Raw genomic sequence first — 57,671 nt, 5'->3', positions numbered from 1 at the left:
GAGGTCTTCGCGGGGGAGTCCAGCACGATCCGGGCCGGGTCGAAACCGGCGTCCAGCGCCAGCCGCAGCTCACCCGGGCTCGCCACCTCGCAGCCCATCCCGGCGTCGGCGAGCAGCCGCAGCACCGGCACCAGCGCACAGGCCTTGACCGCGAAGGTGTGCAGCACGTCCGGGACCGGCGCGAACGCCGCGTGCAGGGCGGCGACGCTGTCGCGCACACCCTGGACGTCGAGGAACCCGGCGAGCGGCCGGTCCTCCCCGACCAGCCCGGCGGCGACGGCCTGACGCAGGACGGGCGCGACACGCGAGGCGCCGCTCGCGACGGCGTCGTACGCGTCGGAGGCGTACGCGCCGGTCGCGTACCCGTCGGTGCCGTACGCGTCGGTGCCGTACGCGTCGTCGTGTTCGCCGGCGTGCTCGGGAGCCTTCTCGGGGGCGTTCTCGGTGGGGAACGACACGTCCTGGTCTCCTTCGGTGCGCCGGGCGCGGGCGGTCGGTTCCAGGTTCACTCCTCCCCGACCGTACGTCTTCCCCGGCGCGCGCCCGCACAAGACCGGCGACATTGCCGGTCCCCGGGGCCCGGGTTCTCCCCGACAGTGGCATCGCCCGCCCGTCGGCGGAGCCGCCCGACCGGACGGACCCGCCGCGACAGAGAGGACGACCAGCCGTGCAGCAGCAAGCGCGTACCGGTGCCGCCCACCGCGTGCCCACCGGTTCCCCCCACCGCGTGTCCACCGGCTTCCCCCACCGCAGGCCCGGCCGGTTCGCCGGCCTCGCGGCGGCGGTCGCCGCCGTCGCCGGTCTCACCACCCTCAGCGGCCCCGGGGCGCACGCCGCGGACAACCCCTACGAACGCGGCCCGGCCCCGACCACCGCCAGCATCGAGGCCTCGCGGGGCCCCTACGCCGTCTCGCAGACCTCCGTCTCGTCCGCGGCCGTCACCGGCTTCGGCGGAGGCACCGTCTACTACCCGACCAGCACCGCCGACGGCACCTTCGGAGCGGTCGCCGTCTCGCCCGGCTACACCGGCACCCAGTCGTCCATCGCCTGGCTGGGCCCCCGCCTGGCCTCCCAGGGCTTTGTCGTCATCACCATCGACACGCTCACCACCCTGGACCAACCCGCCTCCCGCGGCCGCCAGTTGCTCGCGGCCCTGGACTACCTCACCCAGAGCAGCTCCGTCCGCGGCCGGATCGACGCGTCCCGGCTCGGCGTCATGGGCCACTCCATGGGCGGCGGCGGCAGCCTCGAGGCCGCCAAGACGCGCCCCTCCCTCCAGGCCGCGATCCCGCTCACGCCGTGGAACACCGACAAGACGTGGCCGGAGATCAGCACGCCGACCCTCGTCGTCGGTGCGGACGGCGACACGGTCGCCCCCGTGTCCAGCCACGCCGAGCCCTTCTACACCTCGCTGCCGTCCTCGCTGGACCGCGCCTACCTGGAGCTGAACGGCGCCACCCACTTCACTCCGAACAGCTCGAACACGACGATCGCGAAGTACAGCGTCTCGTGGCTGAAGCGGTTCATCGACAACGACACCCGTTACGAGCAGTTCCTGTGCCCGCTGCCCCGCCCGAGCTCGACGATCGAGGAGTACCGGGGCAACTGCCCGCACACCTCCTGACGCCGTACCGCCGAGGTCCGGCACCCGGCACCCGGCATCCGGCATCCGGCACCCGCGCGGCCGCCTCGGCCGTCGCGCGGGTGCCGCGGCCGGCGCCCCGGCCGTGTCCTCCTGTCCGTGCCGTTGTGCCCGTGCACGGCACGGGCAGCCGGACGTTGGGCAGCGGCACAAGGCACGCCCCCCGTACCCGGGGCGAACACCGAGGTCACCGGCCCGAAGCGGATTCGGGACCGGGTGGACGCATGCCTTCCGCCCCGTGTTGCGCGTGCGTAACGTCGCGGGAATGAGCGGACAGACGACGGTGCGGGGCGGGTGGGTACGGGCAGTGACCGGCGAGCCCGGCTGCGGTCGCACCTGGTTCCTCGACTCCGCGGCCCGCTCCTTCTCCGCCGGAGCCGTGGTGCGCGTCCGGGCCGATCCGGCGCGGGCCGCCGTCCCCGGCAGCGGTCTGCGGACGCTGCTGCGGGCCCTCGGCGACGCCACCGGGCCGGTGTCCACGGGCCTGTCCGGACAGGGGCTGCTCGCCGCCCTGCGTGCCGCCGCCACCCCGTTGCTGGTCTGCGTCGACGACGCGCACCTGTGGGACCCCGCCTCCCGCGCCGCCCTGGGCCACGCGGCCGCCCGCCTGCGCGGCACGGCGGACGTGAGCCTGCTCCTCAGCGTCCCCGGACACCGCCCGCCCGGCCCGGAGTTCGCCGGCCTGCCCCTGCTGCGGATCGACCCGCTGTCCCCGGAGGAGGCGGGCGCCCTGGTGGACGAGGCGACGGGCGGGGCCGTCGACGCGCGCGTCCGGGACGACGTGGTGGACGCGGCCGAGGGCAACCCCGCGCTGCTGCTGGCCGTGGTCCGCCGGCTCTCGCCGGCCCAGTTGCGGGGTGAGCGTCCGCTGCCGCTCCCGCCGGCGGACGGCGAGGTGCTGACCGCACTGGCCGGCGGACACCTCACCGGGACGACGCCCGAGCAGCACGACCTCCTGCTGACGGTGGCGGCGGCCCTGCGGGACGAGGGCGACGCGGGGAACGCCGGACGCGCGGGGGCCGCCGACGCCACACCGGCCACCCCCTGGGCGACCGGTCACGCGGCCGTCGACCTCGGGCTGGTCCTGCGGGCCGTGGGACACCTGCACGACAGACCTCGAACGGCGTCCGACCCGCTGCCGGACCTGCTCGCGGCGACCGACGACGAGGTGCGGTTCCACAGCGAGCTGCTGCGCCGGACGGTGTACGAGGCGGCGCCCGCCGAGCGGCGCCGGGCGGTGCACCGCGCGCTGGCCCGGGCCCTGGAGTCCGAGGGCCCCGCGCTCCGTACGGTGCTGCACCGCGCCTGGGCCGGGACCGGCACCGCCGCAGGCCTGGCGGCCGCGGCGGCCGGCCCGGCCGGCGCCGGTCCGCACGGCCCGCGGTGCGCCGCGTACACGCGGGCCGCCGAGCTGGCCGCCGACGCGCCCCAGCGCGCCGAGTGGTACACGGCCGCCGCGGAGCAGGCCCTGCTGGCCGGGCGCTCGCACCGGGCGTTGCGGCTCCTGGACCGCGCCCGCACCGGCGGGGCCCCCGATCCCGTACGGGGGCGCGCCGAGCTGCTGCGCGGGACCACGGTGCTGCACGACGGGCCCGTCGACGAGGCCAGGGCCTCCCTGCTGCTCGCCGCCTCCCTCCTGGCCGAGGCCGCCCCGGACCAGGCGGAGGCCGCGGCCCTCGGCGCGTCGGACGCCGCGTGGGCGGCGGGCGACCCGGTCGGCTGTGCGCACGCGCTGGGCCGGTGCGCGGACCCGGCCGCGGCGGGGGACGGGCCGGGCGACGGCGGCGGGCCGACGGGGGGCGTGGCCTCCGCCGACGACGCGGTCGCCGTCCGCGCCTGGGCCGGGGCCGGGGTCGGGGCCGGGGTCGTCGGTTCCCGGGCCGCGGCCGGTCCCGCCGGCCCGGGCACGGCCGGGGGCGCCGTCGGCGGCGGCGACGCGGTCCACGCCGGGGCCGGAGCCGGAGCCGGGACCGTCGGTCCTCGGGCCGCGGCCGGTCCCGCCGTCCCGGGCCCCGCCGAAGCGCCGAGCCCGAGCCGGGACCTGTCGGCCGGTACGGCCGCGTCGGCCGGTGGGTCCGCGCCGGCCGGCAGGTCCCTCAGCCGCGACTACCGGCGCGGCCTGCGCGCCCTGCTCGAAGGGGACTTCCGGGCGGCCGCCGCCCCCCTGCGGCGCGTGGTGGAGTGCGCCGAGGGCGGTGACGGGCCCGAGGAGGCCCTGCGCGCGGCGGGAGCGGCGCTGCTGCTGGGCGACCTCGACGCCGGGCGCCGGGCGGGCGCGCGGGCGCTGGCCGCCGCCCGCACCCTCGACGCCGCCACGGCGGTGCCGAGGGCACGGGAGTACCTCGCCTACGTCGAACTGCGCGCCGGACGCCACGCCCTCGCCCGCACCCACGCCGAGGAGGGGCTGCGCGCCGCGCGAGCGGCCCGGCTGCGCAACACGGCCGCCCATCACCACGCCGTGCTGGCGCTGGCCGCGTCCATCGAAGGGGAGACGGACCTGGTCGCCCGGCACGTCGCCGCCGCGCTGGCCACCGCCCGCCGCCACGGCCTCGCCCAGGCCGCGACCCTCGCGGAGTGGGCGACGGCCCGGGCCGACCTGGGCCGGGGCCGGCCCCAGGAGGCGGCGGACCGGCTCGGGCCGCTGGTGCGGCCGGGCCCCCGGCGCGGGCACTTCGCGGTGTGGATGCTGGCGGTGCCGTGCTTCGTGGAGGCCGCCGTGTCCGCCGGGCGCCCGGACGGCGCCCGCGCCGCCGTCGAGGACTTCGCCCGGTGGGCCCGTTTCGGCGCCGACCCGCAGGCCCCCGCCCAACTGCTGCGCTGCCAGGCCCTGCTGGCCGCGCCGGACCGCGCCGACGCCCTGTACCGGCACGCCCTCGACCTGCACGAGGCGGCGGGCGGCGACTTCGAGCGGGCCCGCACCGAACTCCTGCACGGCAAGTGGCTGCGCCGCCGGCGCCGGCTCGGCGAGGCCCGCGACCGGCTCGGCGCCGCCCTGGTCGGCTTCGAGCGCTGCGGGGCCCGCGCCTGGGCCGAGCAGACCCGGGGCGAACTGCGCGCCAACGGCGCGTCCCCGAGCGGGACCCGGGCGGGCCCCGGCCTGTCCCTGCTGACCCCCCAGCAACTGCGCATCGCCCGTCGGGTCGCCGAAGGCGCGACCAACCGGGAGGTGGCCCTCACCCTCTCCGTCAGCACCCGTACCGTCGACTACCACCTGCGCAGGGTCTTCGCCGCACTCGGCGTGCGCTCCCGCGTCGAACTGGCCCGGCTGGTCGAACAGGCCGAAAAGAGCGGTGCACACCCCTAGGGACCGACCGGACGGTATGTCATCCTGCCGGGGCAGGACGAGCCGGACGGCGGAACCGCGCGGACTCCACGGCCCACCGGAGCCGTGAGGAGCCCGCCGCGCGGGCCCGCCGGCACACCGATCCCGGGGGAGGACCGCGATGTACCACGCCCTACGGCCACGAACCGCGCTGCGCCCCACGCCGGCCGGACCGGCCCCCCGGCCGCGCCGGCCCCGCGTCCGCTCGCTGATCGACGCCGACGCCCTGGACGTGCTGCACCGTGCCGCCCGGGTGCTGCTGGACGACCTGCCCGACCTCACCGACCGGCTGGTCGCCGCCATCCAGGAACAGGAACCCGCCTACCGCGCGGCCGTGGACAGCGACCCGGCCGCCACCTGGCAGGAGGTCCACCGCTCGCTGCGGCACAGCGTGTCCTCGCTGCTCGACCCGCGGGGCAGCCGGGACGCGGCGCGCCGCTGCTCCTGGAAGATCGGGGCGACCCGCGCCGAGGAGGGCCTGCCGCTGGACGCCCTGCTGCACGCCTTCCGGCTCGGCGGCTCCCTGGTCTGGCAGCGCCTGGTGGAGGAGACCTCCCGGACCGCCCCCGAGGACGTACGCCTCCTCGTGCACGTCGCCGCGGACGTGTGGAACTTCGTCGACGAGCACTGCACACTCGTCGCGGACGCCTACCGGCAGGTCGAACGGCAGCTGGCCTGGCGGCGCGAGAACCGGCTCAGGCTGCTGGCCGCGGCCCTCCTCGACGGCACCAGCCGCATCGCCGACCTGCCGGAGACCGCGCTGGCGCTGGACCTGCCGGAACAGGGCCGCTACGCGGTCGTGGCGGTGGCGGGCGGCTCCCCGTCCGAGGCCGCGGCGGCGCGCGCCGCCGCGGGGCGCGGAGCGCGGGTGCTGTGGCACACGGGCGTCGAGGTGGACTACGGCATCGTCCTGCTCACCGAGGCCGACACGAGGACCGACGGCCTCAGAGCCGGCCCGAGGACCGACCCCGGGACCGACGCCGAGACCGGCCACGACCGCAACGGAGGCCACGACCGCAACGGGGGCCGTGACCGCGACGGCGACCGCCCCCGCGACCGCGGCGACGACCGCCACCGTGACCCGGAGGGCGACCGCGAGGGCGGCCTTCGCGCGGAACCGGGCGGCGCCCGGGTGGGCGTCAGCACGGCCGTCTCGGGCCTGGCGGCCGTCGGGGACGCCCGCCGCCTGGCGGACACCGCGCTGCGCATGTGCCCGCAGGCGGGCGGCACGGTCCGGCTGACCGAGCACCTCCCCGCGGCCCTGGTGATCTCCTCGCCCGATCTCGCGTCCGCCCTCGCGGAGCGCGTCCTCGGCCCGCTGCGCGCCCTGGAACCGGCCGACGCGGCCGTGCTGCTGGACACGCTGGCCACCTGGCTGGAGTGCGACGGCTCCGCACAGCGGGCGGGGGAGCGGCTGTACTGCCACCGCAACACCGTCCTCAACCGCCTGCGCCGCTACGAGCAGCTCACGGGCCGCTGTCTGTCCCGCCCGGCCGACGTGGTGGAGATCAGCCTCGCGCTGACGACGCGGGACTCGCTCTGAGCAACGGAACCGACGCCCGGCGAGCCCGCCGCGGTGCCCCGCGGCACGGACTCCGCACGACCCTGCCGGTCACCCCCGGCCCGGGCCCCGCGCATCCCTGACGGCACCCCGCGGCGGTCCCGCCGATCACCCCCGCCCGGGGGCCCACGCGGCCCTCACGGTCCTCCGCTGCCCCGCCGCCGCGCAGCCTGACGGTCTCCCGCGCCGTGGGCTGCGTGATCCCACCGGCCCCCCGGTCCGGGCGCTGCGCAATCCGCCGGTCACCCCTGGCCGGGGCCCGCGCGGCCCTCACGGTCCTCCGCTGCCCCGCCGCCGCGCACCCTGACGGTCTCCCGCACCGTGAGCCCTGCGAGCTCGCCGGTCACTCCCGGCCGGGGACGGCGCGTCCTTGCCGCGCCGTGGCCCTGTGATCCCATCGGCCGCCCCTGGTCCGGGCGCTGCGCAACCCGCCGGTCACCCCTGGCCGGGGCCCGCGCGGCCCTCACGGTCCTCCGCTGCCCCGCCGCCGCGCACCCTGACGGTCTCCCGCGCCGTGGGCTGCGTGATCCCGCCGGTCACTCCCGGCCGGGGACGGCGCGTCCTTGCCGCGCCGTGAGCCCTGCGAGCTCGCCGGTCATCCCCGGTCTGGGCACCCGCACAACCCTGCCCGGATCACGCTGGGCCCGCGCAGCGAGCCCGTCCCGTCGCCTGTACCGGCCGGTCGCGCCCGTGCTGTCGTGAGCTCCCCTTCCCCCGAAGCGCCGTGCCCCACGGCACGGACCCGAGGAGCCGCGATGCCCGAAGCACCCCCGCAGGATCCGCCCGCGCTGCACGTCGAAGGCCTCGACGTGACGTACGGGCGGGCCCTGTCAGCTCTGCGTTCCGTGTCCCTGACCGTCCCGCACGGCTCGGTCGTGGCGCTGCTCGGCGCGAACGGCGCCGGCAAGTCCACGCTGCTGCGGGCCCTCTCGGGCACGCTGCGCCTGCACCGCGGCACCGTCACCGCCGGCCGCGCCCGCTTCGGCGACACCACCCTCGACGGACGCGACCCGGTCGCCGCGGTCCGGGCCGGAGTCGTCCAGGTCCCCGAGGGCAGAAGGGTCTTCGCCGGCCTCACCGTCGAGGAGAACCTGCGCGCCGGCGGCCTCGGCCTCGGCCGGCGCGGCCCCGCCCAGGTCCGGGAGGGCCGCGACCGGGTCTACGGCCTCTTCCCCGTGCTCGCCGAACGCAGCCGCCAGGCGGCCGGCCTGCTCTCCGGCGGCGAGCAGCAGATGCTCGCCATCGGCCGCGCCCTGATGGCGGCCCCGCGCCTGCTGCTGCTCGACGAGCCCTCCCTGGGCCTGGCCCCGCTCATGGTGTCCCGGATCGCCGAGGTGGTCCGGGAGATCAACGAGCAGGGCACGGCCGTCCTGCTGGTCGAGCAGAACGCCGGGATGGCGCTGTCCCTCGCCGACCACGCGTACGTCCTCGACGTGGGCGAGATCCGGCTGTCCGGCCCCGCCGACGAGCTCGCGCGGACCGACGCGGTACGCCGCCTCTACCTCGGCGAGACGGCCGGCGACCAGGGGGCCGCGTGAACATCCGCCCCACCGGCCGCACGACGGGCCGTCCCGCCGGCGTGCTCACCGACCGCCGGCCCGCACCGCCTCCCGAGCTCCGGGTCCGTGACGTCACCGTGCGCTTCGCCGGCCTCACCGCCCTCGACGGCGTCTCGTTCACCGTCGCCCCGGGTTCCGTGCACGCGCTCATCGGACCCAACGGCGCGGGCAAGTCCACCTGTTTCAACGTGCTGTCGGGCCTGTGCCGTCCGGCCGCCGGACAGGTCCTGCTCGGCGGCACCGAGGTGACGGGGCTCGCCCCGCACCGCATCGCCGCGCTGGGGGTGGCCCGCACCTTCCAGAACATCGTCACCACCGAGGGCACGGTCGCCGACAACCTGATGCTCGGCCGGCACGCCCTGAGCCGCGCCGGCTTCGCCGCGAGCGCCCTGCGCCTGCCGAGCGCCGTGCGCGAACAGCGCGCCCACCTCGACCGGGCGCGGGAGATCGCCGAACTCACCGGTCTCGGCGGCCGCTTCGACACCCCGGTGGCCCTGCTGTCGTACGGCGACCGCAAGCGCGTCGAACTCGCCCGCGCCCTCTGCCTGGAGCCCCGCGTCCTGCTGCTCGACGAGCCCGTGGCCGGCATGAACGGCACCGAACGCGCCCGTACCGCGGAGGTCGTCCGGGCGGTCCGTGAGCGCCTGGGCCTCTCCGTCCTGCTCGTGGAGCACGACATGGGGCTGGTCATGCGCCTCGCCGACGAGGTCACGGTCCTCGACTTCGGCCGTCCCCTCGCCCACGGCACCCCCGAGGAGGTCCGCCGCCACCCGGAGGTCCTGCGCGCCTACCTCGGCACCGGCGCGCCGGAGGACGACCCTTCGGCCGCACGGCCGCCGGCGACCGGCGGGGAGGACGCCCGATGACCACCCTGCTCGACACGCTCCTCAACGGCCTCGCGCTGGGCGCCGTCTACGCCCTGGTCGCCCTCGGCTTCGTCGTCATCTTCAAGGCCTCCGGCGTCCTCAACTTCGCCCACGGTTCGCTGCTCCTCCTCGGCGGCTACCTCGTCGCCGTCCTCCACGACGACCTCGGCTTCGCCGGCGCCCTCGCGGTGGCCGTCCTGGCCACCGCGGCCGTCGCCGGCGCCCTGGACCGGCTGCTGCTGCAACGCGGCGACCCCGACCCCAAGGCCGCCCACGTGCAGACGATCGTCACCATCGGCGTCGACATCGTCCTGCTGACCGACCTGGCCCGGCGCATCGGCGGCGACCTGCTCACCCTGGGCGATCCCTGGGGCGACGCGGTGACCGGCCTCGGCCCGGTGACCGTCGCCGACAGCCGGCTCGCCGCGATCGTCGTCTCCGCCGTCGTCATCGGCGCGGTCTTCGCCCTGTTCCGGTACACGCCGTGGGGCCTGTCCCTGCGGGCCGCGGCCGAGGACACGGAGGCGGCCGCCCTCATGGGCGTGCGGCTCGGCCGGGTGCGCATGCTCGCCTGGTGCCTGGCCGGCGCGCTGGCCGCCCTCGCAGCCGTGTTCCTCGCCGCCTTCCCGGCGCCCGGCCTGGAACGCACCACCGGCCAGATCGCCCTCAAGGCCTTCCCCGCCGCGATCCTCGGCGGCATGGCCTCCCCGCCCGGCGCCCTCGCGGGCAGCCTGATCATCGGTCTGACCGAGGCGCTGACCGCGGGATACCAGTCCGAACTCCACGTCCTCGGCGAGGGGTTCGGCGACGTCGCCCCGTACGCCGTGATGGTGGTCGTGCTGCTGGTGCGGCCCACCGGACTGTTCGGCGCGAAGGGAGCCCTCCGTGTCTGACCTGTTCCCGAAGGCGGCCCGCCTGCTGCTGCCCGCGCTGCTCCTGTGCGCCCTGCCGTTCTACCTGGACGCGTTCTGGCTGCGCATCGGCCTGTTCTCGATGGCCGCCGCCATCGGCGCCGTCGGCCTCGGCCTGCTCTCCGGCACCGCCGGCCAGCTCTCCCTCGGCCACGCCTTCTTCCTCGCCGTGGGCGCCTACGGCTACACCTGGCTCGCCGGCGAGCCGGGCCCGGCACTGCCCCCGGCCCTCGCCGCCCTCCTGGCCGTGCTGCTGGCCGGCGCGGCGGGCGGCCTGTTCAGCCCCGTCGCCGGCCGGGTGCGCGGCATCTACCTCGGCGTCGCCACGCTCGCGCTGGTCTTCCTCGGCCACCACCTGCTGCTGACCGCGGACTCGGTCACCGGCGGCTTCAACGGCCGTTCCGTCCCGCCGCTCACCCTGGGCGGCTTCGGGTTCACCGCCGACGACCCCGAACTCGTCGTCCTCGGCGTGCCGTTCGGTGCGGAGGAACGGCTGTGGTACCTCGGCCTCGCCCTGTTCGCGCTCACCTGGTTCACCGCGCGCGGCCTGCTGCGCGGCCGCCCCGGACGGGCCCTGGCGGCCGTGCGCGACAGCGAGACCGCGGCGGCCGTGATGGGCGTGCACGTCGCCCGCTACCGCTCGGCGGCCTTCGTCGTGTCGTCGATGTACGCGGGCCTGGCCGGCGTCCTCCTCGCCCTCTCCTTCCGCCGGGTCGTGCCCGACTACTTCGGCCTGGCCCTCTCCGTCGACTACCTCGCCATGATCGTCATCGGCGGCCTCGGCTCCGTCGCCGGCGCCACCGCGGGAGCCGTCTTCGTCACCGCCCTGCCCCTGCTGATGACCCGCTACGCCGACCAACTCCCCCTGGTCGCCGCCCCCGGCACCGGCGGCGAGGGAGCGGTCGGCCCCACCGAGGCGGCCCGCTACCTCTACGGCGCGGCCATCGTCCTCGTCCTGCTGTACGCGCCCGACGGACTGCACGGCCTCACCCGCCGCCTCCGCGCCCGACTGCGCCCCGCCCCGTCCCCGGACCGGGCCCCCGCGTCCCGCCAGCCCGCCGCACCCGCACGAGCCAAGGAGCCCACCCCGTGAACACCGAGCACCACAGACACCGCACCTCCGGCACCGCCCTCGCCGCGGCCCTCACCGCGCTGCTGCTCGCGGCCACCGGCTGCAGCTCCAAGGCGGACGGCGGCACCACCTCCGACGCCACCGACGGCGTCAGGTCCGGGCCCGGCGTCAGCGCGAAGACCATCCGGCTCGGCGCCCTCACCGACCTGACCGGCCCCTACGCCACCCTCGGCAAGAGCATCGTGCAGGCCCAGCAGATGTGGGCCGACGAGACCAACGCCGACGGCGGCATCTGCGGCCGCAAGATCGAGATCGTCGTCAAGGACCACGGCTACGACGTGCAGAAGGCCGTCACCGCCTACGCCGACATCGCCCCGGACGTCGTCGCCCTGCCCCAGGTCATCGGATCGCCCGTGGTCGCGGCCCTCCTCGACGACATCGAACGCGACCACCTGCTCACCTTCCCGCAGGCCTGGGCGGCCTCCCTGCTCGGCAAGGAGTCCGTGCAGGTGATGGGCACCACCTACGACATCGACATGATCGCCGCGGTCGACTTCCTCACCCGCGCCAAGGGCCTCACCCAGGGCGACAGCATCGGCCACGTCTACTTCGAGGGCGACTACGGCGCCAACGCCCTCGAAGGCTCCACCTGGGCCGCGGAGAAGGCCGGCCTGAAGATCGTCGGACAGAAGATCAAGGCGACCGACACGGACCTGTCCGCCCAGGTCACCGCGCTCACGAAGGCCGGCGTCAAGGCGGTCCTCATCAGCGCCGGACCCGCCCAGACGGCCTCCCTGGTCGGGGTCGCCGCCTCCCGCGGCCTGCGCGTCCCCGTCGTCAGCAGCGCCCCCGGCTTCGCCCCGCAGCTGATGAAGACCCCCGCCGCACCGGCCCTGACGGCGATGCTGAACGTGGTCAGCGCCGCGCCGGCCGTCAGCTCCGACCTCGAGGGCGTCCAGCACATGGTCACCGCGTACGAGAAGAAGTACCCCGGCTCACCGGTCGACTCCGGCGTGCTGTCCGGCTACAACGCGGCCCACCTGCTCGGCGCCGGCCTGGAGAAGGCCTGCGAGGCCGGCAGCCTCGCCCGGGAGGACGTCGTCAAGGCGCACCGCTCCCAGAAGAACGCCGACACCGGACTCGGCACCCCCCAGGACTTCTCCGACGTCTCCCGGCCCGCCGCGCTGAAGACGTACGTGCTGAAGCCCGACGCGAAGGCGACCGGCGGCCTGGTCGGCGTCGAGGACGCGCACCGCGCGCCGGGAGTGGAGGAGTACCTCACCTCCCGTTCCTGAGCCGGACACGGATTCAGCGGCCGCGCTGCTGAATCCGTTCGCTTTCTTCCATTGGACCTCCGCCCACGGCCGGGCCAGGCTGGAGCGGGTCAGTCCGGTGCGCCGCAACCACCTTCCGGCGCACCGGACTTCCTGGTTCCCGCGACAGCCGGAAAGAGGTCACGAGCCATGCACACCCGCCGCACCGGCGACGCCGAGGTCAGCGCGACCGGACCCGGCGCGGCACCCCCGTCGGCCGGGGGACGGTCCGCCGGGGCACGCTCCCCCTCCACCGTGCACGCCGCCTGAACACGCACCGTACGAACCACCTTTCATCCGGCACTTGGGAGGGCCACCGCCGATGGCGTCGTCGCTCGACAGACCGCTCGACCACCGCTACCGCGACGAACACCCGATCCGCACGCTCGCCTACCTCTTCCGCGCCGACCGGTACCGACTGGCCGGCGCGGTCGTCGTGTTCACCGTCAAGCACAGCCCCGTCTGGCTGCTGCCGCTGATCACCGCGTCCATCATCGACACCGTCGTCCAGCACCAGCCCATCGGCCGCCTGTGGACGAGCACCGGCGTCATCATGTTCATCCTGGTCGTCAACTACCCGCTGCACCTCCTCTACGTCCGTCTCCTGTACGGCAGCGTCCGCCGTATGGGCACCACCCTGCGCTCCGCGCTGTGCACCCGCATGCAGCAACTGTCCATCGGCTACCACTCCCGGGTCAGTGCCGGCGTCCTGCAGGCCAAGGTCGTGCGCGACGTCGAGGCCGTGGAGCAGATGGTGCAGCAGACCGCGGAGAACGGGCTCGGCGCGCTCACCGTGCTCACCGGCGGTCTGATCATCATCGCCGTGCGCACCCCGGAGTTCGTGCCCGTCTTCCTCGTCGTCGTGCCCGCGGCCGCCTTCGTCGTGGCCCGCCTCCGCTCCCGGCTGCGCATCCACAACGAGCACTTCCGGCACGAGGTCGAGGCCCTCTCCTCCCGCGTGACGGAGATGACCCGGCTGATCCCGGTCACCCGCGCCCACGGCCTGGAGCGCAAGGCGCTGCGCCGCATGGACGGCACCCTGCACCGGCTGCTCACCTCCGGAATGCGCCTCGACCTCGTCAACGGCCGCTTCGGCTCGATCTCCTGGGTCGTCCTCAACATCGTCGGCGTGCTGGTCCTGGCCGGCGCCGCGCTCATCTCGTACTACGAGGTGTGGGGCGTCACCCCGGGCGACGTCGTCATGCTCAGCGCCTTCCTGACCACCCTGACCAACTCCACCACCACGCTCACCGGACTCGCCCCGGTCATCACCAAGGGCCTGGAGTCGGTCCGCTCGGTCGGCGAGGTGCTCCAGGCGCCCGAACTGGAGGACAACGAGGGCAAGGCCGAACTGGCCTCGCTGCGCGGCGCGGTGACGTTCGAACAGGTCGGCCACGCCTACGACGGCGGCCGGCCGTCGGTGCGCGACTTCACGCTCTCCGTCGCACCGGGGGAGACCGTCGCCCTCGTGGGCGCCTCCGGCGCCGGCAAGTCCACCGTCCTCAACCTCGTCATCGGCTTCATCCGGCCCTCCTCGGGACGCGTCCTGCTCGACGGCACCGACATGAACACGCTGGACCTGCGCACCTACCGGCGCTTCGTGTCCGTGGTGCCCCAGGAGTCGATCCTCTTCGACGGCACCGTCCGCGAGAACGTCGCCTACGGCATGGAGGACGAGGCCGACGAGGAGGCGGTCCGCGCGGCCCTGCGGGACGCCAACGCCCTGGAGTTCGTCGAGCGGTTGCCCGAGGGCCTGGACACCCTGGTCGGCGAGCGCGGGGCGCGGCTGTCGGGCGGGCAGAAGCAGCGGCTGGCGATCGCCCGCGCCCTGATCAGGGACCCCAAGGTACTGATCCTGGACGAGGCCACCTCCGCCCTCGACACCCGCTCCGAGGCGCTCGTCCAGCAGGCCCTCGCCCGTCTGCTGCGCGGCCGCACCACCTTCGTCGTGGCGCACCGCCTGTCCACCGTGCGCGGCGCCGACCGCATCGTCGTGATGGGGGACGGCCGGATCCTGGAGACCGGGACGCACGACGAACTCCTGCGCCGGGGCGGCGCGTACACGGCGCTGCACAGCGGGCAGGCGGCCTGATGCCGGCCGGGGGCCAAGTGGCTGAAACCGTACCCCCGGAGGGTGACATGCGCCTCGCACAGGCATGAATCGCCCAGGGCCGGGCACACGCTGCGCACCACACCTGGAGAGAGGGGCGCTCGTGATCGTTCCGGACCCGAAGGCCGTCAGGACGCTGCTGACCCGGTACGCGACGCTGAAGATCGCTCAGGCCGAGCGGGAGAGCCCGCAGACGGCCCGCGCGCTGGAGGACGTCACCTACACGCTGTGCGTCCTGATGGGCACCTCCGATGTGCGCGAGGCGGTCGCCGCGGCGGACGCCCTGCTCGCCGACGCGGTGCGGCAGCCTCCCGCGGCCCGGCTGCCGCAGCAGGAGCGGGAGGGGCGGCACGGCGACGGCAGGGACGGCGAGAGGGACGGGGAGAGCGGCCTGCCCCTGGCCGTCTGAGCCGTTCCCCGGCCCGGTTCAGGGCGCCGCCGACCCGCAGCAGTCCGCGTGCCGGGAGTGCGGCCGGGGACCGGGCCCGGCCAGCCACTGCGCGATGGCGCGGGCGATCGGCTGGCCGGTGTCCACCTCGACGAAACCGAACTGCCCCGACTGGTTGCACTCCAGGAACCACCACGTGCCGTCGGCGTCCTCGGCGAAGTCGAAGGCCCCGTAGGCCAGTTCCGCCTCGCGCAGATACGTCCGCACGGCGCCGGCGAGACGCGGGGGGACCTCGACGGGACGCCACGGCGTGGCGGACGGAGCGAAGCGCACGTCCACCACGTCGGGGTCGGCGTGCGGGTCCGTCGCCTTGCGGGCGGCCAGCAGCCGGTCGCCCACCGCCGTCAGCCGGATGTCCGCCCGCTTGGCGATCCGCCGTTGCAGCAGGGTGGGGCCGTAGGCGACGCCGGTGAAGTCGGCGTCCGGCGGGACCCGGGTGGTGGGCACCGCCCGGGGCGGATCCTGGGGGTGCGCCCCGGACACCGGCTTGACCACCAGGTCCGGATAGCGCTCCGCGAAGTCCCGCGCCGCCTGCGGGAACGTCGTGATGAGCGTGGCCGGCACGGGCAGGCCGCTGTACTGGGCCAGGCGCAGCTGCCAGGGCTTGTACCGGGCCCGCCGGGCCGCGTCCGGCTGGTTCATCCAGCGCGCCCCGCTCCCGCGGAGCATCCCGTACAGCGCCTGCGAGGCCTCCTCCGTGAGCCACGCGGACGGTTCGGGCGCCCGGGCCGCCGGGGCGCCGGGCCGGCGGACCCAGACCGACCGCAGCGAGTCCAGGCTCACCAGCCGTCCGGCGGACGACAGATGACCCCGGAAGGCGCCGTGCACGTACTCCGCGGAGAGCGCGACGGTGTGGGTGAGGTCGGCGGGGTCGAGGCGCACGACCGGGACGCCCTCGGCGTTCAGGTGGACGACCACCATGTCGGCCGTGACGTCCTCTTCACAGGTCAGGATGAGCACGGTCATCGTGTCGTTCCGTGCTCAGTCGTCGAAGTGCGTCTTGGAGCCCGCCGTCGAGGTCGTCGTCCCGAGCTCTCTTAGCAGCGCGTGGTCACGGGCGGCGATCCGGCCGTCGACGAGCACGTTCAACTGCAGTCCTGCGTCATAGGCGTACGGCGTGGCGAACTCCAACTCCGCCGCCGGGCGTGCGTAGTTGAGCGCGAACGGTTGCATCGTCTCTCCCTCGTCGGTACTGCCTCGATCAAGCGGTGCCGCTGTGCGACGTCACTCGGGCCCGCTGTGGTGGTGCGATTCGCGGCCCGCCTTCCGGACCTTCAGTCACTTATACGAATCGAACGAGTGGTTGGTTTCCTTACCCTCCGTGACCATCACGGGGTGGGGACGCGGCGCGGGGAGCTGAGCAGGGGCGATGGGCCCCGGACGGGAAGAAAAATCGTCACCGGGCGGTCAGTCGGCGATCCCGGTGCGGTCGGGCGCACGGCGCAGCGAGCGCAGGGCGAGCAGCAGGACACCGATGTCGTCGAGGTAGACCGGGTCGGGCATCACGTCGGTCGGGAGGACGAAGTACGCGACCGCTCCCCAGAACACCCAGCGCGGTCCGGTGGGCAGGCCCGCCCGCCGCAGGCCGCGCCGGGCCCGGACCAGCCGCACCAGCACGGCGGCGGCCACGGCGAACAGCGCCGCCGCCAGCACCACCGCGACGGCGACGAGCGTGGTGGTCGCATCCACGGGCCCTCCCTGTGCGCGGTCCGCCGCGCGGTGTCCGGTGATTCCCCCGGTCTTCGAATTCCCCGTTTTCGATTCCCGAATTCCCCCCTTCCGGGGGGAATACCGCGCCGCTCCCACCCGAGCGGCGCGTCCGGGGACGGAACGCGCGCCGGTCGGCGCCCACCCCGGCGGGCGCGCCCCGGGCGCACGACGGCTGCCGCTGGGGCTCGCGGCCCGGGGCTCAGCGGCCGTGCCCGAGCAGTTCCGGCAGCACCCGGTCGGGGGTCAGGGGCAGTTCGCGCAGCCGGACGCCGGTGGCGTGGTGGACCGCGTTGCCGACGGCGGCCGCCGTGCCGACGATGCCGATCTCGCCGATCCCCTTGCCGCCCAGCGGGTTGAGGTGCGGATCGTCCTCCTCCACCCAGTGCGCCTCGATGTCCGGCACGTCCGCGTGCGCGGGCACGTGGTAGGACGCCAGGTCCGACTCGGTGAAGTCGCCGAAGGCGGGGTCCATGGTGCTGCCCTCGGTCAGGGCCATGCCCAGGCCCATGGTCATGCCGCCGACGAACTGGGAGCGCGCGGTGCGGGCGTTGAGGATGCGTCCCGCCGCGTACACCCCGAGCAGGCGCCGCACCCGCACCTCACCGGTCACCGTGTCCACGGCTACCTCCGCGAAGTGCGCCCCGAACGCGTGCCGCGCGTAAGGGGATTCGGCGTCCGCCGTACCGGTCGTGTCGGCGTGCTCGACCAGGCCCTGCTCGGGAACCGGTCCGGGGAACCCGGTCAGCCGGTCCGCGAGCCGCCGGCAGGCCTCGTGCACCGGCCAGCCCCAGGAGGCGGTGCCCGAGGAACCCCCGGCCAGCGAGGCCTGCGGCAGGTCCGTGCTGCCCACCCGGATCCGCACCCGCTCCAGGGGCACGCCGAGGGCGTCCGCGGCGATCTGCGCGAGCACCGTCCGGGCGCCCGTGCCGATGTCCGTGGCGTTCGTCTCGACGAGGAACGTCCCGTCGGGCAGGGCCCGCGCGGCAGCGCTCGACGGCTGCACCAGCACCGGGTAGGTGGCCGCGGCCACCCCCGTCCCGACCAGCAGCGGGCCCTGCGCGCACGAGCGCGGGCGCGGATCGCGCCGGTCCCAGCCGAACCGGCGCGCGCCCTCCCGCAGGCACTCCACGAGGTGCCGGCTGCTGAACGGCCTGCCGCTGTCCGGTTCGGTCTCCGGCTCGTTGCGGGTCCGCAGCTCCACCGGGTCCATGCCCAGTTCGACGGCGAGTTCGTCCATCGCCGACTCCAGGGCGTACATGCCCGGCGCCTCCCCGGGCGCCCGCATCCAGGACGGCGTGGGCACGTCCAGCGGCACCACGCGGTGCAGCGTGCGGAGGTTCGGGACCGCGTACATCACCCGCGCCGGTGTCGCCGCCTGCTCCACGAACTCCTTGACCCGGGAGGTGTGCGTGGTGACCTCGTGGACGAGGGAGTCCAGCCGGCCGTCGGCGTCCGCGCCGAGGCGCAGCCGGTGCAGGGTGGGCGCCCGGTGCCCGACGGCCGAGGGAAGGGCGCGGCGCGGCAGGGCGAGCGTCACCGGACGGCCGGTGTGCAGCGTCGCCATCACCGCGAGCACCACGTCCGGCCGGGGCGTGCCCTTGGACCCGAAGCCGCCGCCGACGTGCTCCGCGACGACCGTGATCCGCTCCTGCGACAGCCCGAACATCGCGGCCAGCGCGGAGCGCACGGCCGTGGTGCCCTGGCTGGAGGTGTGCACCGTCAGCCGCTCTCCGTCCCAGTGCGCGGTGCTGGCGTGCGGCTCCATGGGGTGGTTGTGCAGCGGCGGGACCCGGTAGCCGGTGTCGACCCGCACGGCCGCACCCGCGAAGGCGCCCTCCGGGTCGCCCTGTTCCCGGACGGCGGGATACCCGCCGTTGGCCTCCTCGGGCACGTACGCGCCCGGGTGCGTGTCCGACAGCGTCACGTCGTGGGGCTCCTCGTCGTAGGAGACCCGTACGACGGCGGCCGCGGCGCGGGCCGCCTCCGGGCTCTCGGCCACCACCAGGGCGACGAACCAGCCGCGGTGCGGCACCCGGGGGTCCTGCAGGACGGCGAGGGTCGGATCGTCCGGCTCGGCCAGGCGCGGCGCGTTCTCGTGGGTGAGGACGGCGACGACGCCGGGCCGTCCGAGCGCGTGCGAGGCGTCGACGCCCGTCACCCGGCCGCGCGCGACCGTCGCCGGCACCGGACGGGCGAACAGCCGCCCGGGGGAGGCGAACTCGGCGGCGTAACGGGCGGCGCCGGTGACCTTCTCCCGTCCCTCCCGGCGCTCGGCGGGAGCACCCACGGCGGATGTGGTCGTCATGCGTCCTCCCGGTGCCGTGCGAGCCGTGTCAGGACGTCGACGGCGAGGTTGCGGGCGAGGGGCACCTTGTAGGCGTTGTCGCGCAGGGGCCGGGCCTGCGCCAGTTCCAGGTCGACGGCGTGCTCGAACGCCGCCTCGGTGGGCGCCGCGCCCAGCAGCGCCTCCTCGGCCCGCCGCGCCCGCCAGGGCCGGTGCGCCAGCGCGCCGAAGGCGAGCCCGGCGTGCGCGACCACGCCGTCCGCCACCTCCAGCACCGCGGCGACGGAGGCCAGCGCGAAGGCGTACGACGCCCGGTCGCGCGCCTTGCGGTACACCGACGGCAGGCCCGCCGCGGCGGCCGGCAGCACCACGCCGGTGACCAGCTCGCCCGGCTCGAGGACGGTGTCCCGCTCCGGGTGCTCCCCGGGCAGCCGGTGGAAGTCGGCGGCGTGCACCCTGCGCACGCCCCCCAGACCGTACAGCTCGACCCGGGCGTCCAGCGCGGCCAGCGCCACCGCCATGTCCGACGGGTGGGTCGCGATGCACCGCTCCGAGTGGCCGAGCACCGCGTGGTCGCGGTGGACGCCGTCCCGGGCACCGCACCCGGTGCCCGGCTGCCGCTTGTTGCAGGGTTTGGAGACGTCCTGGAAGTAGGGGCAGCGGGTGCGCTGGAGCAGGTTGCCGCCGGTGGTGGCGGCGTTGCGCAACTGCCCGGAGGCACCCGCGAGCAGCGCCTGCGACAGGGCGGGGTAGCGGTCGCGGACGAGCGGATGCGCCGCGAGGTCGCTGTTGCGCACCAGTGCCCCGACCCGCAGCGAACCGTCCGGCAGCTCCGTCACCGCGTCCAGCGGCAGCCGGGAGACGTCGATCAGGGTGGTGGGCCGTTCGACCCCCAGCTTCATCAGGTCGACGAGGTTGGTGCCGCCGCCCAGGTAGGACGCGCCGGGGTGGGCGGCGTAGGCCTCGGCCGCCCCGGCCAGGCTGTCGGCCCGTACGTAGGCGAAGGGCTTCACCGGGTCACGTCCTCGACCGCGTCGACGATGCGGGGGTACGCGCCGCACCGGCAGAGGTTGCCGCTGAGCCGCTCACGGATCTCCTCCCGGCTCAGCGGCACCGGCCCGGCGGGCGCCCGGGAGCCGGTGACGTGCGAGGGGTGACCGGCCTCGGCCTCGGCGATCGCCCCGACCGCCGAGCAGAGCTGGCCCGGCGTGCAGTAGCCGCACTGGAAGGCGTCGTGCTCCAGGAACGCCCGCTGGAGCGGATGCGGTTCGTCGCCGTCGCCGGACAGGCCCTCCACGGTGGTCACGTCGCAGCCGTCGAGGGCGACCGCGAACAGCAGGCAGCTGTTGACGCGCCGGCCGTCGACCAGCACCGTGCAGGCGCCGCACTGACCGTGGTCGCAGCCCTTCTTGGCGCCGGTGAGACCGAGGTCCTCGCGCAGGACGTCCAGCAGGACGCGCCGGTGGTCGACGGTGAGGGTGTGCGGCTTGCCGTTGACGCGCAGCGTCGTGTCGGAGCGGTGGGGAGACGGTGCGGCGGTGCCGTCCGCGGGTCCGTGCTCGCTGCCCATGTCGGGGATCCCTTCGGAAGATCCGGGGTGCCGTGGACACCGCGTATCCCGCCCGTGCCGCGTCACACCTCCCGGCACGGACCGCGACGACGGAGTGACGACGGGCGACGGCCGGCGACGGCGCGGCCTCGTGCGCGAGGCCGGCGTCCCGTGCGCGACGGGCCCGGGAGAACCCGCGACGGTCCGCACGGACCGCTTCCTGCGCCGGACGGCGGGAGCCGGGTCAGCGCCCGGCCGCCGCCCCGGGCGCCTCGTCCGCGCCGTCCTGCGCCCGGACGCCCTGACCGGGGACGCCCGGCCCACGGTCGTCCGGCTGGAGGCCGTCCTGCCCCGCGTCGTCCCGCGCCCGCTCCCGTCCTCGCGCGGCACCCCCGGCGGGCAGGACCGGCCGCAGTCCCTTGGCCGTCTCCCTGAGCCGCTCCAGGGTCCGGCCCAGCTGCTGGAAGGGGGAGCCCGCGGGCTTCGGCTGCGACGGCGGGCGCTCGCCGGCCCCGGCCGCCTCCCGGTAGGCGGCCAGCGCCTCGTGGGCCTGCTCGGCGGCGTCCCGGTACAGGTCCCGGGACTGGGTCATCGCCTCGAGCGCCTCGGCGTACATCGCCACCAGCTGACGCTCGCGGGCCAGCTCCTCCTCCAGCGTCAGCAGCTGCCACCGCTCCCGCAGCGCGGTGAGCGCGGCCTCGCCGCCCTCCGGCAGCGGCTTCGGCAGGGCGGCGAACCGGGTCACCGCGTCCAGCAGCTCGGTGGGGTGCGTGCCGTCCAGGAACACGTTGCGCACCGAGAAGCCCTCCGCCTCGTACGCCTCCGGGGCGGGCGCGCCGGGCAGCACCACGGCGCCGCCGCGCGGCAGCTCGACGTCGAAGTCCCGCAGCGCCCAGTTCACCGTGCGCAGCTGGTGGGGCGCGGCACGGTGCTCCACCACACGGTGGTGCAGGCCGGGGGGCAGCAGCGGGACCAGCGACCGGCGGCCCCGCTCGTCCGGCGTCATCGCCTCGTGCACCAGGACGTGGACCGTCCAGGTGTCCCGCAGGGCGCCGCGCAGGGTGCGCCGCAGGTCCTTGTCGTCCGCCGGAAGCGGGTTGATGTCGAGGTACCGCTGCCCGGAGACCGTCTCGTGGCCCCACGGGGCGTCGGCGTCCCAGGGCCAGAACATCGCGGCGGGCGACGGCCCGCGCAGGTCCCAGGGCCGCTCGGACTCCGCGACCAGCGTCCATTCCTGGCCGCTCCCCGACCACTGGGCGAGCGTCAGGCGGGCGCGCACGGTCACGTCGCCGGGCAGCAGCCACCGTGCCTCGAAGGTCAGCTCCCCCTCGGCGGTGTCGTCGTCGGCGACCTCCAGGAAGTCCTGGATCGTCGCGTCGTCCTTGAGCGCCCGGAGGTTCTTGCGCAGGACGTCCGGAGCGGTCGGCCCGGTGTGGCGGCCACGGGCGAGCCACACCGTGGAGGGGGTCGTGGGCGGGACGGGCGGGGAGGTGAGCATGAGTCCATTCGGGAGGGCGGGGACGACGGGGGACTGTCAGTATCGTCGTCGCGGCGGACGGGTGATCGAGCGGGGTCGGTGCGGATCGGACGCTGGAGACGCCTTCCCACCCGCGGCACGCGTCACGCGCGCCCATACGGGCACTTGGTGGCAGGCACGAGCAGCGCACTCGAACGCACCGCCGAGGAGTGGACCGATGAAGCTGGACCTCGCAGGACGCACCGCCCTGGTGACCGGCTCCTCCCAGGGCATCGGGGCCGCCATCGCCGCCGGGCTGGCCCGCGCGGGAGCGACGGTGGGCGTCAACGGGCGCGACGCCGCGCGCCTCGCCGGGAGCCTCGAGGAACTGCGGGAGCGGGTGCCGGACGGCCGCTTCGTGGCGGTCGCCGCCGACGTCACCACGCAGGACGGCGCGGCCCGCGCGGTCGAGGCCCTGCCCGACGCCGACATCCTGGTGAACAACCTCGGGATCTTCGGGGCCCGGCCCGCGCTGGAGATCACCGACGACGAGTGGCGCCGCTACTTCGAGGTCAACGTCCTGGCGGGCGTGCGGCTCACGCGCGCGTACCTGCCCCGGATGACGGACCGCGGCTGGGGACGCGTCCTGTACATCGCGAGCGACTCCGCCGTCGCCGTCCCGGCCGAGATGATCCACTACGGCATGACGAAGACCGCGCTGCTCGCCGTCAGCCGCGGCTTCGCCAAGGAGGCCGCCGGCAGCGGCGTCACCGTCAACTCCGTCATCGCCGGACCCACGCACACGGAAGGCGTCGAGGAGTTCGTCCGGCAGCTCGTCGGCGACGGCCTGCCCTGGGACGAGGCCCAGCGCGCCTTCATGCGGGAGCACCGCCCCCAGTCGCTGCTGCGCCGGCTCATCGAACCGGACGAGATCGCCCACCTGGTCGTCTACCTCAGCTCGCCCCTCGCCTCCGCCACCACCGGCGGCGCCCTGCGGGTCGACGGCGGATACGTCGACTCCGTCCTGCCGTAGCACCGCGTGGCACCCCCGTGCGAGCCGCCCGCACGGGGGGCGTGCGGGACGCACCGCGGCCGTCCCGCGTGCGCGTGTGGTCCCGTCGGCCGTGGCCCCCGGCGGGCGGCGGGGGGCCGCGACGGTCGTTGGTAGCGTCACCTGTGTGCCGTGCCGGCCGGCGCGGTGCGCCGACCGACCGAGAGAGACCCGATGTCCCCGACGATTCGCAGGGCCGTGATCCCGGCCGCCGGCCTCGGCTCCCGTCTGCTGCCGCTGACGAAGGCGACGCCGAAGGAGATGCTTCCGGTCGGTGACAAGCCCGTCATCGAGCACACCGTGCGCGAGCTGGTGGATTCCGGCATCACCGACATCACCATCGTGGTCTCCGGCGGCAAGAGCCTGATCCAGGACCACTTCCGTCCCAACCCCGCCCTCGTCGAACAGCTCCGCGCGGACGGCAAGACGGCCTACGCGGACGCGGTGGAGGAGGTCGCGGAACTGGCCCGCCGGGGCCACATCACCTACCTCGACCAGCACGGCCCGTACGGCAACGGCACGCCGGTCCTGAACGCCGCCCGCGCCTTCGGCGACGAGCCGGTGCTGGTGCTGTGGCCCGACGACGTGTTCGTGGCCGCGGTGCCCCGCGCCCAGCAGCTGATCCGCGCCTACGAGCAGACCGCGTGCCCGGTGCTGGCCCTCCTGCCGATGGACCCCGCCGACTCCCGGCGCTACGGGGTGCCCATCGTCAAGGAGGACCTCGGCGGCGGCCAGCTGCGCATCACCGGCCTGGTCGAGAAGCCCGAGCCCGCCGCCGCCCCGTCGTCGTACGCGGCGATCGGCGGCTACGTCGTCACCCCCGGGATCATCGACGAGCTGCGCGAGCAGACCCGCCGCTGGTACGAGCACCGGACCGGCGAGGTCTACCTGACCGACGCCATCAACGCGTACGCCGCCACCCGCGCGGTGTACGGGCAGGTCATCGAGGGCCGCTGGTACGACACCGGCAACCCGGCCGACTACCTGGTCGCCCAGATGGCGTTCGCCCTCGCGCACCCGGAGTACGGCCCCCTCCTGAGGGGCCTGGTCACCGGACTCGACGCCGGCTCCGCCGCCGACCCCCGGCACGGGACCACCACCTGACCTGCCGCCCGCCACCCGGCCGGCCCGGCCGCCCGGGCCGCGAACGCGGGCGCCGCCGTTCCGGGGGACGAGCACGCCGACGCGGCAGGCAGGCGCGGACGGGGGCCGTGGGCCGTTCCCCGGCCGGCGGTCAGCCGGCCGGGCGGGCGCCGCGTGCGGCGCCCGCCGACGCGGCGACCACGCACAGCACCGCGACCCACTGCGGCCGGTGCAGCGACTCCTGGAGCACGACGAGGCCGATGAGGGCCGCCATCGCCGGTTCGAGGCTCATCAGGATGCCGAACACGCGCGGCGGGATCCTGCGCAGCGCCTCCAGGTCCAGCGAGTACGGGATCACCGAGGACAACAGGGCCACGCCGAGCCCGGCCGCCAGGACCCACGGCTGAACCAGCGCCGCTCCGCTCTCGGCCACGCCGGCCGGCACGGCCACCAGCGCCGCGACGGCCATCCCCAGGGCCAGACCGTCGCCTTCCGAGGTGTGGCGGCCCAGCGCCGCGCCGACCAGGATGTACAGGCCCCAGCACGTTCCCGCGGCGAGGGCGAACAGAAGACCGACGGGGTCGAGGTCGCCGCCTCCCTCCGTCAGCAGGACCACACCGCCCGCCGCGAGCACGGCCCAGAAGGCGTCCAGCCACCGCCTCGACCCGGCCAGGGCCACCGCCAGCGGCCCGAGGAACTCGACGGTCACCGCGATCCCCAACGGGATCCGGGCCAGCGCCAGGTAGAAGCACAGGTTCATCAGGCCCAGCGTCACGCCGTAGCCGAGGACCACCGCCCACGCGCGACGACCCATGCGCGGCGACGGCCGCCACAGCAGCATCAGGACCGCCGCCGCGAAGAACAGCCGCAGCGCGACCGTCCCGAAGCTGCCCACCGCGCCGAACAGGTGCTTGGCCAGCGCCGAGCCCACCTGGACGCTGACGATGCCGAGCAGCACCAGTGCCGTCGGCGGGACCGCGCCGAAGGTCCGCCCGGCCACCGCGGTCGGCGAGGACCGGGGGGACGGGCCGCTTCCCGCCATGTCGGCGTTCATGATGACCACGCGTGGATTGTCGACGACCGGACGCCGCGCGTCGCGCGATTTTCTCCGGCGCCGCGGGACGGGACGCCGGAGACCGGACCGGGCGGGCGACCGGACGGCACTTTCCGGAGGAAAATGCCGAAGACCGCACTCCGGTCCGGTACTTTCCGTAGTCTCGGGATCACGCTCACGGCGCGAGAGGAGACCGGTCATGGCCGTCGAGGCCGAGGTCCTGAACGAACTGCACCGGCTGCGTATGCGCATGCCCCGGTTGACGGGGGCGCTGGCGGCGAGCGTCGACGGCCTCGTCCTCGCCCAGGACATGCCCGACGTCCAGCCGGAGGGGCTCGCGGCCCTCACCGCGGCCGCCCTCGGCGTCGGCTACCGCCTGGTCGACGTCACGGCCCGCGGCGAGTTCTGCGAACTGCTCGTGCGGGGGGCGGGCGGATACATCGCCACCTACGCGGCCGGCCCCTCCGCCGTCCTCACCCTGCTCGCCGACGACCGCGCCAACGTCGGCCGGCTGCACCTCGAGGGCAGGAGAAGCGGCTCCCGCGTGGCCGACCTGCTGGCGGCCCGGCACGCCGCCCGCGTACCTCCCCCGGCGCTGCCGTCCGACGGCGCCCCGAGCCCGGTCCCGCCCCCTCCGGGCCGCGCACCGGGCGCCCTGCCGATGCGCATACCGCGCCAGTCGCGGTCGCAGTGGGGTCCTCAGTACGGGCCCTGAACCAGTACGGGCCCTGGATCAGTACGGATTCCGAGGCGGCGCGCCCCCGGTCACCGTCCGGCACGGGCGCCGGCTCCGTGGGCCCGTCCGCCGGGCGCCACGGAGGCCGTCCGCCCCCGCGCGTCCGCCGCCGACGTCCCCGCTCACCTCCCGCCGCCCCCCGGCTGCGGGCGCCCGCGCCGCGGGCCGACCCGCCCCCGGCGGCCGCCGGTCCGCTCCGGTCCCGTGCCCCCGCCCGCGGCGGGCGCGCTGAAGCCGCCGGGGACGAGACGGGGCGGCGCCCCGGCCGACGGGCCGTCGCCCGCCGGCTGTCCCGCCTCCGGCACCCCGGCTCCGGCACCCGCTCCCACGCCCGCGGCCTCCCCGCCCGCGTCCGCGGGGAGCGGGGCCGCGCGGCCCAGCACACGGGTGTGCGGCATCAGCGGGGCGCAGGCGGAGCACACCTCGCTGAGGGTCCACACCTGGCCGACCGCCGGGTCGTGGCGCAGCACCAGGACGACCGCGCCCCCGCAGGCGACCCGGGCGCCCTCGTGCGGAGCGCACCGCTGACGACGGCACCAGCAGGCGGCGTCGGGCCGCACCGCGGCCGCTCGGGCGTGGGCGGCGGCATGGGCCTCGGCGAAGCGGCGCAGGGCCGTCAGGTCGCGCGAGCGCGGGGGCATCGCGCACGCCGAGGAGCAGGTGACCGAAGCCGTGCGGTCCCGGTGCCCGACCACACGGATCGTCCAGCAGCGTCCGGGACGGCGGGCTGACGGGGCGTCAGGGTACATGAGAGCCAAGACCACATGTCCTTAGTGGGAGGCGAGACGGGCGGAAGGGGCGCTCCGGGCTGGTTCCGGCACCGCGCACCGGAGGTGACCCCGTTCACAGCATGCCCGTGGCCCCGCCGACCATTCGCGTTCGTGCTCCCTCTGGCCGACATACCGGTGTCACGAGGACCGGCGGCGTGCGAACGAGCCCCTCGCGCTCCCGCTCACGCCCCCTCAGTGCGGAAACGCCCGGGGCTGCCTGAGCCGGGGGAGCCCGTCGCGGAAGTCCTCGATGCGGGAGCTGATCTGACGCATCAGGACCGTGTCCGCGAGGAGGCCGAGGTACAGGTTGCGGCGGGCGAGGGCGGTGGCGTCCACGCAGAAGTACAGCGCCATGAGCGGGTTGACGAACAGCTCGCTGCCCGCCGTCCGCTCGGTGAAGCGCACGTCGCCGAAGTCGCCGCGCACGGCGGCGGCGACGGAGCCGTTGACGATGCTCGGGTGCCCGGGGGTGGAGGCCTGGGCGTGGGCCACGGCATCCAGGTACAGCGCACCCTCGCGGCTGTCGCGCGGCAGCGAGAACGCGCCGAGGAAGCCGCCCTCGCGGTCCAGCGCGGCCAGGTTCTCCAGCACCAGGGAGTGGTTGACGCCGTGGTGGGCGTCCACGCCGAAGCCGAGGCACGCCACCAGCCGGTGTTCGACCTCGTCGAGACCGTGCACGGCGGCCAGACTGGCCATGTCCTCCTCGGGGGTGCCCAGGCCGTGCTCGTCGCCGCGCATGAGGATGTCCGTGCCGCCGTCCACCAGGAGGACGGCGTCCACCCCGCCCAGGTGGTCCAGGAGCGCGCGGTAGGCGGCCCGCAGCGGGGCCACGCCGGTGCGGGCGAACGCGTACACCGTCGAGGGCAGGCCGTGCAGGGCGAGCCAGCGGGCCAGGGTGCGCTCGGGGAAGTAGTCGCCGCGGGCGGGGGTGTCGGGACCGACGGCGGCGACGTCCGGCTCGACCCAGACGGCGGAGGGCAGGCCGTACAGGTCGGAGAAGGAGAGGTTCGCCAGGTGGACGTCCTTGCCCGCGGACCGCAGGGCGAGGGCCAGCGGCAGGCCCGCGTAGACGTCGAAACCGCCGCCCGCGCCGGCGACGAGGACCCGCCGCGCGGCGCGCAGCCGGGTGAACAGGGGAGGCTCGTGGAGGGAGAACACGCCGGGACGCTAACAGGCGGCGATCACGCGCCCACCGGTGTGCCCCGGCCCGCCGGCCCGTCCCCGCGGAGCCCGCGGCCCCTCGGGTCGCGTCCGCGGGGCGAGGGGCCGGAGGCAGCCGCCCCCGGCCCCTCGCCCGGGCTCACGCGCCGCTCTCGCGGAGCATGTCCTCACGCTCGACGATCTTCACGCGCTCGCGGCCCTGCGGCTCGCCCAGCGCCTTCTCGGCGGCGTCCAGCTTGTACCAGCCCTCCCAGGTGGTGAAGCGCACCTCACGCTCGGTGAGGAATGCGTCCACGGCCTCCGGGGCGGGCGACGCCGGCGTGTGCAGACGGCCGTTGGCGAAGTCGTCCAGCAGGTTCGACACCGTCTCGTTGGCGTCGCCCTTGGTGTGGCCGATCAGGCCGACCGGGCCGCGCCGGATCCAGCCCGTGACGTACGTCGACTGCAGGTGGGCGCCGCTCTCCTCGATGACACGGCCGCCCTCGTCCGGGACGGTGCCCGAGTCGATGTCCCAGGGCAGCTTCGGCAGCTTCTCGGAGAGGTAGCCGACGGCGCGGTAGACGGCCGTGACGTCCCAGTCCTTGAACTCGCCGGTGCCCTTGACGTTGCCGGTGCCGTCCAGGGCGGTGCGCTCGGTGCGCAGGCCGACGACCTTGCCGTCCTCGCCGAGGATCTCCGCGGGCGACTCGAAGAAGTGCAGGAACAGCTTGTGCGGGCGCTCGCCGATGTCGCGGATCGCCCAGTTCTCCAGCGTCTTGGCGACCATGTCGGCCTGCTTGTTGCCGCGCCGGGTCTGGATCGAGCCCTCGTCGTAGTCGATGTCCTCGGGGTCGACGATGACCTCGATGTTGGGGGAGTGGTCCAGCTCCCGCAGCTCCATCGGGGAGAACTTCGCCTGCGCCGGGCCGCGGCGGCCGAAGACGTGGATCTCCAGCGCCTTGTTGGCCTTCAGGCCCTCGTAGACGTTCGGCGGGATCTCCGTCGGCAGCAGCTCGTCGGCCGTCTTGGCGAGGACGCGGGCCACGTCGAGGGCGACGTTGCCGACGCCGAGGACGGCGACCTTCTCGGCCTCCAGCGGCCAGGTGCGCGGGACGTCCGGGTGGCCGTCGTACCAGGAGACGAAGTCGGCGGCGCCGTAGGAGCCGTCGAGCTCGACGCCCGGTATGGACAGCTCGCGGTCGGCCATCGCGCCGGTCGAGAAGACGACGGCGTCGTAGAACGCGCGCAGGTCGTCCAGGTTGATGTCGGTGGGGTAGTCGACGTTGCCGAACAGACGGATCTGCGGCTTGTCGAGGACCTGGTGGAGGGCGGTGATGATGCCCTTGATCCGGGGGTGGTCAGGAGCCACGCCGTACCGGATCAGTCCGAACGGGGCCGGCATCCGCTCGAAGAGGTCGATGGACACACCGGGGTCGGTGGCCACATCGGACTTGAGCAGCGCGTCGGCGGCGTAGATCCCGGCGGGGCCGGCTCCGACGATGGCTACCCGCAGGGGGCGGGACATGATCGATTCCCTTCGAGTGGTGACAGATCGACTCGACGGGAAGCCTAAATTAAGGCAAACCTAAGTCGGTACGCGGGTCCGCTCTATGGACTCATCAGTCTCATTTATGAGGGGGGAGCGGGGTTCCCCGGGCCGCCGGAGACCGCCCGGTGACGGGCCCCGTCGCCGTTCACGGCAGCGGCTGCTCGGCCCAGATCACCTTCCCGGCGGGGGTGTAGCGGGTGCCCCAGCGGTCGGTGAGCTGGGCGACCAGGAACAGGCCGCGCCCGCCCTCGTCCGTCATCGCCGCGTACCGCAGGTGCGGCGAGGTGTTGCTGCTGTCGGAGACCTCGCAGATCAGCGTGCGGTCGCGCAGCAGACGGACCCGGACGGGCGGGGCGCCGTAGCGGATCGCGTTGGTGACCAGCTCGCTGAGGATCAGTTCCGTCGTGAAGGACAGGTCCTCCAGGTCCCAGCGCGCCAGCTGCCGGACGACCGCGGCCCGCACCTCGCCCACCGCCGCCGGGTCGACCGGCACGTCCCACTCGGCGACCAGGTCCGCGCCCAGCGCCCGGGTGCGCGCGACGATCAGCGCGATGTCGTCGTTCGGCCGGGCCGGCAGCAGCGCGTCCAGCACGGTCCGGCACGTCTCGTCCGGTGAGCCGTCCGCCCCTTCCAGGGCGGTGCGCAGCCGTTCGAGACCGGTGTCGATGTCCTGCGTGCGGTCCTCGACCAGCCCGTCGGTGTACAGCACCAGCCGGCTGCCCTCCGCCAGCTCCAGTTCGACCGTCTCGAACGGCAGCCCGCCCAGCCCGAGCGGCAGCCCCGTCGGCACCTCCGGGAACTCCACCCGGCCGTCGGGGTGGACCAGGGCGGGCGGCGGGTGCCCGGCGCGGGCCACGGTGCAGCGGCGGGAGACCGGGTCGTAGATCGCGTACAGGCAGGTCGCCCCGGCGACCGGAGCGGCGGAGCCGTCCGCCGTCTCGTCCTGGTCGATCCGGCCCACCAGCTCGTCGAGCAGCCCGAGGAGTTCCTCCGGCGCCAGGTCCAGCGCGGAGAAGTTGTGCACGGCGGTGCGCAGCCGGCCCATGGTGGCCGCCGCGTGCAGCCCGTGCCCGACGACGTCGCCGACCACGAGCGCGACCCGGGCGCCCGACAGCGGCAGCACGTCGAACCAGTCGCCGCCGACGCCCGCCTGCGCGGGCAGGTACCGGTAGGCGATGTCCAGGGCGCCCTGCTCGGGCAGGGTGCGCGGCAGCAGGCTCCGCTGGAGCGTGACGGCCATGCCGTGCTCACGGGTGAAGCGGCGCGCGTTGTCGATGGAGACCGCGGCCCGCGCCACCAGTTCCTCCGCGAGGGCGACCTCCTCCGGGTCGAAGGGTGCGGGGCGCTCCGAACGGTAGAAGCTGACCACTCCGAGGATCAGCGATCCCGCCCGGACGGGCACGGTGATCAGCGAGTGGATGCCGAAGGCCATCACCTGCTCGGTCCGTTCGAGGTCCTGCGCGCGCCAGCCCGGCGACTCGGCGAGCCGGGCCTCCAGGACGGGCCGCCCGCCGGCGAGGCTGCGGGCCTGCGGGGCGGTGTCGACGAAGCGGATCCGCTCGCCCAGCGCGTACAGCGGCGCGCCCCGGCGGATCGCGCTCATCGCCGTGCGCCGCAGCGCGGCCCGGGAGTCCGGCTCCTCGCCCTCCAGGACGGCGTCGAAGAGGTCCACGGTCACGAAGTCCGCGAACCGCGGGACGGCCAGCCCGGCCAGTTCCTCGGCCGTCCGGGTCACGTCCAGGCTCGTGCCGATGCTCACGCCCGCCGCGTACAGCATGTCGAGGCGCTCGCGCGCCGCCTCGGCCCGGCCCGACAGGGCGCGCAGCTCCGTGGTGTCGCGCAGCGTGGCGACGCTGCCCGCGGGGCCGCCCGCGAGGTCGGTGGGGCGCTGGTTGATCGCCAGCAGCCGCTCCCCGACGAGCCGGACCTCGTCCGTGGTCGTCCGCCCGGAGGCGAGCAGCTCGGCGGTGTCGTCGTCCAGTCCCAGATCGCGGACGGTGCCCCGGTCGGCGCCCGGCGGCAGGTTCAGCAGCCGGTGCGCCTCGTCGTTGGCGAGCAGCAGCTCCCCGTCGGGGCCGACGATGATCACTCCCTCGCGCACGGCGTGCAGCACCGCGTCGTGGTGCTCGTACATCCGGGTCATCTCGCGCGGTCCCAGACCGTGCGTCTGGCGCAGCAGACGGCGGCTGACCAGTGCCGTACCGCCCGTGGCCAGGGCGAGGGCCGCTCCCGCCGTGGCCAGCACCAGCGGCAGCTGACGGTCCGCGTTCCCGCCGACGCGGTCGGTGGTGATGCCGGCCGACACCAGGCCCACGACGGTGCCGTCGGCGTCCTTCACGGGCACCACCGCCTGCACCAGCCGGCCGATGGTGCCGTCGATCTCCTCCACCACCACGCCCCCGTTCTGCGCCGGCTCCAGGGTTCCGACGAACCGCTTGCCGATGCGGTCCGGCTCGGGGTGGGTGTAGCGGATGCCGGCGGGGTTCATGACGACGATGAAGTCGACCTCCGCCGCCTCGCGGGCGGCCTCGGCGCTGGGCTGGAGCACGGCCGTGGGGTCCGGACCGCGCAGTGCCGCCGTGATGCCGGGGGAGTGGGCGTAGGTCTGGGCGACGGCGAGGGAGCGGTTGCGGGCCTCCTGGGTGTTGTCGTGCCGCACCTGGAGCACCAGGGCGACGACCGCCGCGACGACGAGCAGCAGCACGATGACGACCTGGAGGACGAACACCTGCGCGGCGAGGCTGCGCCCGCCCAGCGTGCTGTCGGGCGTGCGTCGTGCCCGAGGGCCCCGGGGACGACGGGCCGGCCGGGTATCCGATCGTCCCAGGAGTCGGACCATGTGCCCTGTCTACACTGCCCGGCGCCGCCGGGCGAGGGGCGGTACGCAGGGTGATGGACCGTAATCACCCGGCGGTGACCAGGGGGCCGGGGCGGCCGGTGGCCGGGTGCCGGGCGGTCGGGGTGGCCAGCAGCAGGGCGATGTCGTCGGGCCGGTCGGTGGCCTGCCGGGCGGTCGCGGTGAGCCGGTCGGCGATGTCGCCGAGGGGCCGCTCGGCGGGGCCGCCGGCGGCGGCCAGGGCGGTGCGCAGGGCGGTGATGCCGTCGTCGATGTCGTGGCCGGGCCGTTCGACCAGGCCGTCCGTGTACAGCGCGAGGATCGCGCCCGGCTCCAGGCGCAGTTCCGCCACCGGGTAGTGGGCGCGCGGGTCGACCCCGAGGACCATCCCGCCCGGCGGTTCCACCGGCCGGGTACGTCCGTCGGGGCGACGCAGCAGCGGCGGCGGGTGCCCGGCGTTGACCATCCGCGCCCAGCCGGTCATCGGGTCGAGGCGGACGTAGCAGCAGCTGGCGAACTGGCCGGGGTCGAGGTCGATGAGCAGGTGGTTCGTGCCGCCCATGACCTCCTCGGGCGGCCGGTCCCCCAGGGCGAAGGCCCGTACCGCGCTGCGCAGCTGCCCCATGGTCGCCGCGGCCTGCACCCCGTGCCCCTGGACGTCGCCGATGACCAGGGCCAGGCCGTCGCCGGCCTCCACGACGTCGTACCAGTCGCCGCCCACCTCCATGCTCTCGGTGCCCGGCAGATAGCGTCCGACGGTCTCCACGCGCGGGTGCCGGGACAGCCGCCGGGGCAGGAGGGCCTGCTGGAGACCGCGCGCGAGGGCGGCCTCGGTGTCGTAGCGCTGCGCCTTCTCCATCGCGTGGGCGATCAGGCCGGCCAGCGCGGTCAGGACCGTGCGCTCCTCGGAGCTGAAGCCGCGCGGACGGTCGAAGCCCAGGATGCACGAGCCGACCGGGCGGCCGGAGGCGATCAGCGGCAGGAAGGCGCGGGCACCCTCCGTGGCGTCGAGCGCGATGCCCGGGTAGGCGTCCGCCAGCTGCCGCATCGAGTCGAAGAAGAGGGGCCGGCCGGTGGTGAGCGTCTCCACGCCCGGTATCCGCGCGTCCAGCCCGACGCCCTCGAACGGCGCTAGGAACCCCTGGGGGAAGCCGGTCTCCCACGCCAGGTGCAGGTGCCGCTCCTGGAGCAGGTAGATCGCCAGCCGGCGGCCGCCGAACGCGGGCAGCAGTTCCTGCACGACCACCGCGGACACCTGGCGGGCGGTGACGGCCTCCGTCAGCGCGATGGCCAGCACGATCGGGCGGTACACGGGGGCCGTGGACGCGGCGACGTCGGGGGCCGGGGTCCCGCTGCGCGGGCCGGCCGGCGCGGTGGGCGCGGCCCCGTCGGGCTCGTCCGGCACGCGGCCGGCCGGGACGAGGGTGCAGGTCAGGAGGTCCGGGCCCGGGTAGACGGCCACGCTGAGCCAGTCGCCCTCGTACGGCCGGGGGCCGGACCCCTGGTCGTCGGTCTCCGGACCCGCCCGGCGGACGTGGAAGTGCACCGGCTCCGGTGAGATCAGGGCGCCGCGCAACGGCTCCTCGTACGCGGGCCGGCTCAGCCACGGCACCGCCTCCCACAGGGACCGGCGGAGCAGCCGGGAGCGCTCCACGCCGAGCAGGTGCGCCGCCCGGGGATTGGCGTAGACGATCAGTCCGAGCCGGTCCAGGCAGAACACGCCCTCGGGCAGCAGGTCGGCGGCGCCGTCGGCCGGCGCGCCGGGGGCCGCGTCGAGCAGGACACCGGCGACCGCGGCCGGCGGGGCGGCGCCCGGCGCCCGCAGCTCCAGCAGCCGCAGACCCCCGTCCGCGGTGCGCAGCGGCACCGGGCAGGGCGGCGGCCGGCCCCGGGCGGCCTCGCGCAGCAGGCCGGGGAGCAGGTGCGCGTCGGTGGGGTCGAGGGCGCCCGTCAGGGACTCCAGGGTGTCCGGGCGCCGGTCCGGCGGGAGCCCCAGCAGGGCCCGGGCGGGATCGTCGGCGGTGACGGCGCCGGTCGCCGGGTCCCAGGCCAGGTGCCCGACCCGGCCCGGGGGCGGACGCCCGGCCGGCGGACGGACGCACAGCGGCGCGCGGTCCCAGGTGACGGTCCCGCCCGCCGCCTCGTGCCGCAGCAGTTCGGCCGCGAGGCCGCCCGCCACGGCCGTCAGGCGCTCGCGCTGCGTCCGCACGTCCTCGGCGTCGGCGGCCGGCGGGCACAGCACCGTCAGCACGCCGAAGGCCCGTCCCGCCGCCACGACGGGCACGCTCAGCGTGCCGAACTGGAAGGGCAGTCCCGCCGCGAACTGCGGGTAGCGGCGCATGGCGTCCGCGGCGTTCGCCAGGATCACCGGCACACCGAGCCGGTGGGCGTCGGCCACCGGGAACGGCCGGTCCACGGTCAGCCGCCACCAGGGCCGGAACAGCGGCCCGGGAAGCCCCGCGAGCACCGCGAGCCGCAACAGCCCGGGGGTCCGGGAACACAGGTACACGCCCCCGGCACGGCCGCCCGCGGCCCGCAGCCCGTCCGCCGCGGCCCCGGCCAGCACGCCGGCCGGCTCCCGCTCGTCCCCGACACTCCCGGTCATGGGCCCTACCTCGTCCGTGCGCCGCCCGACGGGCGACACAGCAAGAATGCGCCACGACGACAGCGGTGCGCATCCGCGCGGCGTCGCGGGAGGGCGCCCGGCGACAGCCGACGGCCTCCGGTGACAGCCGGCGGCGCCCGGTGCCGGCCGGTGCGTCCTGCGGTGGAGCGAACGCGAACGGGGCCGGAGCCGCAGGGGCCGCCGGGGGGGCGCCGCCGGGCGGAGAAGCGTGCGGACGACGACGGGAAGGCGACGACAGGCCCTAGCGGGACGGCGCCCCGGCCGTCCCGTCCCCCGCCCCCCGCATCGCCCGCGCGTGGGCGAGGAACGCGGACAGCCCCACCTCGAAGGCGCGGTCCGCGCGGCCCTCGCCCACCGCGGCCAGGGCGCGGGCCAGCCGCGGTGTGGGGGTGCGTTCCGTCAGCTCCCACATCGTCTCGGGGGCGGCGAGGTCGAGCGCGGAGCCCAGGACCAGGTTCTCCAGGGCGATGACCAGCGGCATCACCTCGGCGGTGCCGAATCCGGCGTCCAGCAGCAGCGTCACGGCCCGCTCGTACTGCTCCAGCACCCGGGGCGCCCGCACGGGTGACGTCATCAGCAGCGGGATGGCCCGCGGGTGCGCGGCGAACGCGGCGCGGTAGGAGCGCGCCCAGGCCTCCAGCGCGGCGTCCCACGGCGCCAGGTCCAGCGTGCGCGGGTCGATCGCGGACGCCACCCGCTCCCGCAGCAGTTCCACGATGCCGTCCCGGCCGTCGACGTGGTGGTACACCGAGCCGGTCTGCGCCCCGAGCCGCCGCGCGATCTGCGGGACGCTGAAGTCGCCCTGTTCGTCGATCAGTTGCAGCGCGGTGGTGGTGATGCGCTCGCGGTCGAGGAGCGGTGTGCGCGGCCGTCCCATGGTCGGTCGTCCCCCTGAGGTCTTCCCGGATGCCCAACGGAAGGTTACATTGCGGAAACCGAAAGCCTTTAGGTTTACGGGTCCCGGCGCACGTCACCCCCGGTGCGCGGGGATCCCCGGCGCGATCCCGCACGCCGTGGTCCGGGCACCGCCCGGACCGTGAACCCCGGCCGCCCGCACGCCCGGGACCCCTCCCGTCCGCCGCTCGAAGGGCTTCCCCTCATGTCCGTGACCACCCCCGACCCCGTCGAGGCGAGAGCCGGCTCCGCCCCGGCGGGCCTGCGCACCGGCACCCTCGGCACCGCCGACATCGCCTTCTTCGTCGTCTCCGCCGCCGCCCCGCTGACCGTCATGGCCGGCGTGGCCCCGCTCGCGATCCTGCTCGGCGGCATCGGCGCACCCGTCGGCTACCTCCTCGCGGGCCTCACCCTCGCCGTCTTCGCCGTGGGCTTCACCACGATGAGCCGGCACGTCACCAGCGGCGGCGCCTTCTACGCCTACATCACCCGCGGCCTCGGCCGCCCCGCCGGCGTCGGCGCCGCCCTCCTCGCCCTGATCGGCTACAACGGCATGGAGATCGGCGTCTACGGCCTCCTCGCCACCGCCACCCAGGACACCGTGCACGCCCTCTTCGGCACCGACGTGCCCTGGCTGCCCGTCTCCCTGGCCGGCCTGCTGCTCATCGGCTGGGGCGGCTACCGCTCCATCGACTTCGGCGCCAAGGTCCTCGGCGTCCTGCTCGTCGCCGAGACCGGCATCCTCGTCCTGCTCGCGGCGGGCGTCCTGATCGAGGGCGGGGCCCACGGGCTGTCCTTCGCCTCCCTGGCCCCCGACCACGTCCTCGTCCCCGGCACCGCCGCCGTCCTCGCCTTCGCGTTCGCCGCGTTCACCGGCTTCGAGTCGACCGTCATCTACCGCCGCGAGGCCCGCGACCCGCAGCGCACCGTGCCGCGCGCCACCTACTGCGCCGTCGCCTTCCTCGGCCTCTTCTACGCGTTCGTCGTCTGGATCGCCGTCCAGGCCTTCGGCGACGACGAGGTCGTCGCGGCCGCCGCCGACGACCCGGCCGGCCTGTTCTTCACCGCCGTCAGCACCTACGTCGGCGACTGGGCGGCCGACCTGATGCACGTCCTCATCGTCACCAGCGTCCTCGCCTCCCTCCTCGCCTTCCACAACGCCATCAACCGCTACGGCCTCGCCCTCGCGGAGGAGGGCGTACTGCCCCGCGGCCTGGGACGCGTCCACCCCCGCCACCGTTCCCCGTACGTCGCCGGCCTCGCCCAGACCGTCCTCGGCGCCGTGGTCGTCCTCGCCTTCTGGGCGGCCGGAGCCGACCCGTACGGGCAGCTCCTGCTCTACGTCAACACGCCGGGGATGATCGGCCTGCTGCTGTTGCAGCTCCTCGCCGCGATCGCCGTGCCCTGCTACTTCCGCCGGGTCCGCCACCAGGAGGGCGCGCTGCGCACCCTCGTCGCGCCGATCGCCGCGAGCCTTCTGCTGGCCACCGCGATCACCCTGGTCGTCGGCCACATCGACCTGTTCACCGGCGCGTCCTCGACGGTGAACACCGTGCTGGTCGCCCTGGCACCGGTCGTCTTCGCCACCGGCCTCCTCCTCGCCCGGTGGCTGCGCCGCGCACGGCCGGAGGTGTACGCCCGCTTCGGCTCGGACCGGGCCGACCCCGCCGCGCCCGACCCGTCCGCCGCGCCCCCCGCGTGACCGCGCCCGCGGCCGCACCGAACCAGATCCCGTGAGGAAGTCCCCTGATGCCCACCGCCGACCTGATCGTGACCGGAGCCCGGATCCGCACCCTCGACCCCGCCCGCCCGTCGGCCGCCGCCGTCGCCGTACGCGACGGGATCGTCGCCGCCGTGGGGGAGGAGGACGACGTACGCGACTGGCGCGGGCCCGGCACCGAGGTGGTACGGCTCGACGGCGCGCACCTCGTGCCCGGCCTGGTGGACGGCCACAGCCACCCCGTCTGGGGCCTGGAGATGGCGACCGGCGCCGACCTGTCGGCCGTGACGGACCTGGCCGGACTGCGCGCCGCGCTGGCGTCCGCCGAGCGCGTCGACGGCTGGGTGCTCGGGTACGGCCTGGACCACAACGTCTTCCAGGGCCGGCCCGTCGACCGGGCCCTCGTGGAGGACGTGCTCGACGGATCGCCCGCCTTCCTGCGGCTGTACGACGGCCACTCCGCCCTCGTCGACGGCAAGGCGCTCGCCGCCGCCGGCGTGACCGGGCCGCGGGACTTCGTGCAGCGCTCGGAAGTGGTGTGCGACGCCGGGGGACGGCCCACCGGGCACCTCGTCGAGCACGCGGCGATGGACCTGGTCGTGTCCGTCGCGCCCCGCCCGTCGCACGCGGCCCGCCGCGCCCGGCTGCTCGACCTGCTGTCGGAGATGGCGGCGACCGGGCTCACCGGGGCCCACGTGATGGACGGCGGCGACATCGACCTGGTGACGGCCGTGGCCGAGGAGACGGTCCTGCCGGTGCGGCTGCGGTTCGCCCCCTGGTGCATGCCGGGCGCGGACGCCGACGACCTCGCGGAACTCGTCGCGGCCCAGGACCTGAACGGCCGTCACTGGAGGGTCGGCGGCGTGAAGTTCTTCATGGACGGCACCGTCGAGGGCGGCACCGCCTGGCTGGAGCACGCCGACTGCCACGGCCAGGGCACGGACGCCTTCTGGCCGGACCCGGAGGGCTACGCCGCCGCCGTCCGCACGCTCGACGCGGCCGGCGTGCGCACCGCCACGCACGCCATCGGGGACGCGGCCGTCCGCCACGTCCTGGACACCGTGGCCGCCCTCGGACCGGGCGCCCGGGGCCGGCACCGCATCGAGCACATCGAGACGGCGCCGGACGAGCTGCTGCCCCGGTTCGCGCAGGCCGGGGTGGCCGCGTCGATGCAGCCCCCGCACACCGCCTACACCCGCCCCGACGGCAGCGACGAGTGGTCCCGCCGGCTCGGCGCCGCACGGGCCGCGCACGCCTGGCGCCTGCGCGACCTGCGCGACGCGGGCGCCACCCTCGCCCTCGGCTCGGACTGGCCCATCGCCCACCACGACGTCCGCGCGGTCCTGGCGACGGCCCGCAGTCCCCGGGGCGCGGCCTCCCGGCGACCGGGCCTGACCGGTCTGGAAGCGCTGGAGGGGTGCACCACGCACGCGGCCCGCGCGGCGGGCGAGCCGGACGTCGCGGGCCGGATCGCGCCCGGTTTCCGCGCCGACCTCACGGCCTTCGCGCTGGACCCGGTGGAGGCCCCCGCGGACGAACTGGCCGAGGCGCCGGTCCGGCTCACGGTGACCGGCGGTCACGTGGTGCACCGCGGGGCCTGAGCCGCACCGGCGGGCGTGAGGTGACGGGCGGACGGGCCGGACCGCCGGGACCGAGGAGGATCTTCCCGGCGACGGGGTAACCGCACGTCATGGGCGAAACACTGGTCGGCACCTGCTCGTGGACGGACCGGGCGCTCGTCGGCAGCGGCTGGTACCCGGCCGGACGGCGGGACGCGGAGGGCCGATTGCGGCACTACGCCGAACGCTTCCGGGTCGTCGAGGCGGACTCGGCGTACTACGGGCTGCCGAGCGAGCGCACCAGCGAGCTGTGGGTCCGGCGCACCCCCGAGGGCTTCCTGTTCGACGTGAAGGCCTTCTCCCTGCTGACCGGCCACCCCACCCGGCCGGCCGCGCTCCCGCCGGGGCTGCCCGCGGACGTGCGCTCCCCGAAGGCGCTGGACGAGGTGTGGCGGCGGTTCGCGGACGGCGTCCTGCCGCTGCGGGAGGCGGGGCGGCTGGGAGCCGTCCTCTTCCAGTTCCCGCCGTGGCTGCGGCCCGGCGCGCGGGCCCGGGAGACCCTCGCCCGGTGCGCCGAGCGCACCGCCGGATGGCCGGTCTGCGTGGAGTTCCGGCACCCGGACTGGTGGCGCGGCGAACAGGAGCACGCGACCGCCGAGCTGCTGCGGTCGCACGGGTTCTCGGCGGTCGCCGTCGACATGGATCCGTCGCTGCCGTCCGCGATCCCCCCGGTCACGCCCGTCACCTCGTCCCGGCTGGCGGTCGTGCGCTTCCACGGCCGCAGCCCGGCCTGGGGGACGGGCAGCAAGGAGGACCGCTTCCGCCACGAGTACACCGACGACGAACTGCGGGAGTGGCTGCCCCGGGTGCGGGCGCTGGCCGGGCGGGCCGACCAGGTGCACGTGCTGTTCAACAACTGCTGCGCCGACGCGGCCGTCCGGGCCGCCGCCAGGATGCGCGAGCTCCTCGGGCTCTGACGGCGCGCCCCGCGGGCCGTCAGCCGGTCGCCCTCAAGGTGCTCCTGGCGAGTTCGAAGGCCGGCAGCATCGCCTCGTGCTCCTCGGTGTCCATGCCGCCGAGGTGCAGCACGACCGGGCCGTCGGGCGTGGTCACGGCGAGGGCGCGCTCCTTCTTCGTCTCCTCCAGCGCCTCGCTGGTGGTGACGTACTCGACCTCCGCGCCGGTGAGGCCGCCGGTCTCGACCGTCCGGTACTTCGCCCCGCTCGCCCCGCTCCCGGCGGTGACGAACTCCTCCAGCACGGTGCGTGCGTCGGCGTCGCCCGGCTCGCCGGTCCACACCCGCAGGAAGCCGATCTTCCCGGCCGGTTTGGCGTCGATCTCGCAGGCCATGGTGACGGGGCCCTGGTGCAGCAGGGCGTCGGCGAGCTCGTCGACCAGCTCGTCGCCGGTGTCGCCCCGCTGCGCGGCCGAGTCGACGGCCTTGGCCTTCCAGGACTCGGCGACGTCGAAGGTGACCGGCAGCTCGCAGGCGGATCCGTCGGCGCCCACGCTGCCCCCGGCGGTCGCGACCCCGGCGGTCGCCGTGCCCTTCGCCCCGGTGGTCGCCGTCGCGCCCGCCCCGGCTCCGGCCTTCGCCGGGCCCGCGTCCTGCTCGGCGTCCCCGCACGCCGTGGCCGCACCGGCCAGCAGGGCCGCCACGGCCAGCCCCCGCCCCACGTTCCCCGCCCCGAAGCGCACCGCTGTCTCCCCTTCCTCCCGGTACCGGCCCTCCCGGTGCCGGCGGTGCACTGTAACCGAGGCCCCCGGAACGAGCTGTCCGAGGGCGGGAATGTCCCGGACCCCGCCCTGGTTGTAGGGCGTGACTGACATGCACCGCTCATGAAGCAACCGGGTGGATGTCGGTGAGAGGAGGTCCCATGGCACGCAGCACGGCGCGCCCCGTCGTCACCCTGAGATCCACGGCCGGCACCGGTGTCACCTACGTGACCCGCAAGAACCGGCTCCACGACCCCGACCGGCTGGTCCTGCGCAAGTACGACCCCGTGGTCGGCGGGCACGTCGCCTTCCGCGAGGAACGGTGACCCCGCGGTCCGGGACACGATGACCCGGCCGTCCCACCGGAGGAGGCAGTCATGAAGGTGCGCGCGTCCCTGCGCTCACTGAAGTCCAGGCCCGGCGCCCAGGTCGTGCGCCGCAAGGGCGTGACCTTCGTCGTCAACAAGAAGGAACCCCGCTTCAAGGCCCGCCAGGGCTGAGCGGCGCGGACCGGCCCGGTGGGCCCGGCCCCCTCGACGGGCCGGGCCCACCGGCATGCCGTCACCCGTCGTGCGCACCCGCCGCGCGCACCCGCCCCGGCCGCCCTACGGTGGGGGAGCGGCCGCGCTCGCCCCCCCCGCGAGTGCCGTCCGTTCCCGGCCGGCGCCGACTTCCCCCATCGTCCGATCCGGCCGGGACCCCGCACCCGACCCTGCCGGGGCCCCGCACCCGATCCGGCCGGGGCCCGCACCCGATCCGGCCGGGGCCCGCACCCGATCCGGCCGGGGCCCGCACCCGATCCGGCCGTACGCGGACGATCCGCCGCCGCGACGGCAGGCGTCGCAGGTGCCCGCGATGCCGGTGGTGCCGGCGCCCCGCAGGGTATTTCGCCTGATCACCGGCTCGGAGTGATCCCCGGCGGCCGTCCTGACGTCTACCAGGGCGACTGACCCGGTGAGCAGCTCGTCCCCTCGGCCGAGACCACGCGCACGGGCACGGGATTCGGCCGCGCCCGGACGCGCGGCGAGCGGTTGGGGAAGATCTTGGGGATCGTGGAGCCGGTACAGGAACGGCGGCGGCACGAGAGCCGGCGGCGCGCTCGTGACGCCGTCGCGGGGCGGGGGGCCGCTGCGGGGCGCGGGGCCGGCGCGGTGCGGCGTGCGGCCGCCTTCGCCGGGCGCACCCTGCGCGCCGAGTGGCACGCCGTCGTCGTCGACCCGGTACGACGGCTGCGCCGGCGCGGACCGGCCGGACTGCTGCTGGCGTTCGTCGCCTGCGGCGGCGTGGTCTTCTTCCACGCCCTGGCGCAACGGCCGGCCGGCGCCGAGGTGGTCCGGGCCGTCGGCGGGGTCCGGGGCGACCTGCCCCTGTGGCTGGCCCTGCTGCGCACCCCGGTCTCCCTGTACGTCCCCGCGCTCGACCTGCCGGTGTGGGCCGGCCTCACCCAGCTGTTCCTCGCCTTCGCCCTGGCGGAGGTCACCCTCGGCCGGGCGCGGACCCTGGCGGTGGCCTACGCGGCCACCCTGGCCGGCACCCTCACGGCACGGGTGATGATCGCGGCGGGGCCGGACCGGTGGGGGTTCGGGCTGCCGCCCGAGGCGGCGCACGTGCTGGACACCGGCCCGTCCGCGGCGGTGGTGGGTCTCTTCACGTACCTCTCCGTGGTCCGCCGCGCCCCCGTCGTCTTCGTCCTCACCGGCGGCTCGATGGTGTGGGAGTCGATCGCGAGGCCCAACCTCGCCGGCCGGGAGCACCTGATCGCCGTGGCCGCCGCCGCCGTCCTCGGTCTGCTCCACGGGCGCGGCGAGCGATGGCGGCGGGCGCTCCTGTCCCGGCCCGCGTCCGAGGGGGCGCGCCGGCCCGTGGGAGCCGTCCGGCGGCAGGAGGTTCCTGTGAATCTCCGGGACGGCTGAACACTTCCGCGTCCGGCCGCGTATAGGGCCGGGGGATTCTCATGTCCTGGCCGCCGACGAGGTTTTGGAGCACTCCGTGGTACACAACAGGCGCAGACGCCCGACGGGCGGACGGCGCGCGACCTTCGCCGCGGTCGCGTTGATGCTGGGCGGCGGTGGCCTGATGGCCGCGAACGTCTACGCCTCCGCGACCGAGGACGACGCGGGACGGCCCTGGACTTCGGGCTCCGTCACCATCGACTGCCCCGACGTGGGCAGCCGGCTGACCGACGTGCCGGAACAGGCCGCGCCCGAGGTGGACCGCGAACTCGCCCTGCTGGACGAGCAGATCGCCGCCGCCTACCGCCAACTCCAGGACTCGGCACAGGCCGTGCGCGAGGACGCGGGCTTCGCCGACAACGCGGTGATGAACCCGCTGAAGGAGAAGCGCGGGGCGACGATCGAGCGCATCGGGGTGGCCATCGACCGCGTCGGCGACCGCCCGGAGGGGCTGGCGGACCTCGCCGCCTGCAGCCTGCGCACCGCCGACGACCAGGCGGGCGAGGCCGGTCAGGACCAGGGCGGCCAGGACCGGGGCGACGGTCAGGACCGGGGCGACGGTCAGGACCAGGGTGACGGCCAGGGCCAGGACGACGGCCAGGCGGGCGAGGGCGGCCAGGACCAGGGCGGCGACCAGCAGGGCAACGGCGGCCAGGCCGGCAACGGTCCGGTGGCCGCCGACTACGTGGACATCGACACCGTCCAGCCCGCCCGGCAGACGCCGCCCCCGGCGGCCGGCGCCTCCCGCGGCACCTTCGCCACCAGCTGCGGGGTCAACTCCAACGGGCTGTTCAACTCCGACAACGTGATCGTCGCCCCGGGCGTCACCAACGGCGCCCACCACTTCCACGACTACGTCGGCAACCAGTCCAACGACGCCTTCGCCTCCGACGACGACCTGGCGAACGCCGAGACCAGCTGTGTCGACCAGGGCGACAAGTCCTCCTACTTCTGGCCGGTGCTGCGGCTGCAGAACGGCACCCAGGAAAAGGACGCCCAGTCGCCCGGCGGCGGCGTCGAGGGCAACGCCGGTGAGATCGTCACGCCCAAGGAGGTCACCATGACCTTCGTCGGCAACCCGCAGGGCGAGGTCACCGCCATGCCCCGGCTGCTGCGCATCATCACCGGCGACGCCAAGGCGTTCGTCAACGGCACGGCCAACGCCAACGCCTCCTGGAGCTGCACCGGCTTCGAGGACCGGCAGCTCAAGGACAAGTACCCGCTCTGCCCCGGCGGCAGCGACGTGGTGCGCACCTTCCGCTTCCAGAGCTGCTGGGACGGCAGCAACATCGACAGCGCCAACCACCGCACCCACGTGGCGTTCGCCGGCGCCGACGGCGGCTGCCCGGCCGGCTTCCGGGCCATCCCGCAGCTCGTGCAGCGGATCGTCTACGACGTCGACGCGCCCAGCCTCCAGGACGGCGGCCGCACGACCCCGCTGTTCGCGGTGGACTCCTTCCCCGAGCAGCTGCACAAGCCGGTCACGGACCACGGCGACTTCATCAACGTCTTCGACGAGGACCTGATGGGCCAGGTGGTCGACTGCATCAACGAGGGCCGCACCTGCGGCGCGGGCACCGGCGGCAACGGCGACGGCGGCAACGGCGACGGTGACAACGGCGACGGTGACAACGGCGGCAACGGCGACGGCGGCGACCAGGGTCAGGACCAGGGCCAGGACGGCGACGACCAGGGCCAGGACCAGGGCGGCCAGAACGGCGACCAGGGCCAGAACGGCGGCGACCAGGACCAGGGCCAGGGCCAGAACGACGGCGACCAGGGCCAGGGCCAGGACCAGGGCCAGGGCCAGAACGGCGGCGACCAGGGCCAGGGCCAGGACCAGGACCAGGGCCAGAACGGCGGCGACCAGGACCAGGGCCAGACCCAGCAGCCGCCCGCGCAGAACAACCCCGAGCAGCCCCGGGACGAGCCCACCGCGGGCGGCGGCGCCGGTTCCGCGGACACTCCCGTCAGCGCCGAACCCCGCGCGGCCACCACGCCCACCGCCAAGTCGACCCGGGCGGCGACCGCCCCGGCCGCCGGCGCCCAGGACGGCACCGGCCCGGAGGGCGACGCCGGCGCCGCCGCGACCGCCCCGGCACAGAGCCCGCCGCCGGCCGACGCGGGCGACACCCCCGTCGTCCCCGCGCCCCAGGCCCAGGGCGGCCTGGCCGAGACCGGCGCCGACCTGTGGCCCGCGGCCGCCGGAGGCCTGCTGGTGATCGGCGGTTTCGTCCTCCTGCGCCGGACCGCCAGGCGTCCGTACTGAGGCACCCGCCGAGCCCCCGGCCCGGCGGCGGGCACGTTCGGGTGCTCCCGGACGGGGAAGGCCCCCGGGCCCCCGGCCGCACGGTATACGTCACCCGGAGCGACCTCCTCGGTCGCTCCGGGTGACACCGCCCCGGGCCGTGGGGCGGCCGCCGCGCGACCAGGGGAGCACCATGGAGTACATGGAGTACGACTACGACCTCGGCACCCACGGACGTACCGTCACCACCTCCTCGCCCGACGCCCAGCGCTGGTTCGACCGCGGCCTCGTCTGGTCGTACGCCTTCCACCACGAGGAGGCCGTCGCCTGCTTCGAGACCGCCGCCCGCGCGGACCCGGACTGCGCGATGGCGCACTGGGGCATCGCCTACGCGCTCGGCCCCAACTACAACAAGCCCTGGGAGTTCTTCGACGACCAGGACCTGCGCCGCACCGTCGCGCGCACCCACGAGGCGGTCGAACGCGCCCACGAGAAGGCCGGCCGCGCCACGCCCGTCGAACGGGCCCTGATCGGCGCGCTGCGCGCCCGCTACCCGCGCGGGCTGCCCGCCGAGGACTGCTCGGTGTGGAACGAGCCCTACGCCGACGCCATGCGCGCCGTGTACGAACTGGCCCCCGACGACCTCGACGTCGCGACCCTGTACGCCGACGCCCTGATGAACCTGACGCCCTGGCAGCTGTGGGACCTGCGCACGGGCGAACCGGCCGAGGGCGCCCGCACGCTGCAGGCCAAGGCGGTGCTCGACCGGGCGCTGGCCGACGGGACCTCCCCCGACCACCCCGGCGTCCTGCACATGTACATCCACCTGATGGAGATGTCGCCGGCGCCCGAGAAGGCCCTGCCGGTCGCCGACCGGCTGCGCGACCTGGTGCCCGACGCCGGGCACCTCCAGCACATGCCCTCGCACCTGGAGGTGCTGTGCGGCGACTACCGCGCGGTGGTGGCGGACAACACGAGGGCGATCGCCGCCGACGAGAAGTACCGTGAGCGGGCCGGGGCGATGAACTTCTACACCCTCTACCGCTCCCACAACCACCACTTCAAGATCTACGGCGCGATGTTCCTCGGCCAGGCGCGGGTCGCCCTCGAGGCCGCCGACCGGCTGGAGGAGTCCCTGCCGGAGGAGCTGCTGCGGGTGGAGAGCCCGCCCATGGCGGACTGGCTGGAGGCCTTCCTCGCCATGCGGGTGCACGTGCTGATCCGCTTCGGCCGCTGGGCCGACGTCCTGGCCCTGCCCGCACCCGCCGACCCCGAGCTGTACAGCATGACCACGGCGATGCGGCACTACGCCCGCGGCGTCGCGTTCTCCGCGACCGGCCGCGTCGAGGAGGCCGAGGCCGAACGGGCCCTGTTCGGCGAGGCCGCGCTCCGGGTCCCCGCGACCCGCATGCTCTTCAACAACACCTGCGCCGACATCCTCGCGATCGCCTCCGCGATGCTCGACGGGGAACTGGAGTACCGCAAGGGCGACCACGCCGCCGCCTTCGCCGCCCTGGAGCGGTCCATCGCCCTGGACGACGACCTCCCCTACGACGAGCCGTGGGGCTGGATGCAGCCCACCCGGCACGCCTACGGCGCCCTCCTCCTGGAGCAGGGCCGCGTCGAGGAGGCCGAGGCGGTCTACCGGGCCGACCTCGGCCTGGACGACACCCTGTCCCGCCCCTCCCAGCACCCCGGCAACGTCTGGTCGCTGCACGGACTGCACGAGTGCCTGGTCCGGCTCGGCAAGGAGGGCGAGGCGCGGATCGTGGCCCAGCAGCTGAAGCTGGCGGCCGCGCTCACGGACGTACCCGTCGGGTCGTCCTGCTTCTGCCGCCTCGGCGCCGCCGACGGGGCCCCCGGCGCGAGCGGCTGCTGCGGCATGGACAATTGACCGACCGGCCGCCCGGATGCCGAGCGGTCCCGCCGTCGTGACCATGGAGACGGCGGGCCACGGCATCCGGGGCAGGCAGGCGACCGACGGCGCTGTGGACGCGGAACACGCGGCACAGGCGGAACAGGGGGACCTCGCACCATGGCGGGCGCAGGGTGAACGAGACGCGTACGACGAGAACCGGCGGCGACGCCCGCCCCTACGGCGGGGTCGGCCGCGCGCGGGGCTGGGCGCGCGTCGCCCTGCTGCTCGTCGCCGGCTGCGCCGCGGTCGTGGCGACCGGGGCGGGAACCGGAGGCTGGCTGGTCCTGCTCGCCGGGCTCGCCGGGCTCGCGCTCGCCGGAGCGGGCGCGTGGTGGATGCTCGCGCACCGGGGCGGCCTCCGGATCCTGGGCGGGCTGCTGGCCGTCACCGCGCCCGTGGGCGTCCTGACGCTGTACGCCGCGTCGGGGCTGTGGGTGGTGGCCGTGGGCGCGCTCGCGCTGTGGGCGTCCGCCCTCGCCTCCGCGCGGGCCGCGCTGCGCAGCGTGCGCCGGCCCAAGGGCACCCACGGCCGCCGCACCCCGCCGCCCCGCCGGCCCGTCCTGATCATGAACGTCCGCTCGGGCGGCGGGAAGGTCGAGAAGCACGACCTGGTCGCGCGCGCCGAGGCGCTGGGCGCCCGGGTGGTCCTGCTCGGCACGGGCGACGGCTGGAACGACCCGGTCGTGGAGGCCCGCCGGGCCGTCGCCGAGGGCGCCGACCTGCTCGGCGTCGCGGGCGGCGACGGCACCCAGGCGCTCGTCGCGGCCGTGGCGGCCGAACACGACCTGCCGTTCCTGGTGGTCGCCGCCGGCACCCGCAACCACTTCGCCATGGACCTCGGCCTGGACCGCACCGACCCCGTGCGCAGCCTCGACGCCCTCACCAACGGCGTCGAACTCCGGGTCGACCTGGGTGACGTCGACGGACGGCCCTTCGTCAACACCGTCTCCTTCGGGGCGTACGCGGAGATCGTGCAGAACCCCGAGTACCGCGAGGCGAAGGCCGCCACCGCGCTGGAGCACCTGCCCGACCTGCTCCAGGGCGAGGCCGGGCCCGCCCTCGACGTCCGCGCGGACGACGCCGGTCTCCACACGCCGCAGGCGGTGCTGGTCAGCAACAACGCCTACGCCCGCGCCGACCCGCTCGGCGGCGGCCGCCGCCCCCGTCTGGACACCGGTCTGCTCGGCGTGATCGGCGTCCGGGTGGAGGGCCCCGCCCAGGCCGCCGAACTGGCCCTGCTCGGCGAACGGGCCAGCGGCATCACCTCCCTCACCGCCCGGCGCGTGGTCGTCGAGGCCGACACCGCGCGCATACCGGTGGCCGTCGACGGCGAGGCGCTCGAACTGCCCACCCCCGTCGTGTGCACCGTGCGGCCCAGCGTGCTGCGGGTCCGGGTGCCCCGGCACCGTCCCGGCGCCGCCTACGCGCCACCGACGGTCGACTGGCGGCGCGTCGTCCGCCTCGCCCTCGGCCACTCCGATCCCCGTACGATCAAGGATGCCTATGATGTCTGACCGCCGACCGAAGCTCCCCCCCGTGCGGCTCGTCCGCGACCTCGCCGCCCTGGACCAGGCGCTGTACGAGGCGGTCACGGTCACCAGGACGCCCACCCTGGACACCGCGCTGCGCAGGCTGTCCGCGGCCGCCGACCACTCCAAGATCTCCTTCGCCGTCGCCGCGGGCCTGGCCCTGCGCGGCGGCCGGGCGCGCCGCGCCGCCGTCCTCGGCGTCGCGGCCGTGGGCGTGGCCTCGGCGACCGCCAACCTGGTCGGCAAGCGGCTCGTCCGCCGGGCGCGGCCGCACCGCGCCGAGGACTCGCCGTTCCCGGGGCGCCACGTGCCGATGCCGGACTCGGCGTCCTTCCCGTCCGGGCACACCGCGTCGGCCGTCGCCTTCGCGGCCGCCGTCGGCCCGGCCTTCCCGGCCGCCGCGGTCCCGCTGGGCATGCTCGCCTGCGCGGTGGGCTACTCCCGGATCCACACCGGTGTCCACTACCCGGGCGACGTCATCGCCGGAGCGCTCCTCGGCACGGGCTCGGCGGCCGTGGTCGGGTCCCTGGCCCGCCGCGCCGGCGTCTGAACGCCCCGTCGGGCGTGCTCGCGGCCCGTGCCGGGAGCGCGGGGTCCGGGGGCGGCGCCGCCCGGCGCCGGCCCGGTCCGGACGACGGGCCTACGCCCGCCCGCAGTGCAGGAACACCTGGGGCTCGGGACCGGCCTGCGGATGGTCCGGGGTGAACAGCACGTTCTCCTCGGCCAGCACCGTCAGGCCCGCCCGCGCCACCACCTCGGCCAGCTCCTCACCGGCGAAGCTGGTGACCCGCACCGGCTGCCCCATGAAGACGGCGTCGACGCCCTCGACGTCCAGTGGCACGGTGGCCAGCACCAGGCTGCCGTCCGGCGGCAGCGCCCGCGCCAGCCGGCCGAGCAGGGCGGCCTGATCCGCGCGGTCCATCTGGAGCAGCGAGAAGTACACGCAGACCGCGTGGAAGGAACCCTCGTCCAGCGGGAGCTCCCGCACGTCGACGCAGCGGAACGTCGCCGCGGGCACCTGCCGCGAGGCGAGCTCCACCATCACGGGGGAGACGTCGACGCCCAGCACCTCGTGCCCGGCCGCGGTCAGCGCCGCGGCCGTCGGCCGGCCCGTTCCGCTGCCCACGTCCAGCACCCTGCTGCCCGGCGCCAGCCGGCCGAGCAGCCACTCCAGGGACCGGTGGTGCGCCTCGGAGTGCGCGAACGCCTTCTCGTACCCGGACCCCAGCGCGTCGAAGACCGCCGCCGCACGCCGTCCGTCGTCCCTGCCGCTCAAGCCGGCCCTCCCGTCGCGATGACCAGGTCCCGCGCATCCTCGCACTCCTGACGCCGGGTCACAACGGGGCTCCCGCCGCGTGCGGACCGACGGCCGCGGGACCGCCCGGCCGCCGCGCCCGGCCCCCGCCGCTACGGAGCGCAGCGCGTCGACGACCGCCGCCCGGTCGCTCTCCGTGGTCGCACCGGCCGTGTGCCGTCCGTCGCTCCGGCCCATCGCGCCCCCGCGGTACGTGAGTTCTCCCACACGGACCGGTCCGCGCCCGGTGTGGCGGGACGCTTCCCGAAAGCGGCCGGAATCCGGATTTCCACTACCGTCAGTAACATGGTCAACTTTCCCCCACGGATGGGGCTACTGGCGAGTAGGCGCCGGCCCCGCGACCGTCGTTCCGTCTGGAGGACCCCCCATGACCTCGCCCGAGGAAGCCCTGCACCAGGCCCGCGCCACCTACGAGGAGCACGTGCGCACGTGCCGTCAGTGCCACGTCGACGCGGTGCCGTGCGCCGTCTCCAAGCACCTCCTGCGCATCTACAACAACGCCCGGCGGGGCCAGCTGCGCTCGCACCCCGCGCCCGCGAACCCGGCGGTCCGCTGAACGCCCGCCTCACCGGCCGGCGGACACCGCCACCGTCAGGTTCCTGATCTCGTAGCCGCCGATGTCGTCCTTGAACGACACGCGCGGCTCGCCGGTCATCCGCAGACCGTCGAGCGCGAAGAGCCGGCTGAGCAGGACGTCCGCCTCCAGCACGGCGACGGCGGCGCCCGGGCACCGGTGCGGACCGTCCCCGAAGGCGAGCCCGGCCGCCCCCGGCCCCAGCAGCAGCTCCCGGCCCGGACGCACGAGCTCCGGGCCGGGCCCCACGACCCGCGGGTCGGCGTTGGCCTCGTCGACGAGGACGGTGACCAGCTCGCCCGGGCGGACGCGGACCGCGCCGTCCGCCGTGGGCAGCCGCAGCGGCGCGGTGGCCCGGCGGGACAGCCGCCCGACGACGGGCTCCAGCCGCAGGATCTCCTGGAGCAGCGACAGCCGCTCCGGCTCGTCCGCCGACCGGTACCGGTCGAGCAGCTCCCGGTCGCCGAACAGGTGCCAGGCGGCGACACAGATGAACTCGCGCGTGGTGACCATCCCGGCCGCCGCGTAGGTCAGGCACTCGCCGAGGATCTCCGCGTCGGAGCACCCCTCGGCCAGCAGGTGGGAGATCAGGTCGTCACGCGCCTCGGCGCGGTGGGCCCGGATCGCCGGCCGGACGTCGGCGAGGTGGATGCGCAGCCAGTTCGCGTTCTGCCGCACCAGCCAGTACAGACCCCGCGCGCCGGTCAGCCCCGGCCGGCCGAACTCCTCGGGGAAGAAGCGCTCCAGCCTGCCCTTCAGGCCCGGACGGCTGTGGCGCAGGCCGATGATGTCCCGCACCACCTCGATCGCCATGGTGAAGCTCAGGTCGGACAGCTGGGCCGTCCCGGCCGCGCACAGCGCCGCCACCTGCTCCTCGGCGACCCGCATCATCAGCGCCCGGTAGTGCTCGTCCACGCGACGCGGCGTGAAGAAGCGGGCGGTCTGCCGCCGCTGCTCCCGGTGCCCGGGGCCGTCCTGGTACAGCACGGGGCGCCGGATCCGGGACGGCAGCCGCTCCACCGTCTCGACGCCGAGCCCGGCCTGGACCGTCTCCGTGCTGCGCAGCAGCTCCCGGGCCGCCGCGTAACCGTGCACCCGCCAGCTCCCGTCGGGCCCGCGGCTCACCGGACAGCCGGGGCGCTCGCGACCCCGGTCGACCTTGCGTGCGCTCTCGCGCGCGTCCCCCATGGGGCCACCCCCTCCTCGGCCGGACCACGCGGGTCCCGCCGTTCCGCGCCGGACCGGAGACCAGTGTGACCGCCGGAACGCGCGCCGCGAGGGTCGCTTACCGGCCACGGCCAGGTCACGGCCGAGAGGAGGCGGGGGACCGGCGTCAGGCGGGCCGTACGGCGCCGCGCAGCGCGCCCTCCCCGAGGCCGTGCACCGACTCCTCGCGGATGGGAGCGCCCGGGCCCGGGGCGTGGATCATCAGGCCGTCGCCCGTGCACAGGCCGGTGTGGCTCAGGTCGTCGTGGAAGAAGACGAGGTCGCCGGGCTGCAGCTCGTCGAGGCCGACACGGGGGAAGGCGCGCGCCTGGTCGAGGGAGGTCCGCGGCAGCGTCACTCCGGCGGCCCGCCAGGCGGCCTGCGTGAGGCTGGAGCAGTCGTACGACTCCGGTCCCGTCGCCCCCGACACGCACGGCCGTCCGATCTGGGCCCGGGCGAAGGCGAGGGCCCTGTCCGCCTTGCCGAGGTAGGCGGGCCCGTACGCGGCGGCGGTGGCGCCGGCGGGGGCCGGGACGGCGCCGAGCCCGGTCGTGGGGGAGGGGGCGTCGGGAACGGGGAGGGCGAACTCCGCTGCGGGGGAGGGGAGACGAGGGGACGACGGGGAGAACTCGGCCGCGGGGGGCGTGGCCTCGGGCGCCGGCAGGGAGGACTCGGGTGCGGGGAGGGGGGCTTCGGTCACCGGGAGGAAGAACCCGGGGGCGAGGGACGCGGCCTCGGATGTCGGCAGGGGGAACTCGGGTGCGGGGAGGGGGGTTTCGGGCACCGGGAGGAAGAACTCGGGGGCGAGGGACGCGGCCTCGGATGTCGGCAGGGGGAACTCGGGTGCGGGGAGGGGGGCTTCGGTCACCGGGAGGAAGAACCCGGGGGCGAGGGACGCGGCCTCGGATGTCGGCAGGGAGGACTCGGGTGCGGGGAGGGGGGTTTCGGGCACCGGGAGGAAGAACCCGGGTGCGGAGGGCGTGGCCTCGGGCGCCGGGAAGGAGAACTCGGGCGTGGGGCGGGTCGCCTCGGGTGCCGTGGGCGTGGCCGTCGTCAGCATGCCGTAACTGGCCGCGAGGAGGCCGGTTTCGGGTGCCGGGAAGCCGGACACGGGGGGCTCGAGGACGGGTTCGGGCGCTATGCGACCGGGGACCGCCGCGGTGAGGCCGTCCCCGGCGGTCGGCGTGAGGCCGCCCGCGTCCCTCGGCCCGGACGCGTCGGCAGCCGTGCCGCCCGTGGGCCGTGCCGCCCGCGCGCCGCTCGCCTGCCCCGCCCAGGTGCCGGTCGTCCGGCCCGCCCAGGTGTCCGCCGCCGGCGACTCCCCGGTGTCCCGGGTCCGTTCGGCCGGCCGCGCCTCGAGAGCCGGCGGTGCCGCCGACGGCTGCGCCACGGCACGGGCCAGCACCTCGCGGGCCGTGGCGAGCTTGCGCCGGATCTGCTCCTTGCTGGTCCGCAGCGCGGACCTCGGCGCCGCCGGCGCGGGGGCGGCGGCGGGAAGGGCGGCCGGGGCGGAGACGGAGACCGGGACGGGCAGCAGGGCCTCGGACGCGTCCGGCCGGGACGCGGGCGCCGCCGGCAGCGCGGCGACAGCCCGTCCGGTCAGCTCCGGCGTCCGCCGCTGCCCCGCCTCCAGTTCGAGCCGGCCACCGGCGGCCGCTTCCAGCTCGCGCACGGCGTCGGAACCGGCCGGTCGCTGCTGACGCGGGGACGGGGCCGGACGCGGGGGCCGGCGGTCGGCGGGCAGGGACGCGGGGGTGGTCGGCCCGAGCCGGCTGCGCGCCACGTCGAACCACTGGCGGGTGACGGCCTCCAGCGACGGATCGGACGCCCCGCGCCCGCTGTCCGCGGCGGTGGTCACGGTCCTGCGGTTGCCCTTGCTCATGGCACGGGTGGCGTTGAACGTGCCGCTGTCGGTCTCGGCGCGGTCGTAGAGCGCGCTGATCCGCTGCTGGACCTCCGCGCGGCTCGGCTCCCCCGCGTCCTCGAAGCGTGCGGAACCCGTGCCCGTGGGGAGCGTGGTGCGATCCGTCGCCATGGAAGACGTACTCCTTCCGTGCTCCGCCGGCCGACCGGGCGGTGGACGCGGGATCGTTCCGCATCAGCCGCCCCGAGCTCCCCGTGGTGTCGGGCGGCCGAGCGTCCCACCCGGGCCGGACGGTCCCCGACTCGGGCCGTACCACTGGTGTCACGGACTCGGCGGAGGCCGCGCGGCCCGGCGGGGTTCGCCGGAGTCGGTCGTGCGGCCCGGGCGTCAACCTAGCCAACTTGTGACGCTGGTGTGAAGATTGCCGTGTCGAATGTCCGATACGTATTCGTGACCTTCGTCTCTCCCGGCGTCGACCAGGTGTGAATCGCCCCGAGTCGACCGGTGTGCGGGGTCGGACCGCCGCTCGCACGGACCGCCCCTGGCGCGGGTGCGACGCGTCCGCCACCCGCGTCGGGGACGGCGCGTCCGCGGCGGTCACGCCCCGTGAGCGCCGGTTTCGGGCTGTCGGGAACGGCCGGCCTCGTCCTCGGCGAGCAGGGAGAGCAGGGCCGCCACGGTCAGTCCCGCCTCCGCCGGGTGGCGCAGCACCTTGGCGGGCTCGATCCGGTAGGTGTTGCCGCGGCCCGCCCGGGTGTGGGACAGGTAGCCGTCCTGCTCGAGATCGGAAATGATTTTCTGGACGGCGCGTTCGGTGAGCCGGCAGTGCGCGGCGATGTCGCGGATGCGGGCGCTGCGGTTGTCCGCGATGGCGGCGAGCACGCGGGCGTGGTTCGTGAGAAACGTCCATCCTGTGTGCGGTGCGGGCACTCCCTCCATGCCGCCATCCTAGGCCCGGTGATTCGTGCACACAAACACCTGAACGGAACTTCGTGTATCAGTTGACGTACGACGAGGCGCCGGGTGAACCTGGAAGCACATGAAGAGTGACCGGGGGAGGCGGTCATGACGGAGCCTGCGTTCGACGCGAACACCGGGAACGGGGGCGATCGCGTACGGGCGGCGACGAGCGAGGCGGTGCCCGCTCGGACCGTGTCCGTGCCGGAGGTCGACCTGCGCCCCGACGCCGGCCGCGTCGTCGTCGCGGTGCGCGGTGAACTCGACCTGGACTCCGCCGAGCAGCTCGGGCACACCCTGCGCGGCGCGCTGGCCGCCGCGGTGGACGGTGTCGACCTGGAGCTCGGCGAGGTGGCGTTCTGTGACTGCGCGGCCCTCAACGTGCTGCTCACCCTGCGCGAGCAGGGTCTGAAGCAGGGCAAGACGCTGGTCGTCCGCTCGGCCGGCCCCGTGGTCGAGCGGCTGCTCACCCTGACCGGAACGGCGTCCCTGTTCGCCGGAGCCGACCCGCGCGAGGCCCGCCGCGAGCGCGGTGCGGCGCCCCCTCCCGCGGCACGGGACGACGGCACGGGCGACGGCGGGCAGGACCCGCGCGTCGAGGTCGTCCAGCTGCGCCGGGCCATGCAGACCCGCCCGGTCATCGACCTGGCCCGCGGCATCCTCATGGCGTCCTTCGCGTTGAGCGCGGAGGAGGCCTGGCGGGTCCTGGTCGAGGCCTCCCAGCGCACCAACACCAAGCTGCACCACCTGGCCCGCGACCTGGTGTCCGCCGTCCAGGGGGAGCCGCCGGCCGAGGCGGTGCGGGAACAGGTGGCGGCGGCCGTGGCCAAGATCAGGTCCGGCTCCCCGGCCAGCGGCGGAGGCGAGCGGTACGACGCGTGAATCGATTGCGTCGACGATCGATTCACGCGCCCGCTCTTGTGGATCCCGCTGCTTCGATCGTAGATTGCGGGCATTCACTCGATCCTCCCGTCCGGGGTGTGCCATGGACCGTGCCCGACTGCGTCACCTGCTGGCCCGCGAGAGCGCCGAGGCCGAACGGCGCAACCCCCGCTCCAGGGCCGCCCACGCCCGCGCCGACCACCTCTTCGGCCGAGTGCCGATGACCTGGATGAACAAGACGGCGGGCGCCTTCCCCCGCTACCTGGACTCCGCCCGGGGCGCCCGGGTGCGGGACGTCGACGGGCACGAGTACATCGACTTCTGCCTCGGTGACACCGGCGCCATGGCGGGTCACTCCCCGGCCGCCGTCGCCGACGCCGTCCAGCACCGCTTCGGCACGCTCGGCGGAGCGACCGCGATGCTGCCCACCGAGGACGCCGAACGGGTCGCGGCCGAGCTGACCCGGCGCTTCGGCCCGACCCGCTGGAGCTTCTCGCTCACCGCGACCGACGCCAACCGCTGGGCGATCCGCCTCGCCCGCGCCGTCACCGCCCGCCCCCGGATCCTGGTGAACAGCTACTGCTACCACGGCAGCGTCGACGAGTCCCTGATCGTGACCGGCCCCGACGGCCACGGCGCGGCCCGCCCCGGGAACGTCGGCGCGCCCTGCGACGTCACCCTCACCAGCCGGGTCGCCGAGTTCAACGACCTCGACCACCTGGAACGCGAACTCGCCCACGGCGACGTGGCCGCCGTCCTCATGGAACCCGCGCTCACCAACATCGGCATCGTCCTGCCCGAACCGGGCTACCTCGACGGCGTCCGCGAACTGACCCGCCGCCACGGCGCACTCCTGATCAACGACGAGACCCACACCTTCTCCGCCGGCCCCGGCGGCTGCACCGGCGCCTGGGGCCTGGAACCGGACGTCCTGACCATCGGCAAGGCCATCGGCGGGGGCATCCCGGCCGGCGCCTACGGCCTCTCCGCCGAGCTCGCCGACCGGCTGCTCGGCCGCGACGACCTCGACCTCGTGGACATGGGCGGCGTCGGCGGCACCCTGGCCGGCAACGCCCTGTCCGTCGCCGCGATGCGGGCCACCCTCGAACACGTCCTGACCGACGAGGCGTTCGCCCGCATGGACAAGCTGTCCGAACGCTTCGAGACCGGTGTGCGCGCGGGCATCGACGCCCACGCCCTGCCCTGGTCCGTCAGCCGGCTCGGCGCCCGCACCGAGTACCGCTTCACCGACCCCGCGCCCCGCACCGGCACCGAGGCCGCGGCCGCCGGCGACACCGAGCTGGAGGACTTCCTCCACCTCTACCTCGCCAACCGGGGCATCCTGCTCACCCCGTTCCACAACATGGCCCTCATGTGCCCCGACACGACCGAACAGGACGTCGACACCCACACCGAGGTCTTCGCCGCCGCCCTCGCCGAACTGGCCGGCTGACCGCCGGGGAAGGAGCCACCGCGTGGACGAGATCGACCGGGCCATCCTGCGCGAACTGCAGACCGACGGACGCATCGCGTACGCCGACCTCGGCCCCAGGGTCGGGCTGTCGGCGTCCGCCGCCCGCCAGCGCCTGCAACGCCTGCTGGACTCCCGCGCCGTCCAGGTCGTCGGCGTCACCGACCCGATGGCCATGGGCGGCCAGGCCATGGCCCTCCTCGGCATCACCGCCGCCGGCGACCCGCGTCCCGTCGCCGACGAACTCGCCGGCCACCCCGAGGTGGTCTACTCGGTGCTCACCTCCGGGGGCTTCGACCTCTTCGCCGAGGTCGTCAGCCCCACCGCCAAGGACCTGCTGGACTTCGTCAACGACACCGTCCGGCCGATCGACGGCGTGGCCGCCGTGCAGTCCTTCCCCTACTTCGCCATCCACACCCACCGCTTCCTGTGGGACGTCGGCTGACCGCGGGCCGCCGCCGCCCCGCACGACCCCGTCCGGTAGAACTGGCTGCCATGCGCATCGACTACGCCCCCGACTCCCTGGGCGCGGGAGCGTTCTACAAGCTCCTCACCGCCGTCGTCGTCCCCCGGCCCATCGCCTGGGTGTCGACCCTGGCGGCCGACGGCCGGACCGCGAACCTGGCCCCGCACTCCTTCTTCACCGTCGCCTGCACCGACCCGCCGGTCGTCCAGTTCACCTCCGTCGGCCGCAAGGACTCGCTGCGCAACATCGAGGCCACCGGCGAGTTCGTCGTCAACCTCGCCCCCGAGCCGCTCTTCGAGCAGATCAACGCCAGCGGCGTCGACTTCCCCGCCGAGGTGGACGAGTTCGACGCGATCGGCCTGGAGCGGGAGCCCTCCCGGCACGTCCGGCCGCCCCGGGTGGCCGCCTCGCCGGTGGCCCTGGAGTGCCGGCTCCACTCCACCCTGGGCATCGGCAACTCCACCCTCGTCCTCGGGCAGGTCGTGCACGCCGCCGTCGACGAGGACGCCGTCGTCGACGGACACCCCGACATCCGCCGGCTGCGGCCGCTGGCCCGGCTCGGCGGCGACGAGTGGAGCACGATCGGCGAGGTGCGCGCACTCGCCCGCATCGCCTACCGCGACTGGCCGAAGACCTGACGGAGGGGGCGGGGGGGCCCGGGCGCGGGCGGGGGCGCGGGGGGCCCCCCCCCCCCCCCGCCCCGCGCGGCCGCCGCGCCCCCCCCCCCCCCCCCCCGCCCCCCCCCCCCCCAC

The 57,671-nt window shown here is 75.5% G+C and carries 48 protein-coding genes (1 of these 48 running past the window's edge); 28 read left to right on the top strand and 20 right to left on the bottom strand.

All coding sequences use genetic code 11. From position 1 onward, the window contains the following. Positions 1-509, bottom strand: the start of a protein-coding gene (locus tag ACH4F6_RS02270; protein WP_397957937.1) for a diaminopimelate decarboxylase. It extends 1,015 nt beyond the left edge of the window; the window shows 509 of its 1,524 coding nt (coding positions 1-509); the start codon lies at positions 507-509; the stop codon falls past the left edge of the window. Positions 510-703: 194 nt separating this feature from the next. Between ACH4F6_RS02270 and ACH4F6_RS02265 the strand changes: the two genes are divergently transcribed. From ACH4F6_RS02265 to ACH4F6_RS02220, 10 genes are all read left to right on the top strand, one after another. Then, positions 704-1,624 (top strand): alpha/beta hydrolase family protein, encoded by a 921-nt coding sequence (locus tag ACH4F6_RS02265; RefSeq protein WP_397958205.1) that lies wholly within the window; start codon positions 704-706, stop codon positions 1,622-1,624. Between the two features lie 283 nt (positions 1,625-1,907). Next, the gene (locus ACH4F6_RS02260; protein WP_397957936.1) at positions 1,908-4,946 is read left to right on the top strand and encodes a LuxR C-terminal-related transcriptional regulator; all 3,039 of its coding nucleotides are present in this window, start codon (positions 1,908-1,910) and stop codon (positions 4,944-4,946) included. Positions 4,947-5,085: 139 nt separating this feature from the next. Further along, on the top strand, positions 5,086-6,507 hold the full coding sequence (locus ACH4F6_RS02255; RefSeq protein ID WP_397957935.1) for a PucR family transcriptional regulator: 1,422 nt from the start codon (positions 5,086-5,088) through the stop codon (positions 6,505-6,507). A gap of 773 nt (positions 6,508-7,280) precedes the next feature. Next, positions 7,281-8,063 carry an ABC transporter ATP-binding protein gene (locus ACH4F6_RS02250; protein WP_397957934.1) on the top strand — a complete coding sequence of 261 codons (783 nt, stop codon included), beginning with the start codon at positions 7,281-7,283 and terminating at the stop codon, positions 8,061-8,063. Positions 8,064-8,065: 2 nt separating this feature from the next. Then, positions 8,066-8,950: an ABC transporter ATP-binding protein gene (locus ACH4F6_RS02245; RefSeq protein WP_397958204.1), complete on the top strand. Its 885-nt coding sequence runs from the start codon at positions 8,066-8,068 to the stop codon at positions 8,948-8,950. Continuing rightward, positions 8,947-9,843, top strand: a complete 897-nt coding sequence (locus ACH4F6_RS02240) for a branched-chain amino acid ABC transporter permease (protein ID WP_397957933.1) — start codon at positions 8,947-8,949, stop codon at positions 9,841-9,843. Before ACH4F6_RS02245 ends, ACH4F6_RS02240 begins: the two co-directional genes overlap by 4 nt. Continuing rightward, positions 9,836-10,954: a branched-chain amino acid ABC transporter permease gene (locus ACH4F6_RS02235; RefSeq protein WP_397957932.1), complete on the top strand. Its 1,119-nt coding sequence runs from the start codon at positions 9,836-9,838 to the stop codon at positions 10,952-10,954. The genes ACH4F6_RS02240 and ACH4F6_RS02235 overlap by 8 nt, the downstream gene beginning before the upstream one ends. Beyond that, on the top strand, positions 10,951-12,228 hold the full coding sequence (locus ACH4F6_RS02230; protein WP_397957931.1) for an ABC transporter substrate-binding protein: 1,278 nt from the start codon (positions 10,951-10,953) through the stop codon (positions 12,226-12,228). The genes ACH4F6_RS02235 and ACH4F6_RS02230 overlap by 4 nt, the downstream gene beginning before the upstream one ends. Positions 12,229-12,568: 340 nt before the next feature. After that, complete coding sequence (locus tag ACH4F6_RS02225) at positions 12,569-14,338, top strand: ABC transporter ATP-binding protein (RefSeq protein WP_397957930.1); 1,770 nt, start codon at positions 12,569-12,571, stop codon at positions 14,336-14,338. Positions 14,339-14,459: 121 nt separating this feature from the next. Beyond that, positions 14,460-14,765: a DUF5133 domain-containing protein gene (locus ACH4F6_RS02220; protein ID WP_397957929.1), complete on the top strand. Its 306-nt coding sequence runs from the start codon at positions 14,460-14,462 to the stop codon at positions 14,763-14,765. 18 nt (positions 14,766-14,783) lie between these two features. Here ACH4F6_RS02220 and tgmB read toward each other — a convergent pair whose 3' ends face one another. The 7 genes from tgmB to ACH4F6_RS02185 form a co-directional block, all read right to left on the bottom strand. Beyond that, positions 14,784-15,770 (bottom strand): ATP-grasp ribosomal peptide maturase, encoded by a 987-nt coding sequence (gene tgmB, locus ACH4F6_RS02215; protein ID WP_397957928.1) that lies wholly within the window; start codon positions 15,768-15,770, stop codon positions 14,784-14,786. Positions 15,771-15,785: 15 nt separating this feature from the next. After that, positions 15,786-15,977, bottom strand: coding sequence for a putative ATP-grasp-modified RiPP (gene tgmA / locus ACH4F6_RS02210; RefSeq protein WP_397957927.1), 192 nt, complete (start codon positions 15,975-15,977; stop codon positions 15,786-15,788). A 234-nt stretch (positions 15,978-16,211) separates the two neighbouring features. Beyond that, positions 16,212-16,493, bottom strand: coding sequence for a DUF1232 domain-containing protein (locus ACH4F6_RS02205; protein ID WP_397957926.1), 282 nt, complete (start codon positions 16,491-16,493; stop codon positions 16,212-16,214). A gap of 220 nt (positions 16,494-16,713) precedes the next feature. Next, entirely contained in the window at positions 16,714-18,819 is a 2,106-nt protein-coding gene (locus ACH4F6_RS02200) for a xanthine dehydrogenase family protein molybdopterin-binding subunit (protein WP_397957925.1), read from the bottom strand. Continuing rightward, positions 18,816-19,811, bottom strand: coding sequence for an FAD binding domain-containing protein (locus tag ACH4F6_RS02195; protein ID WP_397957923.1), 996 nt, complete (start codon positions 19,809-19,811; stop codon positions 18,816-18,818). Before ACH4F6_RS02195 ends, ACH4F6_RS02200 begins: the two co-directional genes overlap by 4 nt. After that, a complete protein-coding gene (locus ACH4F6_RS02190; RefSeq protein ID WP_397957921.1) occupies positions 19,808-20,368 on the bottom strand; it encodes a (2Fe-2S)-binding protein in 561 nt (186 codons plus the stop codon). The genes ACH4F6_RS02195 and ACH4F6_RS02190 overlap by 4 nt, the downstream gene beginning before the upstream one ends. A gap of 223 nt (positions 20,369-20,591) precedes the next feature. Then, the gene (locus ACH4F6_RS02185) at positions 20,592-21,845 is read right to left on the bottom strand and encodes a hypothetical protein (RefSeq protein WP_397957919.1); all 1,254 of its coding nucleotides are present in this window, start codon (positions 21,843-21,845) and stop codon (positions 20,592-20,594) included. A 196-nt stretch (positions 21,846-22,041) separates the two neighbouring features. On the opposite strand from ACH4F6_RS02185, the gene ACH4F6_RS02180 reads away from it, so the two are divergent. Continuing rightward, on the top strand, positions 22,042-22,836 hold the full coding sequence (locus ACH4F6_RS02180) for an SDR family NAD(P)-dependent oxidoreductase (protein WP_397957917.1): 795 nt from the start codon (positions 22,042-22,044) through the stop codon (positions 22,834-22,836). 192 nt (positions 22,837-23,028) lie between these two features. After that, complete coding sequence (locus ACH4F6_RS02175; RefSeq protein ID WP_397957915.1) at positions 23,029-23,958, top strand: UTP--glucose-1-phosphate uridylyltransferase; 930 nt, start codon at positions 23,029-23,031, stop codon at positions 23,956-23,958. A gap of 130 nt (positions 23,959-24,088) precedes the next feature. Here the strand turns inward: ACH4F6_RS02175 and ACH4F6_RS02170 are convergent, their stop codons facing one another. After that, positions 24,089-24,991, bottom strand: coding sequence for an EamA family transporter (locus tag ACH4F6_RS02170; RefSeq protein ID WP_397958203.1), 903 nt, complete (start codon positions 24,989-24,991; stop codon positions 24,089-24,091). Between the two features lie 199 nt (positions 24,992-25,190). Between ACH4F6_RS02170 and ACH4F6_RS02165 the strand changes: the two genes are divergently transcribed. Further along, positions 25,191-25,706 (top strand): roadblock/LC7 domain-containing protein, encoded by a 516-nt coding sequence (locus ACH4F6_RS02165; RefSeq protein WP_397957913.1) that lies wholly within the window; start codon positions 25,191-25,193, stop codon positions 25,704-25,706. 143 nt (positions 25,707-25,849) lie between these two features. Here the strand turns inward: ACH4F6_RS02165 and ACH4F6_RS02160 are convergent, their stop codons facing one another. The 6 genes from ACH4F6_RS02160 to ACH4F6_RS02135 all read right to left on the bottom strand — a co-directional run bounded on the left by ACH4F6_RS02160 (position 25,850) and on the right by ACH4F6_RS02135 (position 35,525). Further along, positions 25,850-26,422 (bottom strand): hypothetical protein, encoded by a 573-nt coding sequence (locus ACH4F6_RS02160; RefSeq protein WP_397957912.1) that lies wholly within the window; start codon positions 26,420-26,422, stop codon positions 25,850-25,852. A gap of 267 nt (positions 26,423-26,689) precedes the next feature. Then, positions 26,690-27,655 carry a DUF1152 domain-containing protein gene (locus ACH4F6_RS02155; protein WP_397957911.1) on the bottom strand — a complete coding sequence of 322 codons (966 nt, stop codon included), beginning with the start codon at positions 27,653-27,655 and terminating at the stop codon, positions 26,690-26,692. Between the two features lie 142 nt (positions 27,656-27,797). After that, entirely contained in the window at positions 27,798-29,162 is a 1,365-nt protein-coding gene (locus ACH4F6_RS02150) for an FAD-dependent oxidoreductase (protein ID WP_397957910.1), read from the bottom strand. A gap of 169 nt (positions 29,163-29,331) precedes the next feature. Beyond that, entirely contained in the window at positions 29,332-32,025 is a 2,694-nt protein-coding gene (locus tag ACH4F6_RS02145; protein WP_397957908.1) for a SpoIIE family protein phosphatase, read from the bottom strand. Positions 32,026-32,089: 64 nt separating this feature from the next. After that, the gene (locus tag ACH4F6_RS02140) at positions 32,090-34,627 is read right to left on the bottom strand and encodes a SpoIIE family protein phosphatase (protein WP_397957907.1); all 2,538 of its coding nucleotides are present in this window, start codon (positions 34,625-34,627) and stop codon (positions 32,090-32,092) included. A gap of 262 nt (positions 34,628-34,889) precedes the next feature. Then, positions 34,890-35,525, bottom strand: a complete 636-nt coding sequence (locus tag ACH4F6_RS02135) for a TetR/AcrR family transcriptional regulator (protein WP_397957906.1) — start codon at positions 35,523-35,525, stop codon at positions 34,890-34,892. A gap of 222 nt (positions 35,526-35,747) precedes the next feature. On the opposite strand from ACH4F6_RS02135, the gene ACH4F6_RS02130 reads away from it, so the two are divergent. From ACH4F6_RS02130 to ACH4F6_RS02120, 3 genes are all read left to right on the top strand, one after another. Further along, entirely contained in the window at positions 35,748-37,244 is a 1,497-nt protein-coding gene (locus tag ACH4F6_RS02130; RefSeq protein WP_397957905.1) for an APC family permease, read from the top strand. A gap of 47 nt (positions 37,245-37,291) precedes the next feature. Further along, positions 37,292-38,863 (top strand): amidohydrolase, encoded by a 1,572-nt coding sequence (locus ACH4F6_RS02125; RefSeq protein WP_397957904.1) that lies wholly within the window; start codon positions 37,292-37,294, stop codon positions 38,861-38,863. 89 nt (positions 38,864-38,952) lie between these two features. Beyond that, the gene (locus ACH4F6_RS02120) at positions 38,953-39,798 is read left to right on the top strand and encodes a DUF72 domain-containing protein (protein ID WP_397957903.1); all 846 of its coding nucleotides are present in this window, start codon (positions 38,953-38,955) and stop codon (positions 39,796-39,798) included. A 19-nt stretch (positions 39,799-39,817) separates the two neighbouring features. Here ACH4F6_RS02120 and ACH4F6_RS02115 read toward each other — a convergent pair whose 3' ends face one another. After that, positions 39,818-40,519, bottom strand: a complete 702-nt coding sequence (locus ACH4F6_RS02115) for a lipoprotein (RefSeq protein ID WP_397958202.1) — start codon at positions 40,517-40,519, stop codon at positions 39,818-39,820. A 179-nt stretch (positions 40,520-40,698) separates the two neighbouring features. On the opposite strand from ACH4F6_RS02115, the gene rpmG reads away from it, so the two are divergent. From rpmG to ACH4F6_RS02080, 7 genes are all read left to right on the top strand, one after another. Then, positions 40,699-40,863: a 50S ribosomal protein L33 gene (gene rpmG, locus ACH4F6_RS02110; RefSeq protein ID WP_397957902.1), complete on the top strand. Its 165-nt coding sequence runs from the start codon at positions 40,699-40,701 to the stop codon at positions 40,861-40,863. Between the two features lie 51 nt (positions 40,864-40,914). Next, entirely contained in the window at positions 40,915-41,037 is a 123-nt protein-coding gene (gene ykgO, locus ACH4F6_RS02105; RefSeq protein WP_397957901.1) for a type B 50S ribosomal protein L36, read from the top strand. A 651-nt stretch (positions 41,038-41,688) separates the two neighbouring features. Continuing rightward, entirely contained in the window at positions 41,689-42,450 is a 762-nt protein-coding gene (locus tag ACH4F6_RS02100; RefSeq protein WP_397958201.1) for a hypothetical protein, read from the top strand. Between the two features lie 163 nt (positions 42,451-42,613). Beyond that, the gene (locus ACH4F6_RS02095; protein ID WP_397958200.1) at positions 42,614-44,758 is read left to right on the top strand and encodes a DUF1996 domain-containing protein; all 2,145 of its coding nucleotides are present in this window, start codon (positions 42,614-42,616) and stop codon (positions 44,756-44,758) included. Between the two features lie 181 nt (positions 44,759-44,939). Next, positions 44,940-46,631 carry a hypothetical protein gene (locus ACH4F6_RS02090; RefSeq protein ID WP_397958199.1) on the top strand — a complete coding sequence of 564 codons (1,692 nt, stop codon included), beginning with the start codon at positions 44,940-44,942 and terminating at the stop codon, positions 46,629-46,631. Between the two features lie 155 nt (positions 46,632-46,786). Further along, positions 46,787-48,169: a diacylglycerol/lipid kinase family protein gene (locus ACH4F6_RS02085; protein WP_397957900.1), complete on the top strand. Its 1,383-nt coding sequence runs from the start codon at positions 46,787-46,789 to the stop codon at positions 48,167-48,169. After that, entirely contained in the window at positions 48,162-48,734 is a 573-nt protein-coding gene (locus ACH4F6_RS02080) for a phosphatase PAP2 family protein (protein WP_397957899.1), read from the top strand. The genes ACH4F6_RS02085 and ACH4F6_RS02080 overlap by 8 nt, the downstream gene beginning before the upstream one ends. Before the next feature lie 90 nt (positions 48,735-48,824). Here ACH4F6_RS02080 and ACH4F6_RS02075 read toward each other — a convergent pair whose 3' ends face one another. Next, complete coding sequence (locus ACH4F6_RS02075; RefSeq protein WP_397957898.1) at positions 48,825-49,460, bottom strand: class I SAM-dependent methyltransferase; 636 nt, start codon at positions 49,458-49,460, stop codon at positions 48,825-48,827. A gap of 406 nt (positions 49,461-49,866) precedes the next feature. On the opposite strand from ACH4F6_RS02075, the gene ACH4F6_RS02070 reads away from it, so the two are divergent. Continuing rightward, complete coding sequence (locus ACH4F6_RS02070; protein WP_397957897.1) at positions 49,867-50,055, top strand: hypothetical protein; 189 nt, start codon at positions 49,867-49,869, stop codon at positions 50,053-50,055. A 9-nt stretch (positions 50,056-50,064) separates the two neighbouring features. On the opposite strand, the gene ACH4F6_RS02065 is transcribed toward ACH4F6_RS02070, so the two are convergent. The 3 genes from ACH4F6_RS02065 to ACH4F6_RS02055 form a co-directional block, all read right to left on the bottom strand. Then, complete coding sequence (locus ACH4F6_RS02065; protein ID WP_397957895.1) at positions 50,065-51,261, bottom strand: cytochrome P450; 1,197 nt, start codon at positions 51,259-51,261, stop codon at positions 50,065-50,067. Positions 51,262-51,406: 145 nt separating this feature from the next. Then, positions 51,407-53,314 carry an NlpC/P60 family protein gene (locus ACH4F6_RS02060; protein ID WP_397957894.1) on the bottom strand — a complete coding sequence of 636 codons (1,908 nt, stop codon included), beginning with the start codon at positions 53,312-53,314 and terminating at the stop codon, positions 51,407-51,409. A 426-nt stretch (positions 53,315-53,740) separates the two neighbouring features. After that, complete coding sequence (locus ACH4F6_RS02055) at positions 53,741-54,082, bottom strand: helix-turn-helix transcriptional regulator (RefSeq protein ID WP_397957893.1); 342 nt, start codon at positions 54,080-54,082, stop codon at positions 53,741-53,743. Positions 54,083-54,208: 126 nt separating this feature from the next. Between ACH4F6_RS02055 and ACH4F6_RS02050 the strand changes: the two genes are divergently transcribed. The 4 genes from ACH4F6_RS02050 (at position 54,209) to ACH4F6_RS02035 (ending at position 57,557) form a co-directional block, all read left to right on the top strand. Then, positions 54,209-54,982, top strand: coding sequence for an ANTAR domain-containing protein (locus tag ACH4F6_RS02050; RefSeq protein ID WP_397957892.1), 774 nt, complete (start codon positions 54,209-54,211; stop codon positions 54,980-54,982). 103 nt (positions 54,983-55,085) lie between these two features. Then, entirely contained in the window at positions 55,086-56,435 is a 1,350-nt protein-coding gene (locus tag ACH4F6_RS02045; RefSeq protein WP_397957891.1) for a transaminase, read from the top strand. 22 nt (positions 56,436-56,457) lie between these two features. Then, entirely contained in the window at positions 56,458-56,898 is a 441-nt protein-coding gene (locus ACH4F6_RS02040) for an Lrp/AsnC family transcriptional regulator (RefSeq protein ID WP_397957890.1), read from the top strand. A gap of 50 nt (positions 56,899-56,948) precedes the next feature. Continuing rightward, positions 56,949-57,557, top strand: coding sequence for a flavin reductase family protein (locus ACH4F6_RS02035; protein ID WP_397957889.1), 609 nt, complete (start codon positions 56,949-56,951; stop codon positions 57,555-57,557). The last annotated feature ends 114 nt before the right edge of the window (positions 57,558-57,671 follow it).

It is taken from the genome of Streptomyces sp. NPDC017936 (assembly GCF_044328485.1).
Taxonomy (GTDB): domain Bacteria; phylum Actinomycetota; class Actinomycetes; order Streptomycetales; family Streptomycetaceae; genus Streptomyces.
Note: the sequence above shows the minus strand (reverse complement) of the source record. Positions and strands in the feature narration are given on the sequence as shown.

Coding starts and splice junctions, on each gene's coding strand:
- ACH4F6_RS02055 (WP_397957893.1), bottom strand. CDS start 54,082: ATGGAGGGAGTGCCCGCACCGCACACAGGATGGACGTTTCTCACGAAC.
- ykgO (WP_397957901.1), top strand. CDS start 40,915: ATGAAGGTGCGCGCGTCCCTGCGCTCACTGAAGTCCAGGCCCGGCGCC.
- ACH4F6_RS02045 (WP_397957891.1), top strand. CDS start 55,086: ATGGACCGTGCCCGACTGCGTCACCTGCTGGCCCGCGAGAGCGCCGAG.
- ACH4F6_RS02095 (WP_397958200.1), top strand. CDS start 42,614: ATGGCCGCGAACGTCTACGCCTCCGCGACCGAGGACGACGCGGGACGG.
- ACH4F6_RS02070 (WP_397957897.1), top strand. CDS start 49,867: ATGACCTCGCCCGAGGAAGCCCTGCACCAGGCCCGCGCCACCTACGAG.
- rpmG (WP_397957902.1), top strand. CDS start 40,699: ATGGCACGCAGCACGGCGCGCCCCGTCGTCACCCTGAGATCCACGGCC.
- ACH4F6_RS02200 (WP_397957925.1), bottom strand. CDS start 18,819: ATGACGACCACATCCGCCGTGGGTGCTCCCGCCGAGCGCCGGGAGGGA.
- ACH4F6_RS02185 (WP_397957919.1), bottom strand. CDS start 21,845: ATGCTCACCTCCCCGCCCGTCCCGCCCACGACCCCCTCCACGGTGTGG.
- ACH4F6_RS02255 (WP_397957935.1), top strand. CDS start 5,086: ATGTACCACGCCCTACGGCCACGAACCGCGCTGCGCCCCACGCCGGCC.
- ACH4F6_RS02130 (WP_397957905.1), top strand. CDS start 35,748: ATGTCCGTGACCACCCCCGACCCCGTCGAGGCGAGAGCCGGCTCCGCC.
- ACH4F6_RS02090 (WP_397958199.1), top strand. CDS start 44,940: ATGGAGTACGACTACGACCTCGGCACCCACGGACGTACCGTCACCACC.
- ACH4F6_RS02140 (WP_397957907.1), bottom strand. CDS start 34,627: ATGACCGGGAGTGTCGGGGACGAGCGGGAGCCGGCCGGCGTGCTGGCC.
- ACH4F6_RS02125 (WP_397957904.1), top strand. CDS start 37,292: ATGCCCACCGCCGACCTGATCGTGACCGGAGCCCGGATCCGCACCCTC.
- tgmB (WP_397957928.1), bottom strand. CDS start 15,770: ATGACCGTGCTCATCCTGACCTGTGAAGAGGACGTCACGGCCGACATG.
- ACH4F6_RS02035 (WP_397957889.1), top strand. CDS start 56,949: ATGCGCATCGACTACGCCCCCGACTCCCTGGGCGCGGGAGCGTTCTAC.
- ACH4F6_RS02240 (WP_397957933.1), top strand. CDS start 8,947: ATGACCACCCTGCTCGACACGCTCCTCAACGGCCTCGCGCTGGGCGCC.
- ACH4F6_RS02060 (WP_397957894.1), bottom strand. CDS start 53,314: ATGGCGACGGATCGCACCACGCTCCCCACGGGCACGGGTTCCGCACGC.
- ACH4F6_RS02065 (WP_397957895.1), bottom strand. CDS start 51,261: ATGGGGGACGCGCGCGAGAGCGCACGCAAGGTCGACCGGGGTCGCGAG.
- ACH4F6_RS02135 (WP_397957906.1), bottom strand. CDS start 35,525: ATGGGACGGCCGCGCACACCGCTCCTCGACCGCGAGCGCATCACCACC.
- ACH4F6_RS02150 (WP_397957910.1), bottom strand. CDS start 29,162: ATGTCCCGCCCCCTGCGGGTAGCCATCGTCGGAGCCGGCCCCGCCGGG.
- ACH4F6_RS02170 (WP_397958203.1), bottom strand. CDS start 24,991: ATGAACGCCGACATGGCGGGAAGCGGCCCGTCCCCCCGGTCCTCGCCG.
- ACH4F6_RS02260 (WP_397957936.1), top strand. CDS start 1,908: ATGAGCGGACAGACGACGGTGCGGGGCGGGTGGGTACGGGCAGTGACC.
- ACH4F6_RS02050 (WP_397957892.1), top strand. CDS start 54,209: ATGACGGAGCCTGCGTTCGACGCGAACACCGGGAACGGGGGCGATCGC.
- ACH4F6_RS02120 (WP_397957903.1), top strand. CDS start 38,953: ATGGGCGAAACACTGGTCGGCACCTGCTCGTGGACGGACCGGGCGCTC.
- ACH4F6_RS02145 (WP_397957908.1), bottom strand. CDS start 32,025: ATGGTCCGACTCCTGGGACGATCGGATACCCGGCCGGCCCGTCGTCCC.
- ACH4F6_RS02175 (WP_397957915.1), top strand. CDS start 23,029: ATGTCCCCGACGATTCGCAGGGCCGTGATCCCGGCCGCCGGCCTCGGC.
- ACH4F6_RS02190 (WP_397957921.1), bottom strand. CDS start 20,368: ATGGGCAGCGAGCACGGACCCGCGGACGGCACCGCCGCACCGTCTCCC.
- ACH4F6_RS02080 (WP_397957899.1), top strand. CDS start 48,162: ATGTCTGACCGCCGACCGAAGCTCCCCCCCGTGCGGCTCGTCCGCGAC.
- ACH4F6_RS02250 (WP_397957934.1), top strand. CDS start 7,281: ATGCCCGAAGCACCCCCGCAGGATCCGCCCGCGCTGCACGTCGAAGGC.
- tgmA (WP_397957927.1), bottom strand. CDS start 15,977: ATGCAACCGTTCGCGCTCAACTACGCACGCCCGGCGGCGGAGTTGGAG.
- ACH4F6_RS02165 (WP_397957913.1), top strand. CDS start 25,191: ATGGCCGTCGAGGCCGAGGTCCTGAACGAACTGCACCGGCTGCGTATG.
- ACH4F6_RS02225 (WP_397957930.1), top strand. CDS start 12,569: ATGGCGTCGTCGCTCGACAGACCGCTCGACCACCGCTACCGCGACGAA.
- ACH4F6_RS02180 (WP_397957917.1), top strand. CDS start 22,042: ATGAAGCTGGACCTCGCAGGACGCACCGCCCTGGTGACCGGCTCCTCC.